The sequence below is a fragment of the Corynebacterium sp. HMSC059E07 genome (genome assembly GCF_001814395.1).
In the GTDB taxonomy this organism is placed as follows: Bacteria; Actinomycetota; Actinomycetes; order Mycobacteriales; family Mycobacteriaceae; genus Corynebacterium; species Corynebacterium hesseae.
In genome coordinates, this window is the sequence record NZ_KV816333.1 from 56315 (window position 1) to 110700 (window position 54386).

General features: G+C 61.0%; 57 protein-coding genes (2 of these 57 running past the window's edge). 33 read left to right on the forward strand and 24 right to left on the reverse strand.

Annotated elements, in window-relative coordinates; translation table 11 throughout:
• The 5 genes from HMPREF2967_RS10450 to HMPREF2967_RS10470 form a co-directional block, all read right to left on the reverse strand.
• On the reverse strand, nt 1–151 hold the 5' portion of the coding sequence (locus HMPREF2967_RS10450; RefSeq protein WP_070520656.1) for a M23 family metallopeptidase. 605 nt of this gene lie to the left of the window's left edge; only the first 151 of its 756 coding nucleotides appear in the window; the start codon lies at nt 149–151; its stop codon lies off the left edge, out of view.
• 386 nt (nt 152–537) lie between these two features.
• Nucleotides 538–3234 carry an FtsX-like permease family protein gene (locus HMPREF2967_RS10455; RefSeq protein ID WP_070686367.1) on the reverse strand — a complete coding sequence of 899 codons (2697 nt, stop codon included), beginning with the start codon at nt 3232–3234 and terminating at the stop codon, nt 538–540.
• Nucleotide 3235: 1 nt separating this feature from the next.
• Nucleotides 3236–3952 (reverse strand): ABC transporter ATP-binding protein, encoded by a 717-nt coding sequence (locus HMPREF2967_RS10460; RefSeq protein WP_070531636.1) that lies wholly within the window; start codon nt 3950–3952, stop codon nt 3236–3238.
• Nucleotides 3949–4500 (reverse strand): PadR family transcriptional regulator, encoded by a 552-nt coding sequence (locus HMPREF2967_RS10465; RefSeq protein WP_070520673.1) that lies wholly within the window; start codon nt 4498–4500, stop codon nt 3949–3951. Before HMPREF2967_RS10465 ends, HMPREF2967_RS10460 begins: the two co-directional genes overlap by 4 nt.
• Before the next feature lie 252 nt (nt 4501–4752).
• On the reverse strand, nt 4753–5505 hold the full coding sequence (locus tag HMPREF2967_RS10470) for a M23 family metallopeptidase (protein ID WP_070520676.1): 753 nt from the start codon (nt 5503–5505) through the stop codon (nt 4753–4755).
• Nucleotides 5506–5869: 364 nt separating this feature from the next.
• Between HMPREF2967_RS10470 and HMPREF2967_RS10475 the strand changes: the two genes are divergently transcribed.
• From HMPREF2967_RS10475 to purH, 3 genes are read left to right on the forward strand one after another with little or no spacing between them, the layout of a single operon-like run.
• Nucleotides 5870–7582: a cell division protein PerM gene (locus tag HMPREF2967_RS10475; protein WP_232770822.1), complete on the forward strand. Its 1713-nt coding sequence runs from the start codon at nt 5870–5872 to the stop codon at nt 7580–7582.
• Nucleotides 7583–7623: 41 nt separating this feature from the next.
• Nucleotides 7624–8229: a phosphoribosylglycinamide formyltransferase gene (gene purN, locus HMPREF2967_RS10480; RefSeq protein ID WP_070686369.1), complete on the forward strand. Its 606-nt coding sequence runs from the start codon at nt 7624–7626 to the stop codon at nt 8227–8229.
• Nucleotides 8230–8268: 39 nt separating this feature from the next.
• Nucleotides 8269–9801 (forward strand): bifunctional phosphoribosylaminoimidazolecarboxamide formyltransferase/IMP cyclohydrolase, encoded by a 1533-nt coding sequence (purH, locus tag HMPREF2967_RS10485; protein WP_070686371.1) that lies wholly within the window; start codon nt 8269–8271, stop codon nt 9799–9801.
• A gap of 115 nt (nt 9802–9916) precedes the next feature.
• Here the strand turns inward: purH and HMPREF2967_RS12890 are convergent, their stop codons facing one another.
• Complete coding sequence (locus HMPREF2967_RS12890; protein ID WP_232770823.1) at nt 9917–10360, reverse strand: hypothetical protein; 444 nt, start codon at nt 10358–10360, stop codon at nt 9917–9919.
• Between the two features lie 277 nt (nt 10361–10637).
• Between HMPREF2967_RS12890 and HMPREF2967_RS10490 the strand changes: the two genes are divergently transcribed.
• A complete protein-coding gene (locus tag HMPREF2967_RS10490) occupies nt 10638–11552 on the forward strand; it encodes a hypothetical protein (protein ID WP_070686373.1) in 915 nt (304 codons plus the stop codon).
• Between the two features lie 17 nt (nt 11553–11569).
• Entirely contained in the window at nt 11570–12511 is a 942-nt protein-coding gene (locus HMPREF2967_RS10495) for a serine hydrolase (RefSeq protein WP_232770824.1), read from the forward strand.
• 17 nt (nt 12512–12528) lie between these two features.
• Here the strand turns inward: HMPREF2967_RS10495 and HMPREF2967_RS10500 are convergent, their stop codons facing one another.
• The gene (locus HMPREF2967_RS10500) at nt 12529–13212 is read right to left on the reverse strand and encodes a hypothetical protein (protein ID WP_070623621.1); all 684 of its coding nucleotides are present in this window, start codon (nt 13210–13212) and stop codon (nt 12529–12531) included.
• 144 nt (nt 13213–13356) lie between these two features.
• On the opposite strand from HMPREF2967_RS10500, the gene HMPREF2967_RS10505 reads away from it, so the two are divergent.
• Together HMPREF2967_RS10505 and HMPREF2967_RS10510 are read left to right on the forward strand one after the other, a co-directional pair.
• A complete protein-coding gene (locus HMPREF2967_RS10505) occupies nt 13357–14679 on the forward strand; it encodes a serine/threonine protein kinase (RefSeq protein ID WP_070686375.1) in 1323 nt (440 codons plus the stop codon).
• Between the two features lie 134 nt (nt 14680–14813).
• Nucleotides 14814–15494, forward strand: a complete 681-nt coding sequence (locus HMPREF2967_RS10510) for a DNA-binding response regulator (RefSeq protein WP_118854842.1) — start codon at nt 14814–14816, stop codon at nt 15492–15494.
• Here the strand turns inward: HMPREF2967_RS10510 and HMPREF2967_RS10515 are convergent.
• The 6 genes from HMPREF2967_RS10515 to rpmB all read right to left on the reverse strand — a co-directional run bounded on the left by HMPREF2967_RS10515 (nt 15491) and on the right by rpmB (nt 18314).
• A complete protein-coding gene (locus HMPREF2967_RS10515; protein ID WP_070520700.1) occupies nt 15491–16207 on the reverse strand; it encodes a TetR/AcrR family transcriptional regulator in 717 nt (238 codons plus the stop codon). The two genes, HMPREF2967_RS10510 and HMPREF2967_RS10515, sit on opposite strands and share 4 nt — an antisense overlap.
• Nucleotides 16208–16295: 88 nt before the next feature.
• Nucleotides 16296–17090: a hypothetical protein gene (locus tag HMPREF2967_RS10520; RefSeq protein WP_070686377.1), complete on the reverse strand. Its 795-nt coding sequence runs from the start codon at nt 17088–17090 to the stop codon at nt 16296–16298.
• A gap of 241 nt (nt 17091–17331) precedes the next feature.
• The gene (gene rpsR / locus HMPREF2967_RS10525; protein WP_010187626.1) at nt 17332–17586 is read right to left on the reverse strand and encodes a 30S ribosomal protein S18; all 255 of its coding nucleotides are present in this window, start codon (nt 17584–17586) and stop codon (nt 17332–17334) included.
• Between the two features lie 15 nt (nt 17587–17601).
• Complete coding sequence (rpsN, locus tag HMPREF2967_RS10530) at nt 17602–17907, reverse strand: 30S ribosomal protein S14 (protein WP_010187625.1); 306 nt, start codon at nt 17905–17907, stop codon at nt 17602–17604.
• Nucleotides 17908–17910: 3 nt separating this feature from the next.
• Entirely contained in the window at nt 17911–18075 is a 165-nt protein-coding gene (gene rpmG / locus HMPREF2967_RS10535) for a 50S ribosomal protein L33 (RefSeq protein WP_010187624.1), read from the reverse strand.
• 2 nt (nt 18076–18077) lie between these two features.
• On the reverse strand, nt 18078–18314 hold the full coding sequence (gene rpmB, locus HMPREF2967_RS10540) for a 50S ribosomal protein L28 (protein WP_005279911.1): 237 nt from the start codon (nt 18312–18314) through the stop codon (nt 18078–18080).
• Between the two features lie 474 nt (nt 18315–18788).
• On the opposite strand from rpmB, the gene HMPREF2967_RS10545 reads away from it, so the two are divergent.
• From HMPREF2967_RS10545 to HMPREF2967_RS10575, 7 genes are all read left to right on the forward strand, one after another.
• Nucleotides 18789–19058, forward strand: a complete 270-nt coding sequence (locus tag HMPREF2967_RS10545) for a type B 50S ribosomal protein L31 (RefSeq protein WP_005530151.1) — start codon at nt 18789–18791, stop codon at nt 19056–19058.
• Between the two features lie 15 nt (nt 19059–19073).
• Nucleotides 19074–19247: a 50S ribosomal protein L32 gene (gene rpmF / locus HMPREF2967_RS10550; RefSeq protein ID WP_010187615.1), complete on the forward strand. Its 174-nt coding sequence runs from the start codon at nt 19074–19076 to the stop codon at nt 19245–19247.
• Nucleotides 19248–19485: 238 nt separating this feature from the next.
• Nucleotides 19486–20184 carry a response regulator transcription factor gene (locus HMPREF2967_RS10555; protein WP_070563351.1) on the forward strand — a complete coding sequence of 233 codons (699 nt, stop codon included), beginning with the start codon at nt 19486–19488 and terminating at the stop codon, nt 20182–20184.
• A complete protein-coding gene (locus tag HMPREF2967_RS10560; RefSeq protein WP_083312616.1) occupies nt 20181–21791 on the forward strand; it encodes a HAMP domain-containing sensor histidine kinase in 1611 nt (536 codons plus the stop codon). The genes HMPREF2967_RS10555 and HMPREF2967_RS10560 overlap by 4 nt, the downstream gene beginning before the upstream one ends.
• Before the next feature lie 132 nt (nt 21792–21923).
• Nucleotides 21924–23417, forward strand: a complete 1494-nt coding sequence (locus tag HMPREF2967_RS10565) for a S1C family serine protease (RefSeq protein WP_070686379.1) — start codon at nt 21924–21926, stop codon at nt 23415–23417.
• A gap of 109 nt (nt 23418–23526) precedes the next feature.
• Nucleotides 23527–24120, forward strand: coding sequence for a MogA/MoaB family molybdenum cofactor biosynthesis protein (locus HMPREF2967_RS10570; RefSeq protein WP_070520727.1), 594 nt, complete (start codon nt 23527–23529; stop codon nt 24118–24120).
• On the forward strand, nt 24120–24359 hold the full coding sequence (locus HMPREF2967_RS10575) for a hypothetical protein (RefSeq protein ID WP_070520730.1): 240 nt from the start codon (nt 24120–24122) through the stop codon (nt 24357–24359). The genes HMPREF2967_RS10570 and HMPREF2967_RS10575 overlap by 1 nt, the downstream gene beginning before the upstream one ends.
• 87 nt (nt 24360–24446) lie before the next feature.
• Here HMPREF2967_RS10575 and mscL read toward each other — a convergent pair whose 3' ends face one another.
• The 3 genes from mscL to HMPREF2967_RS10590 form a co-directional block, all read right to left on the reverse strand.
• On the reverse strand, nt 24447–24875 hold the full coding sequence (mscL, locus tag HMPREF2967_RS10580; RefSeq protein ID WP_070520733.1) for a large conductance mechanosensitive channel protein MscL: 429 nt from the start codon (nt 24873–24875) through the stop codon (nt 24447–24449).
• Nucleotides 24876–25249: 374 nt separating this feature from the next.
• Nucleotides 25250–25894, reverse strand: coding sequence for an SAF domain-containing protein (locus tag HMPREF2967_RS10585; protein ID WP_070686381.1), 645 nt, complete (start codon nt 25892–25894; stop codon nt 25250–25252).
• A 55-nt stretch (nt 25895–25949) separates the two neighbouring features.
• Nucleotides 25950–26516 (reverse strand): 5-formyltetrahydrofolate cyclo-ligase, encoded by a 567-nt coding sequence (locus HMPREF2967_RS10590; RefSeq protein WP_070686383.1) that lies wholly within the window; start codon nt 26514–26516, stop codon nt 25950–25952.
• Between the two features lie 70 nt (nt 26517–26586).
• Between HMPREF2967_RS10590 and HMPREF2967_RS10595 the strand changes: the two genes are divergently transcribed.
• The 4 genes from HMPREF2967_RS10595 (at nt 26587) to glpR (ending at nt 31022) form a co-directional block, all read left to right on the forward strand.
• A complete protein-coding gene (locus HMPREF2967_RS10595; protein ID WP_070686385.1) occupies nt 26587–27516 on the forward strand; it encodes a UTP--glucose-1-phosphate uridylyltransferase in 930 nt (309 codons plus the stop codon).
• 88 nt (nt 27517–27604) lie between these two features.
• Nucleotides 27605–28897, forward strand: a complete 1293-nt coding sequence (gene glp, locus HMPREF2967_RS10600) for a molybdotransferase-like divisome protein Glp (protein WP_070686386.1) — start codon at nt 27605–27607, stop codon at nt 28895–28897.
• Nucleotides 28898–28915: 18 nt separating this feature from the next.
• Nucleotides 28916–29632, forward strand: coding sequence for a GNAT family N-acetyltransferase (locus HMPREF2967_RS10605; RefSeq protein ID WP_070520749.1), 717 nt, complete (start codon nt 28916–28918; stop codon nt 29630–29632).
• A gap of 160 nt (nt 29633–29792) precedes the next feature.
• Nucleotides 29793–31022: a divisome protein SepX/GlpR gene (gene glpR, locus HMPREF2967_RS10610; RefSeq protein WP_338025100.1), complete on the forward strand. Its 1230-nt coding sequence runs from the start codon at nt 29793–29795 to the stop codon at nt 31020–31022.
• A gap of 19 nt (nt 31023–31041) precedes the next feature.
• Here glpR and HMPREF2967_RS10615 read toward each other — a convergent pair whose 3' ends face one another.
• Nucleotides 31042–31659: a DNA-3-methyladenine glycosylase I gene (locus tag HMPREF2967_RS10615; protein ID WP_083299262.1), complete on the reverse strand. Its 618-nt coding sequence runs from the start codon at nt 31657–31659 to the stop codon at nt 31042–31044.
• A gap of 41 nt (nt 31660–31700) precedes the next feature.
• Nucleotides 31701–32330, reverse strand: coding sequence for a methylated-DNA--[protein]-cysteine S-methyltransferase (locus tag HMPREF2967_RS10620; protein WP_318278302.1), 630 nt, complete (start codon nt 32328–32330; stop codon nt 31701–31703).
• On the opposite strand from HMPREF2967_RS10620, the gene HMPREF2967_RS10625 reads away from it, so the two are divergent.
• The gene (locus tag HMPREF2967_RS10625; protein WP_070520761.1) at nt 32293–32706 is read left to right on the forward strand and encodes a DoxX family protein; all 414 of its coding nucleotides are present in this window, start codon (nt 32293–32295) and stop codon (nt 32704–32706) included. The genes HMPREF2967_RS10620 and HMPREF2967_RS10625 overlap by 38 nt on opposite strands.
• Nucleotides 32693–33382 carry a zf-HC2 domain-containing protein gene (locus tag HMPREF2967_RS10630; RefSeq protein WP_070520764.1) on the forward strand — a complete coding sequence of 230 codons (690 nt, stop codon included), beginning with the start codon at nt 32693–32695 and terminating at the stop codon, nt 33380–33382. Before HMPREF2967_RS10625 ends, HMPREF2967_RS10630 begins: the two co-directional genes overlap by 14 nt.
• Here the strand turns inward: HMPREF2967_RS10630 and HMPREF2967_RS10635 are convergent.
• A complete protein-coding gene (locus HMPREF2967_RS10635) occupies nt 33379–34992 on the reverse strand; it encodes a dolichyl-phosphate-mannose--protein mannosyltransferase (RefSeq protein ID WP_369816039.1) in 1614 nt (537 codons plus the stop codon). The genes HMPREF2967_RS10630 and HMPREF2967_RS10635 overlap by 4 nt on opposite strands.
• A 38-nt stretch (nt 34993–35030) precedes the next feature.
• Between HMPREF2967_RS10635 and rsmI the strand changes: the two genes are divergently transcribed.
• From rsmI to HMPREF2967_RS10665, 6 genes are all read left to right on the forward strand, one after another.
• Entirely contained in the window at nt 35031–35879 is an 849-nt protein-coding gene (gene rsmI / locus HMPREF2967_RS10640; protein ID WP_070597491.1) for a 16S rRNA (cytidine(1402)-2'-O)-methyltransferase, read from the forward strand.
• 296 nt (nt 35880–36175) lie between these two features.
• Complete coding sequence (locus HMPREF2967_RS10645; protein ID WP_070683862.1) at nt 36176–38017, forward strand: BCCT family transporter; 1842 nt, start codon at nt 36176–36178, stop codon at nt 38015–38017.
• A 77-nt stretch (nt 38018–38094) separates the two neighbouring features.
• Nucleotides 38095–39927: a methionine--tRNA ligase gene (gene metG, locus HMPREF2967_RS10650; RefSeq protein ID WP_070520771.1), complete on the forward strand. Its 1833-nt coding sequence runs from the start codon at nt 38095–38097 to the stop codon at nt 39925–39927.
• A 5-nt stretch (nt 39928–39932) separates the two neighbouring features.
• A complete protein-coding gene (locus HMPREF2967_RS10655; protein ID WP_070686388.1) occupies nt 39933–41126 on the forward strand; it encodes an MFS transporter in 1194 nt (397 codons plus the stop codon).
• 100 nt (nt 41127–41226) lie between these two features.
• The gene (locus HMPREF2967_RS10660; protein WP_070565735.1) at nt 41227–41508 is read left to right on the forward strand and encodes a type II toxin-antitoxin system RelE/ParE family toxin; all 282 of its coding nucleotides are present in this window, start codon (nt 41227–41229) and stop codon (nt 41506–41508) included.
• Between the two features lie 34 nt (nt 41509–41542).
• A complete protein-coding gene (locus HMPREF2967_RS10665) occupies nt 41543–41803 on the forward strand; it encodes a HigA family addiction module antitoxin (RefSeq protein WP_070520778.1) in 261 nt (86 codons plus the stop codon).
• A 183-nt stretch (nt 41804–41986) separates the two neighbouring features.
• Here HMPREF2967_RS10665 and HMPREF2967_RS10670 read toward each other — a convergent pair whose 3' ends face one another.
• The gene (locus tag HMPREF2967_RS10670; RefSeq protein WP_070597500.1) at nt 41987–42490 is read right to left on the reverse strand and encodes a GNAT family N-acetyltransferase; all 504 of its coding nucleotides are present in this window, start codon (nt 42488–42490) and stop codon (nt 41987–41989) included.
• 8 nt (nt 42491–42498) lie between these two features.
• Nucleotides 42499–42993, reverse strand: a complete 495-nt coding sequence (locus HMPREF2967_RS10675; RefSeq protein ID WP_083306394.1) for a GNAT family N-acetyltransferase — start codon at nt 42991–42993, stop codon at nt 42499–42501.
• Nucleotides 42994–43017: 24 nt separating this feature from the next.
• Between HMPREF2967_RS10675 and HMPREF2967_RS10680 the strand changes: the two genes are divergently transcribed.
• The 4 genes from HMPREF2967_RS10680 (at nt 43018) to HMPREF2967_RS10695 (ending at nt 47048) form a co-directional block, all read left to right on the forward strand.
• Nucleotides 43018–43842 carry a TatD family hydrolase gene (locus HMPREF2967_RS10680; protein WP_070686389.1) on the forward strand — a complete coding sequence of 275 codons (825 nt, stop codon included), beginning with the start codon at nt 43018–43020 and terminating at the stop codon, nt 43840–43842.
• 246 nt (nt 43843–44088) lie between these two features.
• On the forward strand, nt 44089–45237 hold the full coding sequence (locus HMPREF2967_RS10685; RefSeq protein WP_070686391.1) for a resuscitation-promoting factor: 1149 nt from the start codon (nt 44089–44091) through the stop codon (nt 45235–45237).
• 33 nt (nt 45238–45270) lie between these two features.
• Entirely contained in the window at nt 45271–46113 is an 843-nt protein-coding gene (gene rsmA, locus HMPREF2967_RS10690) for a 16S rRNA (adenine(1518)-N(6)/adenine(1519)-N(6))-dimethyltransferase RsmA (protein ID WP_070686393.1), read from the forward strand.
• Nucleotides 46110–47048 carry a 4-(cytidine 5'-diphospho)-2-C-methyl-D-erythritol kinase gene (locus tag HMPREF2967_RS10695; RefSeq protein WP_070686395.1) on the forward strand — a complete coding sequence of 313 codons (939 nt, stop codon included), beginning with the start codon at nt 46110–46112 and terminating at the stop codon, nt 47046–47048. The genes rsmA and HMPREF2967_RS10695 overlap by 4 nt, the downstream gene beginning before the upstream one ends.
• 27 nt (nt 47049–47075) lie before the next feature.
• Here the strand turns inward: HMPREF2967_RS10695 and HMPREF2967_RS10700 are convergent, their stop codons facing one another.
• Nucleotides 47076–48386: a hypothetical protein gene (locus HMPREF2967_RS10700; protein ID WP_070683858.1), complete on the reverse strand. Its 1311-nt coding sequence runs from the start codon at nt 48384–48386 to the stop codon at nt 47076–47078.
• A gap of 91 nt (nt 48387–48477) precedes the next feature.
• On the opposite strand from HMPREF2967_RS10700, the gene HMPREF2967_RS10705 reads away from it, so the two are divergent.
• Nucleotides 48478–50313: an ABC-F family ATP-binding cassette domain-containing protein gene (locus HMPREF2967_RS10705; RefSeq protein WP_070683856.1), complete on the forward strand. Its 1836-nt coding sequence runs from the start codon at nt 48478–48480 to the stop codon at nt 50311–50313.
• A gap of 36 nt (nt 50314–50349) precedes the next feature.
• Here HMPREF2967_RS10705 and HMPREF2967_RS10710 read toward each other — a convergent pair whose 3' ends face one another.
• Nucleotides 50350–51264, reverse strand: coding sequence for an AEC family transporter (locus HMPREF2967_RS10710; RefSeq protein WP_070683854.1), 915 nt, complete (start codon nt 51262–51264; stop codon nt 50350–50352).
• Nucleotides 51265–51421: 157 nt separating this feature from the next.
• On the opposite strand from HMPREF2967_RS10710, the gene HMPREF2967_RS10715 reads away from it, so the two are divergent.
• Nucleotides 51422–52012, forward strand: a complete 591-nt coding sequence (locus HMPREF2967_RS10715) for a hypothetical protein (RefSeq protein WP_070683852.1) — start codon at nt 51422–51424, stop codon at nt 52010–52012.
• A gap of 99 nt (nt 52013–52111) precedes the next feature.
• Nucleotides 52112–52432, forward strand: a complete 321-nt coding sequence (locus HMPREF2967_RS10720) for a putative quinol monooxygenase (protein WP_070686397.1) — start codon at nt 52112–52114, stop codon at nt 52430–52432.
• A gap of 69 nt (nt 52433–52501) precedes the next feature.
• Here HMPREF2967_RS10720 and HMPREF2967_RS13270 read toward each other — a convergent pair whose 3' ends face one another.
• Nucleotides 52502–54386, reverse strand: partial view of an acyltransferase family protein gene (locus tag HMPREF2967_RS13270; protein WP_232770825.1) — the 3' portion only. 683 nt of this gene lie beyond the right edge of the window; the window shows 1885 of its 2568 coding nt (coding positions 684–2568); its start codon lies beyond the right edge, outside the window; the stop codon is at nt 52502–52504.

Sequence of the window (54386 nt, forward strand, 5' to 3'; positions counted from 1 at the left end):
CTTCCTTGACTTCGACGTCGTCGGCAGTCGGGCCCTGGCTGGACCCGTCGGAGACATCCACGCTTGCTGCCGGTTCGGCAGCGAACGCTGGGGCCGTCACGGTGGCGGTGGTGACCGCCATGGCGGCGAGTGCGCTGAGCGTGCGCTTCATTACTTCACGTCCTTAAGTCCTGCGGTGGCTCGCTTCCGCCGTCGTAGCCGGCGGAAAGCCTGTGAGCGATAGGATGCGGCCATATCAGCCGCGTTGTGCCTCGAAGTCTGCGACACGCCGGTGCGGTTTCGGCCGTGTGCTGAGCTTCCGTGGCAACGAGATACAAACTATCCCGTGCTATCACCCTGCGCAATGCGCAAAAATGCAGGTAAATACAGGAATTGTTCGAAAAACTATCGAACAGCCCAGCGTGTTACGTGTGTGAAAGAAGTGAAAATTGTTACAGGGGTAAAGTGAAGGTTTAAAGAATGGGGGTAGGGGTTGGGGGTGTGAAAAGAGTTGTTCCCCGGCCGAAGGCTCGGTCGGGGAACGGTGGGCCACGAAGGCTAGGTCAACGAACGCGACTCGCTGCGATCCCGTGCGGTGAGCGGGGCTGTCTTATCGCTGCGATTGACCGCGGCCGCTATAGCGGCGGCTATGAGCGGCACAACAAGCACGGCGAGGAACTGCCACCAATCCGGGGTGAAGTAGTCCTGCGGGCGCAGGCCATGTGGGGGTTCAGAGAAGGTGAAGGCGGACCTATCAGTGAAGAGGAACGTGCCAAGGTGTCCCGCGATCACTCCGAAGAGCATGCTTGCGGTGGCCACTATCCAGGTTTGCCACGCGGCTACCTTGGACATCAGCGAGGGGTGCGCGCCAATCGACTGCAGCACGGTGCTTTCATGGCGCATGGTGTTAGCCGCATTGGCGATGATGAGCGCGAGCACGATGAGGCAGATGATTCCCATTCCTAGGCCGAGGTAGTAGCGGAAGCTCTCGGGGGAGGAGACACCGAACTCCAGTGAGTATCGCGACTGCGAAGCGCTCGCTGTTAGGTCTCGCAGCTCCTCTCGCTCTGTTTCGCTCGGCGCCTCATCCAACGCCAGGGCCTGGCCTACGTAGAAGGGCTTCATGCTCAGCTTCTGAGCGGCCTGCTGGCTAATCAGGACCACGTCACGATCCACGGTAGGCAAGGCCTCAACAACTGGCAGATCGGCGTTGTGGGCTCCGCTTGGCTCTTGACTGTCGACGCGGTTATACGTCTTTACGGTTACCGTGCCGTGTGTCTTGTCCCCGACGTGGCTGCTGTGGGGGAGCACGATGCCGCCGGCCTCCAATGTTTGTGCCGCCGCACGTCGATCCTCTTCCGAGTCGAACTGCCACAGCTCGAGCTGCGAGGAATCAGCTTGGATCATCCTGCTTTGATAGATCAACGGGCTATAAGGGAAGGTCGTCATCAATTCGTGCGCGCACTCTTGACGGGCCTCTTCGGACTCATCGGTGCGCCGCCCTTGGTTGTCCACGAAGACTGCCCTCTCAACTGGTTTGCTGAGATCGACCTGTTCGCACTGGTAGTCAAATTCGGTGCTGAGCTCATAGAATTCACCATCGTCAGGAAGGCTAAAAGACGTGGTCCACGAGGGGAAAGCATAGAAGGAGTGTGTGCGAGCACCGGTAGCCTGCTGGATGGCCTCTACCGCTGCGCGTTCTTCCGGCGTGGACACCTGCGTTGGTTGGTCAAACGTTGTCTCCTCAATCAGCGCTGTGGTCTCCGGCATCACAAGCGCTTCTTCGGCTACGCTCTTTGCGCTATCGGTCATGACGCCCACACCAAACAGGGAGGCTGTGAAGGAGACCGATACGAGAGCAATGGATGTCGGCAAGGCATGCATGCTGCGCCGGGTCAGGCCACGCCCGGCAAGGCGCAACGCGAGCGGGCCTCGGCGAGACAACAGGGAGCACAGGAAGACCAAGGCCGGGGCAGACGCGGCAACCGCGATGACTCCGAAGAGAGCCAGCACCGTGGGGATGTACTCTCCCCAGGGGGTGAAGCTGAATAACACGAGGAGAAGCAGGAATGCAGGGCCGATGGCCATCCACTTCCTAAAGCGCAGCAGGCGGTCGGGAGCGGCTCCCTGGATTGCAGCGGAGAGGGCACCACGTTGTGCCAACCATGCGGGAACGATGGAGACAATGACACAGCCTGCCACCGCCACGAGCCACGCGAGAGCAATCGCTAGGAAGGGCAGGCGTGCAGCAAAGTCCGGATAGCGGGCTGTCCACCACACCCACGAGACCGTGAGGCCAACGATCACACCGATGGTGGCGCCGATTAGTCCCATCAGCAGGCCATAGGCCATCACTGCGAACATGATGTGGCGTGGTAATGCACCCTGGCTCGACATCAGCGCGTACAGGCGCGTATTGCGTCCGGTAGCCGGCGTGAAGACGGGCGCGAGAAGGAAAAGGATGAGCAATCCGGCGATGGCGTAGAGGCCGAAGAAGAAAAGCACGAAAAGAATGCTGCTCAGGATTCCACCAAAGGAATCCGACTCAGAATCGGGTCGGTCCGTATCTCGCAGCTCCGGTGCCCAGATTTCCAGCCCAGCTTCATGGGCGCGGTCGGCGTCCTCTTTGGTCAGCGGCGTGTCACCCACGATGACCCAGGAGGTGCGTATCTGAAAGGACGGGTCGCTGAGAGCGTCATTGAGGGTGGGGGAGGTGACAAAGTCATAGTTTTCGGGAGCAATGGCCGCGACTGTGGCTTGGCGATCGCCGCTGAGGGCGTTGGTGCGCACGGTGATGACGTCTCCGACGGAGGCGTCGATCTTGCGTGCGGTCGAACGCGACAGAACTGCCTGGTTGGGGCCAAGGTTGAACTTATCGACGGCCTCCTGTGCCGGTTCCGGCGGATTCTCTGTGTCGAACTGATCTACCCAGGAGTTGGTTGACTTCCCATTATGGATAAGTGACGTGCTAGAAAAAGTGGTGACCGGGCTGACGCTGAGGCCTTTTGGCAGCACCTGGGCGGCCAGGCGGGGAACGTCTTCGTTGGCAATGTCCTGACGCTCGTTGCTCACCTGAAGGGACCGATCGGGCGAGCTCAAGGCTGCGGAGAGTCGTCCGGAGGAATTATCAAAGAGCGCAATTCCGATGACTAGGGCCACCGGCAAGGCAATGAGCATCACGGCGGCCAGAGTGCGCCATGGATGAAGCTTGAGATCACGCCTCGTCGGGCGGGTAGCGGCATTAATGCCGGACATATTAGCGCACCTCCTCGCCGGTCAGGCGCCCGTCGCGAACCATAACGACGCGGTCGGCCCAGCCCGCGAAACGCGGCTCGTGGGTGACCAGAATGCCGGAAGCGCCGGCGTCGATACGCGCGCGTAGAACCTTCATGATCTCCTCGCCCGTCGAGGTATCCAAGGCACCGGTGGGCTCATCCGCGAGCAGAACTTTGCGCGGTCCAATGAGCGCGCGGGCAATCGCCACGCGCTGGGCCTGACCACCGGAGATTTCCTCGGGGAAGCGGTCAATGGTGCCGTCGAGGCCGACCTCGCTCAGCGCTTCCTCTGCTGCCTCACGGCACTGCGCAGGCGATAGGCCATCGAGTTCAAGGGGAAGGGAAACGTTTTCACCAACGGTCAGGGAAGAAACCAGGTTGAAGTGCTGAAACACGAGGCCCAAGTGGCGGCGTCGGGCAATTGCGGCCTTGGCTTTGGAGAGCTGGGAGGCATCGGCGCCGTCGAGAAGCACGCGTCCCGATGTCGGCGGTTGCAACAGTCCTGCGACGTTGAGCAGGGTGGATTTGCCGGAGCCGGAGGGGCCCATGACGGCTACCAACTCGCCCGGTTGCAGCTGCAGGTTGACGGAATCCAGCGCGGTGACCTGACGAGCGCCGCTGCCGAAGACACAGGTGATGTTTTCGAGTTCGAGCGGGAAAGGAATGTGCTGGGTGGTGGGCACGGAGTCGGGGGTCATCGCGGTTCCTCCTCGGCGGCGGTGGGGGTGGTCGGGTTGGTCAGAGATTCCACGCGGTCGAGCCAACGTGAGAGAGATTCCAAGTCGAAGATTTGGCGCTCCACGGCCAAGCGCTGGGCGCTGCGCTCCGCAGGCAATTCCGAGGCTCGGCGGTTGAGTTCGCGGAGCTGGCGAACGGTGGCGAAACGCTGGGCGTCAAGGACGGCGATAACGTCGACGTCGGAGCGCCGAGCGGCAAGGGACACTTTGAGCACGAGCTCATCGCGTTCGATGGCGTCACTGTGCAAGGTGGACTTCCACCATTGCGAGAGCTCTGCGCGCCCGTCAGGGGTGATGGCGTAGCTGGTGGCGCGGCGCCCGGTGGGGCCGGTGAGCTCGCCGTCGGTGGCGATGAGCCCATCGCGCTCTAAGCGGCTTAGGGTTTGGGCTACTTGGCCCATGTTGAGCGGCCAGAGGTTGTCGAAGGTCTCCGCAAAGCGGGTCTTGATGTGGCTGGCTGTGGAAGGTTGATCACTGAGCAGCGCAAGAACGGAGTGTTTGACGGACATGGTCACCTCCTGCGCGGAGGACAAGGGGAGGATTAGTTAGGTGCATACCCGGTAAGTTACCGGGTAACTATCGGCTTGGCAAGAGGTTCCGGAACGGAGAGTGGTGTTTACCCCCGCCCGGTGTCCTGCGAGGTGGCGCGCGACCCTACGCGCCTGACCATCGGTGAGTGGGGTGAAATACGCAAAAGACGGCATAGAGCAGATTCGCTCTATGCCGCCTACGTGGTGTTGGAAGGTTTGGTCGCGTGAGTTTTAAGCGACGTCGATGCCGCGCTCTGCGAGCCACGGAACCGGGTCCACGGCACCTTCACCGGTGGGGTGAATTTCGAAGTGCAGGTGGGAGCCGGTGGAGAAGCCGAGAGAACCCATGCCGGCGATCTTCTGGCCAGCGTGGACGCGCTCGCCAACAGCGACGTCAAGGGTCTGCATGTGGCCGTAAACGCTCATGGAGCCGTCATCGTGCTTGATGCGGATCCACTGGCCGTAGCCGGAAGCCGGGCCGGAATCGATGACGGTTCCATCCATAACGGAAAGGATCGGGGTGCCCACGGCATTAGCGATGTCGATGCCGGAGTGGAAGGAGCCCCAGCGGGGGCCGAAGCCCGAGGTAAAGGTACCTTCTGCCGGGCGGGCTACGGAAGGCGCGCGGTTTGCCTCATCGGCGGCGGCGCGGGCATCAGCGGCCTGAATGGCCTTGTCCAGCTGCGTGGACAGGTCAGCGACCGGCTTGGTTTCTGCGATGGAGAGGATCTGCGGTGCTGCGTCCTCAACGGCGGCCTGTGCGTCCTTGAGCGGATCGGTGTCTGCCTGCAAGGTGTAATCGATGGACTGCGCCTTGGTCTCGCCGGTGCCGGCGGATTGAATGGTGCCTGCTGCCGCACCGCCAACGCCTGCGGTAGACACGGCACCAGCCGCGATGGTCATAACCGCCAGACGCCCCTTCGCGGTCTGCGAGGTGGTGATTTTGCGGTGGCGACCTGCGCTTCGCTGAGTCTTGCTTCGCATGAACTCTTCTTCCGTCTTAATTCACTATCGTCCAACCAAAAGAATCGTTACGTCTAAATCTGGTTGGTTATCCGATTGTGACCTTCCTGTTACCAACGAGATGTAACAGTAGCGTCTCGACGGGTGCAGAGCAACCCAGATTGCAGTTTTTCTTCTGGATATACCGAAAGATTTCAACGTCATGATACGGCAGCAATTTACTGTGAATAAAGTAAACCTATGGTCAGCGTGGCGGGGTGGTCGGTGAAAGGGGCAGGGAAAGAACTCTCGCAGTGCTGTCGTTTCGGGGTGTGTCGGATCAATTGGATCGGATATCGACGTGCCACCCCCGGTGGGGGAGGCGCGCGTGGCAAAGTGGACGCCGATGAATAAGAACACGAGTCCCCAGTCCAGGACGTCAGCTCGCCCCCGCGCGCATGTGCGTGGTCGCGGTGATAGCGCCGAGCACTCTGAGCGAGGCTACCGGCGAGATCGCCGGGCTCCTGCAGAGCGCATCAAGGGAATTGAATCGGATAAGGCTCGCGCTCGTCGCGCGCAGGCCCCGACGACGCTGCGCGGGCGTATTCGCCGCATGCTTATCGTCGTCGGTGTCCCGCACCTCGTCGTGGTTCTGGGCATCTTCGTGGTCGCTATCGCCGCGCTCCTTCTTACCAGCTCTCCCTTTGCGTGGCTGAACACCATCGTGGGGGAGGCGTGGATGGTGTTTAATCTGGCTCCAATCCGGGCTGGCGGGATTGATATCGGTGTCCTACCTGTTCTTCCGGCCGCGTTCTTGGCCTGGTTAGTAGGCCGCCGCGTTCGAGCGGCGGTTAAGGACAAGGTGAGTATTAATGACTTGCTTGTCCTGAGCTGTTGTGTGCTGGCGGTGCCGGTGGTTCTGACCATTATCGCGTGGCTGATGCTCTGGGATGCCGGAAAGGTTTATGACGTCTCTCCTCCGGAGTTGTATCGCATTGTGCCCCGCATGCTCCTTCTGCATGCTGCTGCTCTCATCGGAGGCATGGGCCCGCGCTTGTGGAAGGCCTTAGCTAAGCGCAGCGGGGTTCCCCGCGTATTTGTCGACGCCGCTCAAATCGGCCTGAGCTACCTTGGCTACCTTGGCGCCGCAGGGCTGGTTCTCGTTGTGATTATGTGGGGGTGTGGCTGGTCGCGCCAGGCTGAGATGCTCGCTAGCTATCCGGTTCTGACAGCGATGGGGACCGTGGGGCTTTTCCTGCTAAGTATTCTGTATCTCCCGAATGCCGCTGTTGCTGCGGGGGCGGTGCTGAGCGGTTCGGAGCTGCACATTGGGGAAGGCACCAGCGTGAGTCTGTTCAGCGGCCACGTAGTTCCACTCCCGCCGCTGCCGTTGGCCGCAGCTGTTCCTCCTTCAATCAGCTCGTGGTTCGCGGTTTTCTTGGTTGTTCCAGTACTCGCTGCGGTGGCGGCGTTTTATCGTCGCCGAGCGCTGGTGTCTTTCCAAGTAGCGCTTGTTGCAACCATCACTGTTGCCGTGTCCTCTCTCGTGGCTTACTACGCCGTGTCCGGTGCGCTAGGCGTGTACGGCTACACCGGGCCCGAACTCTGGACTGCGGTGGGATTGAGCTCCCTGTGGTGCCTCGTCGTGGGGTGTGCCTTTGCGACGTCTCAGGCTGTGTCCGCATGGCGTGCTCGCCGCGCTACCGCCCCGGCTGCTGAGGCAGAAGCCCCCGCGGCCGCCGAGGAGGCAACGACAGACTCCACCGACACTGCTCAGCCGGAGCAGGATTCTGCAGTGCTTGGCGACGCCACCGCTGCCGAAGCGGAAGAAGCAGAGACTGACGCGGAGGAATCCAACCCCGACGAAGAAAGCGAAGCCGAGGCCGACGCTGAGGACGAGATAGAGGACGAGCAAGAGGGCCAGACTAAGGAGCAAGCTGAGGCGCCAGCTGAGGAACAGGTCGAAAGCCAGACTGAAACCGACGTAATTGACGCAGAAGTCGTGGACGTAGAAAGTGCCGAAACCGAGGTTGAAACCGATGAGACCGCTGAAGCCACGGGGAAGCTCGACACAGACGCAGAGGAACACCAAGAAGCTGAAGGCCCCACAAAAGAGTAAAAATTCCGCGGTTCACGGCGGTAGCGGCTAGGCTGTAGCGCGTGACTACACCGCATCAACCCGCTGCTATTGCCCACCTCAACGTTGTTGTTCTGGTTTCCGGAACTGGCTCGCTATTGCAGGCCATCGTCGATGGCCAGGATGAGCATTACAACGTCGTGAAAGTCATCGCGGACGTGCCTTGCCAGGGCATTGAGCGCGCGAGGGCGGCGGGAATTGCTACCGAAGTCGTAGAGATGGGCGCTGACCGCGCCGAATGGAACCAACGTCTGGTTGCCGCAGTGGATGCTGCGCAGCCAGACGTTGTTGTTTCTGCAGGCTTTATGAAGATCTTGGGCAAAGATTTCCTGGATCGCTTTGAAGGTCGCACCATTAATACCCATCCAGCGCTCTTGCCTGCTTTCAAAGGCGCGCATGGCGTACGCGATGCGCTGGCTTATGGTGCCAAGGTCACAGGCTCGACCGTCCATTTCGTTGATGCCGGCGTCGATACCGGCTCCATCATTGCCCAGGAACCCGTCCGGATTCTGGCAGAGGATGATGAGGCCAGCTTGCACGAGCGCATCAAAGTGGTCGAAAGAGAACTTATCGTTAGCGTTCTCCGCGCGGCGCGCGTGGAGGGCGAAGCACTCAGCATTCAGCTCTAATTAATTCATTACCGCAAGGAAGGCTTAAGTCCCCGTACCATGAGCGAAGATCGTAAGAACATCAAGCGCGCGCTGATTAGCGTTTATGACAAGACCGGTCTGGAAGACCTCGCCCGGTCCCTCGATAACGCTGGCGTGGAGATTGTTTCCACCGGTTCCACCGCGAAAAAGATCGCAGACTTGGGCATTGACGTCACGCCCGTCGAGAAGCTCACTGGCTTCCCGGAGTGCCTTGAGGGCCGTGTGAAGACGCTGCACCCGCGCGTGCATGCAGGCATCCTGGCGGATACCCGCAAAGAGGATCACCTCAACCAGCTCCAGGAGCTTGAGGTAGATCCTTTCCAGCTCGTCGTGGTGAACCTGTATCCCTTCCGTGAGACGGTGGCCTCCGGAGCCGACTTTGATGGCTGTGTGGAGCAGATCGATATTGGCGGCCCGTCCATGGTGCGCGCGGCCGCCAAGAACCACCCCTCCGTTGCTGTGGTTGTAGACCCTGCGCGCTATGGCGAGGTCGCAGACGCCGTGGCCAACGGTGGCTTCACGCTGGACCAGCGCCGCGGCCTAGCCCGCGATGCCTTCCTGCACACCGCTGATTACGACGCCGCGGTGTCCGCATGGTTCGTCGATCAGCTCAGCGAGGGCGAGGAGACCACCCCGCTGCGCTATGGCGAGAACTCGCACCAGTCCGCGACCGTGACCCGCATCGGTGCCAAGGGTCTGGCCAATGCGACGCAGTTCAACGGCAAGGAAATGAGCTACAACAACTACCAGGATGCTGACGCAGCGTGGCGCGCCGCCTGGGATCATGAGCGCCCGTGCGTGGCAATCATCAAGCACGCCAACCCGTGTGGCATCGCGGTGTCTGACGAGTCCATCGCGGCTGCTCACCGCGCAGCCCATGCCTGCGACCCGATGTCCGCATTCGGCGGCGTCATCGCTGTGAACCGCGAGGTCACCGTGGAGATGGCGGAGCAGGTCAAGGAGCTCTTCACCGAGGTCATCGTGGCCCCGTCCTACGAGGAGGGCGCCATCGAGGTTCTTAAGGCCAAGAAGAACCTGCGCGTGCTGCAAGCTGAGTACGAGGCTCCGCAGGTGGAGCGCAAGTACATTTCCGGCGGTGTGCTCACCCAAGAGCCGGATACCTACCAGGCGGAGGGCGATAACCCGGCCAACTGGACGCTGGCTGCGGGCGAGGCCCTGAACGAATCCGATCTAGCGCAGCTCGAGTTTGCTTGGCGCGCCGTGCGTGCGGTGAAGTCCAACGCCATTCTGTTGGCTAAGGACAATGCCACCGTGGGCGTGGGCATGGGCCAGGTCAATCGCGTCGACTCCGCCAAGCTTGCGGTTGAGCGCGCCAACACGCTGGCCGACGGCACCAACCGCACCGAAGGTTCCTTCGCTGCATCGGACGCCTTCTTCCCGTTTGCGGATGGCCTCGAGGTCCTCCTCGACGCCGGCGTCAAGGCCGTGGTTCAGCCGGGTGGTTCCATTCGCGATGAAGAAGTCATCGAGGCCGCTAAGAAGGCTGGCGTGACCATGTACCTCACCGGAACCCGCCACTTCTTCCACTAGAGCCTGAACCAGAGCGTTCCAGCAAACTTTAACTGCCCTAGCTGACGGATCTAGCCGCGTAAATCGACGCGGAAGCGCTAGATTTGGCAGCTAGGGCAGTTGTGATCTCAGTTTCTTAAGCGCCCGTGATGGTCATAGGCGTGGTCGCAAGCGCGGCCGTCGAGGTTGGCTCGGAGCTTGTACCAGTCTGCTCCGTATCGGATGATTCGCGGCCCCAGATAAACCACGCGCCGACGCCAGGGACGACAGCCAGGATGAGGAGCAAAGCAATCAGCGCCGCGATGGCGCCGCTGAAGCGCCCTGTGCCTTTCGGCGGGGTAGGAGCGGCATAAGAGTTGGGCTGGGGTGGATGTGGGGGTGTTGGCGCGCCACCACTGAATGGCTGCGGGGCGGGGCTAGCGGGGTGCCCACCGAACGGGGGAGTGCTTCCGAATCCGCCGCTCGGACCACTCGTGCCGCCGGGATGGCCCGGGCGGCCAAACCCGGGAGCAGGTGAACCGAAGCCGGAGGAACCGGAGTTGCGTGGAGGGGTGCCCGAAGGACCAGTAGGAAATGACATGGCGGGAGATCAGCAACCTTTCCGTGCACAGGAAGTTAGAGCATCGAGATACCTCTAACAATCTAAACCCTCGAGCACCGTCCGTGGGGACTTCAATGGAAGCTCGTGGGAATACTCCCCAGTGGGGCAGGAAGTGCTGGCAGCACAGCAGAGTACACACTGTGCAAAGCTCGAGTAAAAACGTAAACGCTGCGCAGAGAATTGTGACTGTGCAAAGATAGGACAGATAGAAAACGCCTATTGGCATTTGCAAACGTCATGATCTACGGAGGCTTCGGTGACTGATTCAGATCGCAATCATGGATTCGGCGCGCATCCCCAGCAGGGAAACGGCAGCCAGCCACAGCCTTCTCATCAAGAAACCCACCCGGAAACCGCGGATTTTGAAGCCTCGCCAACACAACAGCGCCCGGTACAGCCCCAGCAATACCCCCAAAACATGGGAAATAATCCGGGCTACTCGCAATCGGGTGAGCACAACTACTCAAATCCTTTTGCTTCCTCCGGATCCCAGGGCCAGTATCCTCAGCAGCAGCAATTCCCCACGCAACAGTTCCCGCCCCAGGCGGCACCGCAGGACGGATTTGGCCAGTACGATCAGCAGCCGGCTGCCTATGCGAATTCCTATGCACAGGACGATGCCGGAAACCATGGTTCCTCTAATTCCGGAAAGCTTGTGCTCATCGGCGTGCTGATCTTGGCAGTAATCCTCGTTATTGCCGCGTTGGCCTACCTCATTTTCTTTAAACACGCTGACTCAGGATCCCAGGCTGAATCGCCCCAGACGCCAGCCCAACTCACCGAGCAGAATGAGGGGCCACAAGACAGCACTTCAGTTGCGGATGAGTCTGAAAAGACTTCAGACAAGTCCACGACGACCTCCAAGGCGCAGAAGCGCCCCGAGCACCCTGACCTGCCCGCGGGTGCTATCCCGGCGAACGACGCCGCGCGTAACAACGAGCCCGGCGGCAACTTCAACAGTGTCTATCGCGGCACTGAGGTGACGACGGAGCCGTTCGCCAACTCCGTGCGCGATGAATACGTCAAACACTACGTGGACACCCACGAGTTCGACGCCACGATTAGGGCTTTTAGCCCGAAGACCAAGCTGTTCTACACCATGGATTGTTCCGATAACGGCGAGTATGTGACCTGCACTGGCGGCAATAACGCGGTTGTATACATCCTCTAATACGTAGGCGAGCATCGATGAAACTCAGAACACGCCCAGACCGCACGCATGAACGCCCGCGGCGCCGGCCGGCGGCACTGGCAGCGCTGGTGGGGATCGCGGTGGCGTCGCTCAGCGCCTGCACCATCGGGGACGTCTCTCAGCCGGAACCAAGTGCTCCGGCAAGCAGCCCGCAGCCTTCCCTTCCTGATTCTGGATCCGGCTCGTCCGCACGTCCTGCCCCTGATTCCATCCCCGACAAGGAACCATCCGTGATTAAGGCCACCGACCTTCAGGAAGCCGTCGACGCCATCGCCGCCGACAACCCGGGAACCGGAATCGCGGTGGCAGGGTCACAGACCGTCGCGGCTGCCGGGATCACCGACCCGCGGCCCGCATGGTCCACGGCGAAAGTCCCCCTGGCCATCGCCGCCGAACGCGCCGGGGTAGCGGATCCGGACGCTGTGTCTCGGGCAATTACTTTTTCCGATAACGCTGCGGCAGATTCTCTCTGGGAAGCCCTCGGCGGGGGAGCGCAGGCGGCACAGGCTACCCAGGAGATCATCGGAACCGCCACTGTTCCCGCCACGCCACCGCGCCCAGGGTTTAGCGCCTTCGGCCAAACTCAGTGGCCGGTGTCCGAGCAAGCGAAATTCGTCGCTGCGCTGGGATGCCAGGAAGGCGCTGATCCCATCCTCGCGGCCATGGGTGACGTTGATCCGGCACAGCAGTATGGCCTTCGCACCCTCGACGGGGCGGTGGTGAAGGGCGGCTGGGGGCCTGCCGAGGACGGTTCCTATGAGGCCCGTCAGATGGGGCTTATCACGCTAGGTGGACACACGGTGGCGGTGGCAATTTATGCCGCAGCACCATCCGGTGATTACGGCGAAGCCCAGCAGATGCTGACGCGACTAGCCCGGCAATTAGAAACCGCTCAGGTGGAGTGGCCGGACGCGGGATGCCAGCAGGGAGCTGTCTAAAAGCCCTAGTGCGGTTCCTAGTGAGGCCAGTAGTCCTCGAATTTTCCGGCCTCCCCGTCGATGTCATAGTCCGTACCCCGGATGTTGAGCACGGAGCCGGTGTCATCCCCGCTGGTGGGATCGAGGATTGTGGCGCTAAAGGAGCTTCCCTCACCGCGCGCCGGGCCAAAGGCAGCACCGCTGGACCAGACCCCGCGGTAGAAAAGGGAGTCCTGCTTTTCGCAGACCACAATGTGCGAATCGGGATCCGAGCCATGGGCAGCGAAAATCATGCTCTCGCCTTGCTGGCAGCGTGCCTCTGGGTAGTCGGACCATCCGGCCGCGGTGAGTCCTTCGGGGACATCGGCAGCATCAGGATTGAGAGAAGTCTCCGGTGCCTGCTCATCAGCGGCTTCCTCGTCGCCAGCAGTTTCCTCGTCGTCAGCTGTTCCTTCTTCTGCGGCCGTTTCCTCCGGCGCAGCCCCGCCTACGCGGGTGGGTTCCTGCTCCGTTGCGCTGCCGGCTTCGGGGCTTGCCTGGCTGGTGGAACGGACATCATTCCAAATCACGATTCCGGCAATCAGCAGTGCGATAAGGATCGCAATGGCGCAGATGATCGGAACGAGGTTGCGCTGCTCTGACTGGGGCCGTTGAGTCTGGCCCGACGCCGGCGTAGGGGGCTTATTCGCGTAATGGTTAGTGCCAAATCCTGGGGTGCTCATAGGGTCCTTGGAAAACAGTAGAGAACTACAGGTAGCATATCTGGCTCCGCACAACCAGACGGAACTGCGGGGTAGCACCCTCCATTTGGGGGCGATGGGACATGGCAACCTCAAGCCTTGCTATGCATATGGTGCAATGGGGCGGTGACTAATTCCTACTTCGTGCAATGGCTTACCCAGCAAAAGCGGTATACCACCGTGTACCTGCTGGGCGAGGGCGGCATGGGGCAGGTTTTTCATGCTACGGATCCGGATCTGTCCCGTGAGCTCGCGGTTAAAGTGCTGCTGGATGATGTCCGGGATGAGGCCTCTCGAGCCCGTTTCCACAACGAAATGAAGGCTCTCACCAGGATCGGTAGCCACCCGGGGGTGGTTCAGTTCTATTCCAAGGAATCGACGCCGCGCGGGGATGACGTGATGGTCATGGCATTCATCGACGGTGGAACCTTGGCTCAGGCGATCCGGGAACGAGCCAACAAGGGGAGGGGATTTACGGTCGCCGAGGTGGCCTACTACCTCAAACCGATTGCCGCGGCGCTGGACTATATGCACCACGAGCTGCACCCCGGGTGGGTGCATCGGGACATCAAGCCCGCCAATATCTTGCTGCGCAAGAACCCGGGCAGCCTGCCGCCGGCTGTGCTGAGTGACTTCGGAATCAGTATCGAGGAAGGCCAGTCGCGCCTGACCAAGGTCGGTCACATCGTGGGTACCGAAAAGTATTTGGCCCCAGAGAATAACGGCCATGCTTATGGTGATGATGACATGTCGGCGCGCGCGGACGATTACTCGCTGGCGCTTATCGCCTTCGAGATGCTCACGCTTCACCACCTCAAGGACACGATGCCGCGCAGCGAGTGGGAAGGACAGCGCCGTATCCCGGATCTGTCCAGCGATGCCTTCGCCGCATTCCTTGCAGAAGACACTGCCCGCGTTGCCTCGGAGGTACAGACCGTGCTGAACAAGGCGCTCAACAGCGTGCCCATGCAGCGCTATGCGCGGGCCCAGGACTTCATCGCCGCGCTTGACGACGTCTCCCGTTCCCGCCCCTCCCAGCCCGCTTCCGGCCCTACTTCCTCTGCCCTGCGTAGCGCCCCAGCACCGCAGCCTTCGTCGCAACCAGAGCAGCCGCGGAATGCACGAAGCACTGCGCGGACGGGACAGTTTGGCCAACAAGGGCAATCACCCCAGCGTTGGCCGGAGCCCTCCGCCTCCTTTGGGTCCATGGATCGGGCAAGGCCAACTGGCTTCGTCGCTCCCTCTAACCCGATCGCGTCTTCGGGAACCGTGTCACCCTCCACACCAGTTACCCCGGCGATGCCAGGGTCTACGGTGCAGCGACGGTCTACTCCTCAACGGGCAACCCGCAAGCCGGCCGCGAAGGATAATTCGAATGCCCTCATCATCACGGTCACCGTCGTGGTCATCATCCTTATTTTCTTAGTGACGTGGGCTATCGTGGCCTAGCGCCAGCTGAGGTGGGGTGTGGCTTAGCACGCCGAAACAAAGTGAATGCCGCTACACTGAAGAGCACTGTTTGAAGGCGCCTCGCCGACATACCCGGCGAAGAGCGCGAGTTGTCCAGCCCTACGGAGGTGTCCATGAGCCAGCAACAACCACGCACGCCGCAGAACGCACCGCGGGGGCCCAGGCTGCGCATCGATGACCTGATCGGCGGCGTGAAGGTTATTTCCCCGGGGGAGGAACTCATCGTCGGCCGCGCCGGTGACTTCCGGGTGGGTGAGGAGGACCTCAGCCTGCACCGCCAGCTCTTCCAGCTGTGGTATGGCGGCCAGGGGTGGATGATCTGCAACGTGGGCAGTCACATCCCACTGCGCATAGAGCTGCGCGGGGTCAAAGGATTTTCGCGCATTGATCTCGGCCCCCGCTCGGTCGCGGCGGTACCCCCAGGGCCATCGAGGGTTACCTTTGAGACGCCAGAATGCCCCTACGAGCTGTATATCGACGTAGAAAACAGCAACTATTCGCGCCGTACCAAGCGCGAGCAGGACGTTGATGAAGAGCGCACACGCACCCGTCACGTGCCCAATGATGAGCAAGAAGAGCTGCTGCGCCAGCTAGCCAGCTACCTCAAGAAGCCGGGCTCCACCGACGCCGATATCCCCTCGGTGCGCGACATTGCTGAGGCGCTGGGGTGGACCGAAAAGAAGACGAACCACAAGATGGATCGCCTCGTCGATAACCTCCGCGCTGACGGCGAAAAGGCCTACAAGCCTTATAAGACCTTCTTGGCGCACTACGCCATTCGACACGGCCGCTAGCGGGCCGACCTCTTGCGGTCCGCGGCGGCCGCGGCGGCGGAAGAAATAGAGTCGTTGCGGTTCTTGAGCAGCTCCAGGGTGGTCGCCTCAGCATCGTCGGGAGGGGTGGCACCGAGGACTGCTAGGGCGGCGTCGGCAAGCATGGCGGACTGCTCCGGCACGCGCTGCGAGGCATCAAACGGTGCGTTGCCATCATTGGGACGCATTTCAATGACGGAGAGCGCGATGTGGAAGGGGAGCTCGATGCGCGGATCGTCCGCGCCCACAATTCCTGCGGCGGCAGTACGGAAGTGATCCTTGAGGCGGTCGCGCTGCTCGTGATATTCACCGAACTCGGGGGAATTAGCCACCGGCAGCTGATAAAGGCGGCCGACGTTCCACGCCGAGGTCAAAAGCAGGCGAGATTCGGCTGCTACCAGTGACCACAGGCGCTGCGCCGGCGCGGCATCGGAGGCCGCAAGCTCATCCGCGAGCTCCAGCGAGGGCTCGATGGTGGAATTCAGCAGGGTGAGGAAGATATCGGTCTTCGAAGGAAAGTGATAGTACAGCGAAGCCTGACGGATGCCGACGGCATCAGCAATTTGGTGCGTGGAAGTTGTAGCAAAACCCTGGGTGGTAAAAAGCTCGGATGAGGCATCCAGGATTTCTTCGCGCGCGGTATTACCCCGGCGGCGTGGGCTATTCTTCCGTGGCCTGCCAACGCTACCTGCCATGAGGCGGACTCCCTTCGATAATGTTCATGTAATAACTGACGGCAAATCAGTAATCGTACACTCCGCCGCAAACGGCGATTGCTAAAGCTCAGCTTTCACTACTGCCAACCACATTACCGTGCCGAATCATGATGGATTCAAAGGCAGCGGAGACTGTGCGGCACGCCGATCCATAGGCGGTGCGGTCCAGTGGAGGCAGATCCCCGAGCACGACACTGTGCTGGACGACGCCTTCGTACCACCGCCCCAACTCCAGCGCGATGCCCGTGCCCCAAGCGAGACTCAGGCCCTCCGCCTCCGCGGTGGTGAGCAGCTCACGCTCCACGCCGATGGCAAGACGGTCTTGGGTGGGGCGGGGCGCTGGTGCTGCCCAACGCGCGATGGCAGAAATGGGCGCCAGCAAAGAAAAACGAATGGACACATCGGCTAAACGATCGGGAAGCCCATCCACGAGCTTGAGCGGTGCTGGGCGCTGTGACACGGCCTCGGCGTAGAGCTCCTCCTCGCCGCCAGACCCTAGTGGGAGGCCAGCATCGGCACGGGTTGATGCGCAATCCTGTACCGCGCCGCAGGTCAAGCCGGCCTCGGTGATGAGCTTCTCGAGCTGTTCGTCAGTGCCTAACCACGTGATGGGTAGTGAGGGGAGGAGATCACCGCGGGCAGCGGCGCCGGTGAGGCGAACCGGGCTGGCGAGGCCTGGAGAACGGACGATGTCCGTGATCACGCGAGAAAACCACGCAGCGAGTTCCACACCGTCTCCCCGGTGGGCAGTTGCGTTGCGCACCAAATCCTGCGCTTCTTCCAACAAGCCGCGTGCATGGGCGGGGGACTGGCAGTGGGTAGCGAGTTCGCTGAGGTCTGTGAGTGATTCGTGCAGTGGCATAAAGGCTTAAGTTCCCTTTCCATCAGGGGCGTTCTAACCCTTCAATGTAGCACTCGGGGGTGCCAGCTCTGGCTAAGACAGGTGCGGTGCACGATCCCCAAGAGGACAGGTGGAAAACGAAAGCCGCCGCCTACCATGCCCCTTAAACGGGTAGGTAGGCGGCGGCTTAAAAGCTCTTTTGTCCTGTCCTAGTGAGTCACGAGTACAGCGGCAAAAGTGCGCTGTTGAAACCAGCTAGTGTTTAGCGGGACGTGAACGGCAGGAGAGCCATTTCGCGAGCGTTCTTGACGGCAGTAGCAACCTGGCGCTGCTGCTGCGGGGTCAGACCGGTGACGCGACGGGAGCGGATCTTGCCACGATCGGAGATGAACAGACGCAGGGTCTTGATCTCCTTGTAGTCAACCTTCTCAATGCCCTCGGCCTTGAGCGGGTTCTTCTTCGGGCGACGGGTCTGCTCCATACGGAACTTCTTGTGATTATTACGCTTGACAGCCATTGTATGGGTACCCCTTTACCAGCTGGACTTGCGAACGCCCGGCAGCTCACCACGGTGAGCCATGCCGCGCATACGGACACGGGACAGACCGAACTTGCGGAGGTAACCGCGCGGACGTCCATCGGCGGAGTCGCGGTTACGGACGCGGACGCGAGCGGCGTCGCGCGGCTGACGGTTCAGCTCGAACTGCGCCTCGAGGCGCTCTTCGTCCGGGGTGTTCGGGTTCTTGATGATTGCCTTGAGCTCAGCGCGACGCTCCGCGTAGCGGGCGACGATTTCCTTGCGCTGCTCGTTCTTGGCGATCTTTGACTTCTTAGCCATAAATTATCGCTCCTCGCGGAATTCGACGTGCTTGCGGACGATCGGATCGAACTTCTTCAAGGTGATGCGATCCGGGTTGTTGCGCTTGTTCTTACGGGTCACGTAGGTGTAACCGGTGCCCGCAGTGGACTTCAGTTTGATGATTGGACGGATGTCATTACGTGCCATCTTTAGATCTTCTCCCCACGTGCGCGAATCTTGGCCACGACGGACTCGATGCCGTCACGGTCGATGATCTTCATGCCCTTGGTGGAAACATTCAGGGTGATGGTACGGCCCTCAGAGGGCAGGTAGTACCGACGACGCTGCACGTTGGGGTTCCAACGGCGCGAGGTGCGGCGGTGCGAGTGCGAGACCTGCTTGCCGAATTCCGGCTTGCGGCCCGTTACCTGGCAAATAGCCGACATGGGTCTTCTTTCTCCTAGCCGCCCACATCGAAAGCGACTAACGGAGTGCCTATATCCGCGGTGAGGCGCGGCGCTCTAAAAAGTGAGGTTGAGCAGGAGGCTTAATCCGTTGAACACCAGTTGATGGGGCGTAAAACGATTACTTTGACAACAGCAAGGGGAAATCTTACATGCCGCGGCCTGGAGAACCTAATCACCGCCGTCGTGCAACCCGGCTTTGATACCTATTATCCAGGTGCCATTTCCGTCGAAGGTGCTGGCGGGGTGATTGTTTGCGCTTTCCGTTGCGTTGCTCTGAGGATTTTGAACTGCGGCGATTTCGATTTTGGTGCCTGCGGCCTGTAGGATGTTTCAAGTTGTCGGCGCGAGCCGCACGTTTGTAAGTATAGAGACCCAACTCGGGCACGATCCTTTCACGCTCTCATGCGTCACGGAAGGAACCGACCCGTAGTTCAACCCTGAGGGAATCGACATATGAAGAAAGACATCCACCCGGATTACCACCCGGTGGTCTTCAAGGACGCCGGTACCGGCCACTCCTTCCTGACCAAGTCCACCGCTACCTCCGATCGCACCGTTGAGTGGGAAGACGGCAACGAGTACCCGCTCATCGTCGTCGACGTGACCGCTGAGTCTCACCCGTTCTGGACCGGTGCCCAGCGCGTTATGGATACCGCTGGCCGCGTTGAGAAGTTCAACCAGCGCTTCGGTGCAATGGCTCGCCGCAAGAAGAAGAACGCGTAAGGAGGATAGGAAAAGATGGCAACTCCTAAGTTTAAGAAGTCCCGCGCGAACACCCACTCTCGCCGTTCCCAGTGGAAGGCTGACAATGTCGCCCTCCAGGAAGTCACCATCGACGGTCAGACCGTGCGCATCCCGCGCCGCCTGGTCAAAGCTGCAAAGCTTGGCTTGGTTGACGTCGAGCAGTTCTAAGGCCTCTCAGGTCTTCAGTCTGTGACTGTAGCCCCGGAGATTCACCGCTTTGAGTGAATTTCCGGGGCTTTTGTCGTGCGCATGTAGTGCGCGCTCGCAGTGCTCCCTGATTGTTTAGGCGTCGGCCGTCGAGGCGGCTTTGAATTTTTGGGAAAATTAGCGGCCTAAGGGGGTATAAGGGGGCGAAAGAATGCGGCCTACTTCGTGAAAACGTCCTAGATAGGACATAATTGAGATTATGAAGATTCTTGTCGTGGATGACGAGCAGGCCGTACGTGAATCGCTTCGGCGCTCCCTGAAGTTTAATGGCTACGAGGTTGTGTTGGCCGCCGATGGCGTTCAGGCTGTCGAGATGGTTCACAGTGATAACCCCGAGCTACTGATCCTCGATGTGATGATGCCGAACATGGACGGCCTTGAAGTCTGCCGCACCCTGCGCAGCGAAGGCTGGGACCGCCCCATTCTCGTGCTGACGGCTCGTGATGGCGTGTCCGATCGCGTTGCAGGTCTCGATGCGGGCGCCGACGATTACCTGCCCAAGCCATTCGCTCTGGAGGAGCTTTTGGCTCGCGTGCGTTCTTTGGTTCGGCGTGCCGCCGCGGACTCCATCGGGACGAAGCAGCCGGTTGAGACGCAGCTAAGCTTCGAGGACCTCAAGCTTGATGCAGATACGCGTGAAGTTACTCGCGGCGACCGTCCAATTTCCCTGACCCGTACCGAGTTTGCTCTCCTGCGTTTATTGATGGAGAACCCCCGCAAGGTGCTCTCCCGCAACACCATCTTGGAAGAAGTGTGGGGCTATGATTTCCCCACCTCCGGAAATGCGCTTGAAGTCTACATTGGCTATCTCCGCAAAAAGACCGAGGAGAATGGTGAGCCGCGTCTTATCCACACCGTGCGCGGTGTTGGCTATGTCATGAGGGAGGCTATCGCGTGATTTTGCGGAGGCCCGCGCCTGATGCGGTGCCTTCTGAAGACCTGGATACCACTGCGTGGTTAGGCCGCTCAGGCCGACGCGGCTGGGCTTCACGGGCGCCGCTTCGGTGGCGCCTTTCTTTGGTTACCGGTGTTGTTGTTGCCTTCTCCGTGGCAGTAATGACGTTTGTGACCTATTGGCTTGTCGCGGCTTCGATGACGGCGAGCGTCGATAAGCAGATTATGCAGCAAGCCGACGTACTCATACAGCAGGCGCAGGATCCGGCCTTTGTGGAGAACATCGACCAGGAAATTTCCTCATTCAAGCTCTATAACCCCTCGACTCGGATCTCAATCTCCCCACCGCCGGCGGCGTTTGCATTTGGTGACGCACTGCCCGTGGGCGGCGATTTTAAGCCCGACGGGGACACTATGGAAAGCTCCATCCGTACTTTGGGCGGGGAGCGCGTGCTGGCTAAGCATGAGGACGGCGGGACCACGGTAGTCCTGGCTAAGGACCTAGGACCGACCGAGGAAATCGTTTCCGCGGTGGGCTCGGCTCTGCTCATCATCGTGGCGTTCGGCGTGCTGCTTTCCGTTTTTGCGGGAATGGTGGTGTCCAAGACCGGCATGGAACCCATCGCACGCCTCAAGCGCGCGGTAGATTATGTGACGCAGACTAATGACTTGCGGCGGATTGCGGTGGAGAGCAATGACGAGATGTCGCAGCTGACGGTGTCCTTCAACCGAATGTTGTCTGCCCTGCAGCATGCGCGCGTGCAGCAATCGCAGTTCGTGGCAGATGCCGGCCACGAGTTGAAGACGCCGCTAACTTCCATGCGTACCAATATCGAGCTGCTCATGATGCTGAATAAATCCGGCGGCGGATTCGGCATCAGTGAGGAAGATCGTCGCGACTTGGAAGACGACGTGATGGCGCAGATGTCGGAGTTGTCGACCCTGATCGGTGATCTCGTGGACTTGGCACGCGAAGATGCCACTGAGAAGGAACCGGAACCGGTCGAGCTGCACGAGGTTCTGGAGAATTCCCTTAACCGTGCCAAGCGCCGGCGCCCTGACGTGGACTTCCGCGTGAGGTTTATTCCGTGGATGTTGGATGGTGACCCATTTGCCTTGGGGCGTGCCACGCTCAATCTCATGGATAACGCCGCGAAGTGGTCGCCGCCGACGGGTACCGTGCGCGTTTCCATGCGGCAAGTGGCAGAGGACAAGGTGCGCCTGCGTGTGGATGACTCGGGCCCCGGTATCGCGCCCGAGGAGCGCGACAAGGTGTTTGAGCGTTTCTACCGTTCGGCCGAAGCTCGTGCAATGCCTGGTTCCGGACTAGGCTTGGCCATCGTGAAATCCGTCGTTGAGCGGCACAATGGAGAGATCACCATTAAGGATTCCGCGGACGGTGGAACACGCATGGAGGTTATCCTGCCGGGGTATCCCACCGAGGGGGATGCCATGGTGGATGGACTGGAAGAAATTCCGAACGAGTTTCAGCCAGAATCCTTCGATGCGCAAGACGCAGAGGAGACATCTCAGGAGCCAGCCGAGGAGCACTCGGAGAACCCGCACGACCGGGGTCATATCTTTGCGGAGCGGTGGTTTAACCAAAGCTAGTCTTCCAAGTATCGCACCAGTTCAGAGCGTACAGGAAATGTACAGCTTTTCCTAGCACACTGGCAGAGCAGAGACAGATACACCCCAGCGCGATGGTGCACACTACCTGACATGAATATGAGGAATTCGAACATGGATAATCCCATGGATACCCCGCAGAACTCTGATGGACGGGGACAAACACAGCAGCAGGGCGGGGCGCCTTCTGCGGGAAGCTCATCAAACGGCTGGAATCAGCCGCGCTCGGACTCGTGGGCACAGGGAAGGCAGCAGCAAGCGCCCTACGGCGCACAGGGCGGGCCGGGAAGCCCGTCGTCGTTTGGTGCTCAGCCTTCTCAGGCGCCAAGCGCGGGACAAGCACCGTATGGCGGCTCAACCTATGGCTTTGGTCAGCAAAGCCAGGTGCGACAGAGCGCAGCACAACCATATGCAGGACAGCGCTTCGGTGCTGCGCCCGAGGGGAATCAGAACGAACGCTTCGCTGGTCAGCAAGGCGCAGGCGCGCAGGTCGTGGAGCAGGGGAGCGAACCGAAGAACAAGCGCAAAGTAGGAATGGGCACCGCGTTGGCGATGATGCTTGTTGAAGCCATTGCAGTTGGCAGCGTCACCGGTGCCGTGGTTGGCAAAGCCGGTGACGATAAATCCTCGACCTCGACGGTCAACGAGGTTCTCGAGCGCCAGCCGGTGGCCAATAGCACCGGTAACGAGCCGGCCGCCGGCTCTGTGGAGGACGTAGCATCGAAGGTTCTGCCGTCGGTGGTGTCGATCTACTCCATGACCCGCTCTGGCGGTGCCGAGGGCTCCGGTTCAATTATCTCCCCGGATGGTTATGTGCTGACCAACCACCACGTGGTTGCTGGCGCGGATCAGGGCGGGAGGCTCGAAGTGACGATGAATGATGGTTCGCGCCACAGCGCTACGTTTGTCGCGTCCGATGCGACGACAGATGTCGGGGTCATCAAAATCGATGACGTCAGCGATCTTCCTTTCCTCCAGTTTGGTGATTCGGACGCGGCCGCAGTGGGGCAGGAGGTAGTTGCCGTTGGCTCCCCGCTGGGGCTCAACGCCACGGTGACGTCCGGAATTGTGTCGGCCAAGAACCGCCCAGTGCGTGCGTCACAGGAAGGTGGGGAGTCCTCGCTTATCGACGCTATCCAGACCGACGCAGCCGTCAACCCCGGTAACTCCGGCGGTCCCCTGGTGGATATGGAGGGCAACATCATTGGCATGAACTCGATGATTGCCTCGCTATCTGGCGGTTCGAATGCCGAAGGCGGCTCCATCGGCCTGGGCTTCGCCATCCCCTCAAATTTTGCTAAGCGGATGGCCGATGAGCTCATCAATAACGGCAAGGTCAAGCATCCCACGTTGGGCGTTAAGGTCCGTGCGCAGAGCGATACCCTTGGCGCGGAAATCGTTGATGTGGAATCTGGCAGCCCGGCTGATAAAGCAGGACTGAAGTCCGGTGATGTGGTCACTCGCGTCAACGACCGGCTCATTGAAAGCTCCGATGCCCTGATTGCGGCAACCCGCTCGCAGGAATTTGGGGCAACCGTGACACTGGAAGTTAAGGGCCGCGACAACGAAGACGTGAGAAAGGTAGAGGTAACGCTGGCGAGCGAGTAAGTTTACAAATACTCGGGCGGTGCGCAAGCACCGCGTGAATACCGCACCCTGACACCTTTTTAAGCAACTACTTCCGGAAGATTCCGTCCCACCTTTAAGGAGAACCTCCGTGGCAGACAACACCGACGCAGCTGAGCTGTTGGGGCGCGATGCCTCACACGAACTTGATGATGTTACCGAGCCCGATGACGCCTTCCTCATTGCGAGCGAGCAAGAACAAAGCGTTCAGGCGCCGCGTCGCGCGCTCGTCGTGATCGTTACCGACCACCCAGATGAGTCAACGGAGGACACATCGCGTTTGGCGGGTGAATTGCTGGCCGAAGCCGATTTCACCTTCGACGGCGCAGTGATTGTTCGCTCCAAGAAATCCAAAATCCGACAGGCGATTGAAACCGGTGTGGTCGGGGGAGTTGACCTCGTATTGACTATCGGTGGCACGGGCGTTGGCCCCCGCGATAAAACTCCTGAGGCAACCCGCGCGGTGCTGGATCAAATGGTTCCGGGCGTGGCGCAGGCGCTGCGCTCTTCCGGCCAGGCATGCGGCGCGGTGGATGCCTGCACCTCCCGCGGTATTTCAGGAGTGTCCGGTTCGACGGTCATCGTCAACGTGGCTTCGTCCCGCGCGGCGGTGCGCGATGGCATGGCAACCTTGACGCCTTTGGTGCATCATCTAGTTGATCAGCTGCAGAAATCCAGCGTCTAATGGCTGATTCCGCACCACGTGCCCGCCGTCGTCGTGCTCAGCGCCCGTCGACCGCCCAGAATTATGACCGCAGCTTCGACGTGCCCGGCGGGCCAGTATCGCAGGCGGCTGGTACCTCTGCTGGGGCTGGCGCCGATGAGCTGCGCATCGTAAGCCTTGATGGCAACAGCGAAGACGAAGTCACCGGTGAGGCTTTCTACCGCGAGAATATGCCGCCGCACTTTGGTACTACGCAGTAGCGCGTCGAGGGCCTAGAGCGCATAAGGAAATCCCGCAGAGCTTCAGCATTGTGCTGGCTCTGCGGGATTGCAGGTTTTGCTTGTGAATTAGAAGCTGGAACCTGGCTTCTCAGTGGTGGTGCCACCGTTCTCAGCAGCGAGCAGGTCGCGGATCTCAGCGAGCAGCTGCTCGGCGGTCGGAGCCGGCTCCTCCGGGTCAACACCCTGGCGGCGCTTAGCGTGCTCGGTGACGGCATTGAGCGGAGCGACAATGACGAAGTAGATGACGGCAGCGACGATCAGGAAGTTGATGAGTGCCGTGATGACCGCACCAAAGTCAAGGAAGGTCTCGGGATTGTCGGTAATCGCGAAGCCCAGGCCACCGAAGTCCGGGGAACCGAAGGAGTTGATCAGCGGCTGGATGAGGTGGTCCGTGATGGAGGTAACGATTGCGGTGAATGCAGCACCGATGATGACGGCCACGGCCAGCTCGATGACGTTGCCGCGCAAGATGAAATCTTTAAAGCCCTTAAGCATGGGAATATGTCCTTTTCTGCGGAGTAAATGCTTCTTCGGTAGTGCGCGGCTGCGGCGCAGCGCGCGGTGAGAGAACCAACGCTGTTCAATGAGGCGGTACCTAGCACGTGATGAGCCGGAAGGGGCCGAAAGGAGCGAGATTCTTGAAGCGGTAGGAGTGCCTACTTAGGAAGAAGCATCGGGGGAAATTGCTGGAATAGAAAAGACCACTGTTGAGCGCTCACAGCATGCGTTGCCACGACGTTGTGAGACAGGAAAGACACACAAACATTAGCGCCTGAGTGGATGCGCCCATACTAGGCAGAGATTGTTGGTGGTGGCAACATCCCGCGGCACCATTGATGCGCAAACGCGGCGATCTTCACAGTGTCATCTTAATTGTGGGCACGGTCGCCCACGATGACGACCGTGAGCGGTTGCGCAAGGGAAGCGGCAGCGACGTCCTCGGCCGCCTCGGCGGGGAGGGCAACGAGCAACGATTGTGTGCGTGCATCATCTCCGCCTGTTCCTACCGACACGACGCGAGCGCCACGGGCAATAGTCTTTCCGCGTGCGGGGGCGGTACCGTCGGGCCCATCCTCGACCGTGCCGACGATGTTGACCATATCTCCATGGTGGAGATTACGAGAAATCTCCGGCTCAGCCAGCGTAAGCGGGATGAGGTGGCCGTTGTCCATACCGAAATCTGCGACGAGATCTGAGCTGAGTAGGCGAGTTGTGGTCAAGATTTCGCCAGCGCTCGCGGCCGCTACCAGCACGCGTCCCACGGCATCCTCTGGGTTATTTCCCAACGCCGTGGCGGGAAGAGCGGAGGAGGGGACGCGGGCCACGGAGACATCGCCAAGCGCTAGCGTCTCCCCGGCCGCCACGTCCCGGGCCATGACCACGACGCGGGGCTGCTCACGCGTGGAAGCGAGCGCACTGGCCGCGGCGGTCACGAGCAGGACAGCTGCGATAACGCGGCGCAGGAACACGCTGCGGCGATGTCCCGGGGTGCGCAGAACATGTAGAAAATCCATACCTTCTTAGACTGCGCGTGGCGCCGCGTGGTTCCCGGGCGGGGCCCGAAAGCGATTAAAGCCAGCGCAACCCGCGCTCGGTCAGGACGCCATCGACTGGACGGTCGTGCTCATCGAAGGGGACATCGCGGATCTCGCTGGAATGCACCAAGGCGACGACAGGCGGGCGCCCAGTGGGGAGAGGCGTGAGCGCGCGGTCGTAATACCCTGCCCCCTTGCCCAAGCGCATGCCTGATTCGCTGACTGCCATCGCGGGCGCGAGGATGAGATCGAGCTGGGCCAGGATTTCGCTGCTGTGGCGCTGGCCGACGGGCTCCGCAATCCCCAGCGCCCCCGGGCGCATGGCCTGTGGGCCGGTATATAGCGTCCACAAAAGCTCCCCGTCTGCACCGGAAATAGGCAGGTAAACCTCTTTGCAGAGCTGTGCCACGGTATCTACGAAGCTGGGGCCGCCCGGCTCTGTGCCCAGTGGGTGGTAGGCGGCAATGCGCATCGCGGGAGTCAGTAGCTCTCTCACACCAGAACACCACGCGGCGTTGTCGTCAGCACGCTGTTCAGAGGTACGTTCGCGGCGGGCGTTAAGGAGTGAGGCTCTTAAGGCTTCCTTGGGGGAGGTCGTCATGATTGTTAATCATAATGTGACGGCGTAGCGCAGCGCAGGAGAGCGGTGGGCGCATTGTAAAGTGGAACTTATGGCTATTGCACACGAGGATTCCCATACCGGGATCGCTACGGTCGTTGTCCCCGCTGCTGGCATGGGCACCCGCTTCCTGCCTGCCACCAAGACCGTGCCCAAGGAGCTGCTCCCCGTCGTTGATACGCCGGGTATTGAGCTAATTGCGGAAGAAGCCGCTTCGGTTGGTGCTCAGCGCCTCGCGGTGATCACCGCACCAAAGAAGCAAGAAGTGATGCGACACTTCGAGGAGTTTCCGGATTTGGTTGAGACCCTCGACGCCCGCGGCAAAGACGAGCAGGTTGCTAAGGTCAAGCGCGCTGCCCAGCTGATTCACCCCATTTCGGTGGAGCAGGAAAAGCCGCTCGGGCTCGGTCACGCTGTGGGATTGGCGGAATCCGTGCTCGAGGACGACGAGGAGTTCTTCGCCGTCATGCTGCCGGATGACATTGTGCTGCCCGCCACCGTCATGGGGGAGATGGCCCGTGTTCGCGCAGCTCTAGGCGGCAGCGTGCTGTGCGCCTTCGAGGTCGCGCGCGAGGAGACCTTTAACTACGGCGTGTTCGACGTCGAAGACACCAACGCGCCGGGAGTGAAGAAGGTCGTGGGCATGGTGGAGAAGCCGGATCCGGCTGATGCGCCGTCCAACCTCGTGGCCACTGGGCGCTACCTGCTCGACAGGAAGATCTTTGATGCGCTTCGCCGTATCAAGCCAGGCAAAGGCGGGGAGCTGCAGTTGACCGATGCTATCGAGCTCCTCATCAAGGAAGGACACCCGGTTCACGTCGTAGTCCACCAAGGCAAGCGCCACGACCTTGGCAACCCGGGCGGTTATATCCCGGCCAACGTGGACTTTGGTCTGCGCGATGAGAAATACGGTCCCGCGCTCTACAAGGCGATTAAGAAGATTGTGGAGGACTACGAAGAAGAAAACGGACTGAAGGGCTAAGTCTTGACGTGCCAAGCGCGCTAAGCTCTACTCCAGTAACTTCCATCCCTTTAGGCCCCACATACCCCAGAGCAAAGGTAGGCGGTACATGCGTTCGGTCGATGACCAGATGGCGTTCATTCTTGATGCAGCGATGACTCCGGAGCCGGTACGCATCGCCATCGCGAATGCGCTGGGTCTCAAGTGCGCGGAGGAGGTGCAGGCTAATCAGCCGCTGCCGGGCTTCCCGCAGGCGGCGATTGATGGCTACGCCGTGCGTGCCGTGGACGTCGGGGGAGAAAAAGCTCTCAAAGCGCGCACTCGCCACGACTCCGAGGACGCGGATGCTCCCGTCACGGAGACGGAGGTTGAACGTTCTCTGCCTGTAGTGGGGGAGGTTCCCGCAGGTTCGCGCCAGCCTTTGCGCTTGCAGCCTAAGCAGGCGGTGCGCGTGTATACGGGTGCGCCGTTGCCCACGCTTGCCGACGCCGTCCTTCCCCTCGAGTGGACCGACCGCGGACGCAAGCGCGTGACCTCGCACCGGCCAGTGCGTTCGGGAGACTTCGTGCGCCGCGTGGGCGATGACATCCAACCCGGCGATGTGGCAGTGTCCTCTGGAACTGTCTTGGGGCCGGCGCAGATTGGCCTGCTCGCGGCGGTGGGGCGCTCGAAGGTGCTGGCGTACCCACGCCCGCGCGTGACCATCGTCTCTTACGGCAAGGAGCTTGTCGACGTCGACCGTGAGCCCGGCCTGGGCCAGGTCTTCGACGTGAACTCTTACTCACTCGCAGCGGCCGCGAAGGAGGCCGGCGCGGACGTGCACCGCGTCGGCATTGCTGCCGGTGAGCCGCGCCGCGTGCGGGAGGCCTTGGAGACTTACCTGGCGCGCAGCGAGGTGCTGGTGATTTCCGGTGCCGTGGGCGGTGCGGGGGCGGATGAAATCCGCGAAGTCCTCGATGAGCTGGGGGATGTCGATACTACTCGTGTGGCAATGCACCCCGGTTCGGTCCAAGGTTTTGGTCTGTTGGGTGAAGAGCGCATCCCCACCTTCCTGTTGCCTTCGAACCCCGTGTCTGCGCTCGTCATCTTCGAGGTTTTTGTGCGCCCGCTGATTCGGTTGTCCCTAGGCAAGCGCAGCGGTCAGCGTCGCGTCGTACGCGCACGCGTGCTCAACCACATGGAGTCCCGCCCGGGCCGTCGCGGATACATCCGTGCCCGGCTGATGCGTGACGCCGAGACCTCCGATTACCTCGTGGAAGGGCTAGGTGGCGCGGCGGGCGCGCCGGCACACCTGCTCGCCGGGTTGTCAGAAGCGAACGCGATGATTCGCATCCCGGAGGAGGTCACCGAGATCCGCCCGGGAGATGTGCTCGACGTCCTCTTCCTGACCCAACGAAGCTAGCCGGCAGCTACGCACGCCATGCTTGATCCTTTTGGTACTGCCGCAGGGCGGTTTTCCACTCCCGCCAGCGGTGAGGCTCACCCCGAGCATCCGGGGTGGCCTGAGGCGACCCCTGCGGTGCGGCTGCGAGGCTCTAGCGTTTTCCCACACGGAGCGACGGTGCGCCTGCGCCCGCTGTTGCGTCGGGATGGCGAGGCGTGGCGGCAGCAGCGCATGGCGGATCGGGATTTTCTTAAGCCCGTGGAACCTACGCTGCCGACGTCATGGGATGCGGCGCATTCGCAGTCTGCGTGGTGGAATCACCTGATGTTTTTGCGCGATTCTGCCCGCGTTGGAACGGTGGTGCCGCTCGTCATTGACGTCGATGGGCAATTTCGAGGCCAATTGACCCTGGGAAATATTCAGCACGGAGGGGTCAGTGAATGCTGGATCGGCTATTGGGTCCATTCCGGGGTACACGGCGCCGGCGTGGCCACCGTTGCGTGCGCCCTCGGCGTGGACCACGCTTTTTACCGAGTGGGGCTGCACAGAGTCACCGCCACCTACCTGCCGGAGAACCCTGCTTCGGGCAAGGTGCTACACAACAATGGCTTTCGGGATGAGGGATTTCTGCGCCGCAACTTACACATTGACGGCGCATGGCGGGACCACCACTTCTTGGCGCTCAATCGTGAGGATTTTGCCTCGAGCGCGGTGGAGCGCCTGCACGCGGCGGGGCGGATCCTCGGTCTCTAGATCGCGCTTGGATTAGTTCAACTACCTCTGTTTTCACTTAAGTAACAACCTTGTAATTTATGGGCTCGTTGATGCCCATGGAGCCGGTGTGGGCGGCTAGAGTAGGGGCCTAGTTATATTCCCTTTTCGTCGACCCCTGAAAGTGGGACACAGCCGCATGATGACTGCCGTGCCGATCATTCTCGTAATCGTGTTGTGGCTCTTCATCCTCGCCCCGTTGCTTTTGCGTTCGCAGCGTCCGATGAGCCACACGGGTGAGGCCTTTGAAGAGACCCGCGTGCTCTTCGAAGGTGATTCCGGCTCTGTGCCGGGCCGTCGCAAGCCGCGCCTGGGCAAGGAAGACATCCGCCCGCGCGCCCAGGCAGGAACGGGGGCTGCAGCGGACGAAGCGGAGTACGAGCTGGTGGAGGCCGAAGGCGTAAGCGAGGATTCGCAGTCCTCCCGCGCTGAAACCGCTACCTCTGACCAAGCTACTTCGGACGTCGCGGAGACGATTGACGGCGAGGTTGTTGAGGAAGACGCCGTTGAAGAGGACTTCGAGCTCGAAGCGGAGCCCGCCCACGTCGCCGAGGCCGAGCAGGAAGCAGGACAGGACACCAAGGACGTTGAAGCAGATGCTGCTGAAGTGTTTACAGCCCCAGCAAATGCTGAGGTGGCGGAGGATGCTTATGACTTCGATGACGCCTACACTTCTCCGGTCGATTTGATGTACCCGGGTGCTATTGACGCTGTGGAGGAGGCGCCGACGACGCCCAACGCCGAGGATTCAGATGGGGCCGATGATGCTCCCGACGCGGAAGAATCCACGGCGGCGGAAATTGAGAGTGCTGATGCCGCGGAGCTGAACGCCGAGGACTCTGAGGCCGGCAGCAGCGATACCGAGCTGTCTGAGGACGAGCTCGCCTTCGCACAGCGCCGCCTTGGCCGCGGCGGATGGGATCCGGTGAAGGAGAAGGAAGCTTCTGCCACGCGTTACCAGCGCCGTCAGCGTACGCTTATCGGATTGGCGGTAGCAGTGGTAGCTACGGTATGCCTCGGCATCGTCGTGGGTGGATGGACGTGGTGGCTGGCGGCTATCGCTGGTGTTATGACCACGGTTTACCTGGTTGCGCTGCGCGCCCAGGTACGCCGTGAACGGGAGTTGTTGCGGCGCCGCATTTACCACCTACGCCGCGCCCGCCTGGGAGTGCGGAACGCGGAGAACCCCGCCGAGTCGCTTCCGCCGAAGCTGCGCCGCCCGGGCGCGCTCATCCTGGAAATCGATGATGAAAGCCCGGACTTTGACTACCTTCCGGTGTACTCGGAGGATGATTCCGACGGTGGGTTTGACGGTCCTCATCCCACCCCGCGTCAACGGCGTGATGATTTGGCGGAGCGTCGAGTTGGCTAAGCGCTGTGTTGGCTGAGCGCTAGGCCGGCCACACACCGGATGTACCGCGACGGTGCGAGCCCACGAGGTGGGCATCGACCATGCCGATGGCCTCCATGAGTGAGAAGCACGTTACTGGGCCGACAAACTTGAACCCGGCCTTCTTTAAAGCCTTGGACATGTCCAAGGCTTCTTGCGTGTATTTAGGGATGTCTTCTTCGCGCTCCGGTGCGATGGTCTCTTCCGGCAAGAAGCTCCAGATGAACTCATCGAGTCCGCCCTGCTCTCTTAAGGCCACCGTGGCCTTCGCGTTGGCGAGTACCGCATTGATCTTGAGGCGGTTCCGGATGATTCCAGGATTATTCATCAGGCGCTCCACTTCCTCCTCGCCGAAGCTTGCCAGAAGGTCAGCATCAAACCCCACGAAAGCGGCGCGGAAGGCTTCGCGTTTGCGCAGAACGATCTCCCAGCTCAGCCCAGCCTGGAAGCCCTCCAAACAGAGGCGCTCTAGCAGTGCGGATTCCTCATGGATGGGCATACCCCATTCGGTGTCGTAGTACTCCTTGAGGAGTGGGGAGGTCATTGCCCAAGCAGGGCGGCCGAGCCCCGCGGAGTCAAAAACAAGTCTCGTATCGTTTGCCATCTGTGTACTAGTCATGCCTTTTTAGACTGCAGAAGTTATTCATCGGTTCCCCAGGGCTACCCGTGGTTGCCAAGGGCTCTCTGCGGATTAGTGCCGCAGCACGCGGCCTCGTGGTCCAGAAGCATCTGCTTCGCGGCTGCGCCTCCGCGATAGGAACCCACACCGCCGCCAGCCGGTACGACGCGGTGACACGGCACCACAATAGGAAGCGGGTTGGTGGCACAGGCGCTCCCCGCGGCACGTGCGGCCTGCGCGCTACCGGCGGCGGTGGCAAGAGTCGAATAGGTCCAACGTTCCCCGAATGGGATATCGCGCAGAGCACGCTGCGCCCGATCCCGGAAGGTGCGCGGGGACTCAGGCACGGCGAGAAGCAGCTCAAAATCCCTCCGCGTGCCGGCAAAGTACTCGGCAATTTGTTGAGAGGCGTCGACAAGCACCGCGCCCGCAGAGCCAGGTTCGGTGACATCCGTGAGACGTTGCATGCTTCTAAGATCCGGAGATTCGCCGTCGAAATACACGTGAGATAAACCCCGCGCAGAACCCACGAGGGTGAGGCAGCCTAAAGGCGTGTTCGTAGTGGTCCACGTAAGCATGCTGGGTGGGGAGTCCTTTCTGAGGGAGGTGGCTATCCAGGGTAGTCTATGAACCATGAATAGACCCGCCGTACGCGATGCCGCGCTCCTCATCTTCCGCGCGGTGCTGGGAGTAATCTTCGTGGCGCACGGCGTGGACAAGATGTTCTTTAGCGGTATGGACGAAATTACCGGGCAATTCTCTGCCATGGGGGTCCCACAGCCGCAGACCTCGGCATACTTGGCTGCCTTCGCGGAAATGCTGGGCGGGGCGGCCCTGGTGGTAGGCCTTCTCACGACCTTTGTTGCGGGGGCTTTAGCGCTGCTCATGGCGTGCGCATTGTATTTCGTGCACATCGGTAACGGTCTCTTCGCGGCCGATGGTGGCATCGAGTACCCGCTGGTTCTCATCGTGTCATTGCTCATGATCGTGGTCTTCGGTTCCGGCCGGGCGAGCGTGGATGGAGTGCTGAGCCGTGCTGACGCATGAGCAAGTGCAGGCAGCGATTTCCGCGCAGCTAGACGGGGAAGCCCCGCAGCTGTCGCCTGACGTCATCGAGGCACACGTTTCCAGCTGCCCAGACTGTGCAGCCTTCCGGGACAAGGCAGCGGCTCTATCCCGGTCGTTGAGCCTCGTGGAACCGGACGGAGCGCCGCCGCAGGATCTATCCGAGGTTATCCTCGCTGGCGTGGAGCCAGAATGGCAGCGAGCTTCGAGCACTCGGCAGGCTTCGCTGTCGTTGGCGCGAGTAGCCCTCGGTGTGCTGTCCGTGGCATTTCTTGTGTGGGCGATTGTGGTCGTCGTCAGTGCTTCGGGTTTGACCACCCTGGAGAGCGAAGGGACCCTTGCAGAAGGCGCTGACCCGGAGCGCGCGCGCCTGTTGATCGAGGCCGCAGCACTGCGCTTCGGCCTTGCCAGCGGTTTGGGTTTTGCTGCATGGCGCCCTGCCTCAGCGCCCGGATTGCTGCCGGTGGCGTGCACAATGTTCGCGTTCCTGTGCGGCTTTACCATGCGCGATTTTGCCCTGGGCAGCGTCGCCGCGGGGCAGCTTTATATCCTCATCGGCACCGGGCTCGCCACCGCCTGCCTGGGCTGGGCTTGGGCGGCGGACCGGGGGTTCCTGCTGCGGGACGTTTATCGGACGCTATCTGCTAGCCCGCGTTAGGTCCACGACGGCAGCCACATGATGGAGTTGTACCAAGAATCCGGGATCATGTAGCCGTAGAGAATCGGGGAGAAGTAGGCAAACATCGCGACAACGAGTGCGGCGTAGCACACCGTGATGAAGGTGCCCAGCGGCATCGCGGAACCGAAGAGCCTTGTGAGCCAGTGCCATTCCAGTTTGCGGCCGCGCCCGATCATTTGGCCCAAGGCCAACGCGATGAGCACGATGATGAACGGGATAAACGCCGTGGCATAAAAGAAGTACATCTGGCGGTCGAAGACCGCTAGCCAGGGTAGGAAACCCGCCGCGGCGCCCACGAGCGGAATGAGGAAGGCGCGGTTGCGGCGCACGAGCAAGGACCACAGTCCCCACAGCACCGCTGGAATGACCAGCCACCAAATGGCCGGGGTGCCAAACAGGTACAGCATCTTGCGGCAGGATCCGCCGTCGCCACAGGAAATGTCAGTGGAGGAGTAGTAGAGGATGGGGCGCGCGGCCACCAGCCAGGCCCACGGCTTGGAATCCCAGGGGTGGCTGTGGCCGCCTGAAGTGGTCAAGGAGGCGTGGAATTCCAGCACGGAGGAGTGGTAGTAGAACCAGCCGGCGAGGGGCTCGGGGAGGTTGAGCAGCCAGGACCCTTCTTCGATAGTGCCGTCCACCTTGGCGTGGCGGTAGACGGCGGTTTCATCGGCGAACCAAGCGCGCCATGACCACGCGTAGAGCGCTACAGGAACCGCGACGATGGAGGCGAGGGCCGCGGGCGTATCGCGTACCAGCGTGCCCACGATGTAGCGGCGCACGCCATAAAGACGGCGCAGCGCGAGGTCCGAGAAGACGCTCATGAGGCCGAAGAACATGATGTAATACAGGCCCGACCACTTCACAGAAAGTGTTAGCCCCAGGAAGACACCGGCTGCAAAGCGCCACCACCGGAAACCAAAACGAGGACCGAAGTCGGAATCACCCATAGTGCCCGAAAAGAAAGCGGCGTGGAGGCGCTCGCGCATCTGCTGGTGGTCGCGCGCCAAGGCCCATGCGGCGGCAACGACGAAGAAGACTTGGAAGATGTCCAGCATGCCAAACTTGGACGCAACGAGAAGCACACCATCGCACACTGCGAGGAGACCGGCCAGGAATCCAACCTGCCATGAACCGGACAATCGGCGAGCCAGCGCCATTGTCAGCAGGACCGTGCCCACGCCAAAAAGCGCGGCCATGCAGCGCCATCCCAATGGGGTATAGCCGAAGAGAGCCTCCGAAATCGCAACAATCTGTTTGGCCAGCGGCGGGTGGACGACAAGGCCATAGCCCGGATTGGACTCAATACCGCCGATAAAAAGGTTATGCCAGCTGGTAACCATGTCCCAGGCCTGCGGCACGTAGTGCTTCTCATCGAAGACGGGCGTGCCTTCGGAGACCGGGGAGGTCAGGCCAATGAAGCGCGTGAGGAAAGCCAGCGCCGCGATGATCACGGTGCTGATCGTGTCAGCCGTTGTCCAGACATAGGGCCGGGGAGCAGGAGGCGCTGGCCGGGTATGGGCGCCGCGTGCGATAGACGGACGCGGGCGCTTGATGCGGCCAGATCGATCGGTAGGGGTTGCGATACTCACTCGGATGAGTCTAGCGTGCGTGTGCCATGCTGGGGAGTATGAGTCTTCAGCTTGAACCCTTGCCGCGTGGGGTCATCCTTGCCGCCACGCCGCTGGGAAATCCCGGTGACGCTTCAGCCCGCTTGATGCAAGCTTTGGGTCACGCAGATGTCATTGCCGCGGAAGATACCCGTCGCGTTCGCAATCTGGCCCAGGCATTAGGGGTGGAGATCCGCGGCAGGGTGGTGTCCAATTTCGACCACAACGAAGAGGAGCGTTCGCGCGCTCTCGTCGCCGCCGCCCGGACCGGGACAGTGCTCGTGGTGTCCGACGCCGGTATGCCCCTAGTGTCTGATCCTGGGCACTCCATCGTCACCGCAGCAGTGGAAGCAGACGTGCCCGTGACCTGCTTCCCAGGACCCTCGGCGGTGCCGACGGCTCTTGCGCTGTCTGGTTTGGGAGTGGGGCATTTTCTCTTCGATGCCTTCCCGCCGCGCAAGCCCGGGCCGCGCAAGGCGTGGCTGGAGTCCTTGGTGGGGGAGCAGCGCGCGATTGCGTTCTTCGAGTCCCCGCACCGTTTGGCGCAGACGCTTGGCGACGCCTCCGCGATCCTCGGCGCCGACCGTCGCGCCGCTGTGTGCCGGGAGCTGACGAAGACCTACGAGGAGATTAAGCGAGGCTGCCTAGGCGAGCTCGCGGAGTGGGCTGAAGAGAATGCGCGGGGCGAAATCACCGTAGTAATCGAGGGCGGTGAGGCCGCACCCGTGTCGATGGAGACCCTTGTTGAGCAGGTCCGCGCAGAAGTAGAGCGGGGTGTGCGTGCCAAGGATGCGTGCAAGAAGGCGGCGGCGGGAACGGCATGGTCCAACCGTGAGCTCTATGACGCTTACCTTGCTGCGCGCGGCTGAGCACCACCTCAGGTTTCTGGTGATGACCGTCTCTTTTCGGGCAATCGTTATGGCATCGTTATTCGCAGAAAGGTTGAGGGAGCCTGGGCGGTAGCTGGAGACAGAGCCGGATTGTATGGACACGCTGCACAGTTGGCATACAGGATGGTGCTGAAGGGTGTGCACTGTGTGGGGAAGTACATGGAGGAAACTGCCCGCCTTCCGAGCACTGTGGCTGTGAAATAGGCCCGCTGTGCAGCTTTTTTATGAGCGCTATGGTTTGACTAGTTGATGGGACAGCACCATGGTTTGAAGGTATGACAGACTCGACCAATACAGACAATGTGAAGGACACGGGGGTGTCTTCGGCCGCCTCCCAAGAACAAAGCTCGCCGGCCGCGTCGGATGATTACCGCACTGTCGACGAGCGCCTAGAGGCGACGTCAGCTACGAGCCAGCTTCAGGACATGCTCACCAATAAGGAGTTTGATCCTTCGGCTGCAGCTTTGCCCGTAGAAGCAGAAGAGGACGACAAATTTGGGCCCGGTGGCATCGACTCACCGATTGATTGGAGCATCGTCGGTATCGCGGGCCTCCTCATCGCTGCCTTCGTGGCATGGGGACTGGTCGCGCCGGAGAGCTTCGGTTCATTCTCCAGCAACGCTCTCAACTTTGTGGTGACAAACTTTGGCTGGGCTTATGTGCTCTTCGGCACCATCTTCGTTATTTTTGTCATCTGCATCGCGGCCTCTAAGTTCGGCACCATTCGTTTGGGCAAGATCAACGAAGAGCCGGAATTCTCCACGGTCTCGTGGATTGCGATGATGTTCGCGGCTGGCATGGGCATCGGCCTGATGTTCTACGGTGCTTCCGAGCCGCTCAACTATTTTAAGAACGGAGTTCCCGGACATGGTGAGCACGAGGTAGGAACCTCAATGGCTACGGCCATGTTCCACTGGACTCTGCACCCGTGGGCGGTTTATGCCGTCGTTGGCCTCGCCATCGCTTACTCCACCTTCCGTATCGGCCGTAAGCAGCTGTTGAGCCAGGCCTTTGTGCCGCTCATCGGCCAGCGTGCTGCCGACGGCGCCGTGGGCAAGATCATTGATATCTTGGCCATCTTTGCCACTGTCTTCGGCACTGCTTGCTCGTTGGGTCTAGGCGCTATGCAGATCCAGGCGGGCCTGGAAGCGTCCGGAATTATTGAGAACCCCACGCAAAGCGTCGTGATTGGCATCGTTGTGGTACTGACCTTGGCCTTTATCTTGTCTGCCATGTCTGGTGTGGGCAAAGGCATTCAGTACCTCTCTAACGCCAACATGGTCCTGGCAGCTCTGCTGGCCATCTTCGTGTTCATCTTTGGCCCGACGGTGTCGATTCTGAACCAGATTCCGGGCTCCATCGGTAACTACCTGGCGAACTTCACCGAGATGATCGCTCGTACCGCTGAGTCCGACAATGGAACCGCTGGCGAATGGTTGTCGACGTGGACAATCTTCTACTGGGCTTGGTGGGTTTCCTGGTCGCCGTTTGTTGGCATGTTCCTTGCGCGCATTTCCCGCGGCCGTTCTGTCCGCGAATTCTGCATTGGTGTGCTCTTGGTTCCAGCGGGCGTCTCCACCGTATGGTTCGCCATCTTCGGTGGTACGGCTATCCACATGGAGCAAAACGGCAACTCCATCTCTGGCGACTCTGCTGAGCAAGAACTGTTCAACCTCCTGCAGAACCTGCCTGGTGGCTTCGTTGCGGGCATCGTTGCCGCCCTGCTGCTGGCCACGTTCTTCATCACGTCGGCCGACTCGGCGTCGACAGTCATGGGCTCGATGTCTCAGTCTGGCGCCACCACCGCCAAGCCGTGGCTATCCGCGGCATGGGGTGTGCTCACTGCAGCCGTCGGCCTGACCCTGCTGCTGTCGAGCGAGGACTCCCTGTCGAACCTGCAGAACGTCACCATCGTGGCAGCACTGCCATTCCTCTTCATCCTTGTCGGGCTCATGTTCGCTATCTTCAAGGACTTGCGCAATGACGTGATTTACCGCGAGTACCGCGAATCCCAGGCCTTCCAGCGCAAGATGGCACGTGAGCGTCGCCTGCACCGCGAATTCCAGCGCGAACAGGCCTTCAAGGCCCGCCGTCGCCAGCACAGCCACAAGAACTAGTTCTGGCGCGCGAGCTTTTCTCCTCTGCACCCCCTCACTGCATTGCCGGTGAGGGGGTGTTCGATAGAGTAGAGGCCATGACTGAGACAGTTGTCGTTAATGTTGCTTGGCCCTATGCCAACGGACCCCGCCACATCGGACACGTGGCGGGCTTCGGTGTTCCTTCCGACGTGTTCGCCCGTTTCCAGCGAATGCGTGGCAACGACGTCCTCATGGTTTCTGGTACCGATGAACACGGCACCCCGCTGCTGGTTCAGGCGGACAAGGAAGGCGTGACGGTGCGTGAGTTGGCGGATCGCTACAACCGCCAGATCGTCACCGACCTGGCTGGGCTCGGCCTGTCTTATGACCTCTTTACCCGCACCACCACCCGCAACCACTACGCGGTGGTGCAGGAGCTGTTCAAGGGTCTCTACGAGAACGGCTACATGATTAAGGAGACCACCCAGGGCGCGATCTCGCCGTCCACTGGCCGCACTTTGCCGGACCGTTATATTGAGGGCACCTGCCCGCTGTGTGGCGCCGATGGCGCGCGCGGTGACCAGTGCGATAACTGCGGTAACCAGCTCGATCCGGTGGACCTGATTAACCCGGTATCCAAGATCAACGGCGAGACCCCGGAGTTTATTGACACCGAGCACTTCCTGCTGGATCTGCCTGCGGTCAAGGAGGTCCTCGAAGAGTGGTTGAAGACTCGTGAGGATTGGCGCCCCAATGTTCTCAAGTTCTCCCTCAACCTGCTGGAGGACATGCGCCCGCGCACCATGACCCGAGACATCGACTGGGGAATTCCCATTCCAGTCGAGGGCTGGGAGGACAATGGTGCGAAGAAGCTCTATGTGTGGTTCGACGCGGTCATTGGTTACCTGTCTTCTTCCATCGAGTGGGCACACCGCACCGGCAACCCGGACGCGTGGAAGGATTACTGGCAGAACCCGCAGGCGCGCCACTACTACTTCCAGGGCAAGGACAACATCACCTTCCACTCCCAGATCTGGCCGGCTGAGCTCTTGGGCTATGCGGGTAAGGGCTCCAAGGGCGGTGAGCTGCACACCTATGGTGAGCTCAACCTGCCGACGGAAATCGTGTCTTCGGAGTACCTGACCATGTCCGGGTCCAAGTTCTCCTCTTCCAAGGGCGTCGTTATCTACGTCAAGGACTTCCTTGAGGAGTTCGGTCCTGACGCGCTGCGCTACTTCATTGCCGTTGCCGGTCCGGAAAACAACGACACCGACTTCACCTGGGATGAGTTCGTGCGCCGCATTAACAACGAGCTCGCCAACGGCTGGGGCAACCTGGTTAACCGCACCGTGTCGATGGCTCACAAGAACTTCGGTGAGGTGCCGGCACCGGCCGCGCTGGAGCAGGCAGATGAGGATATCCTGTCGCTGGCGGAGGAAACCTTTGCCACCGCCGCGGGCTTCCTCGAGCAGTCCAAGTTTAAGCAAGCCATGACCGCCATCATGCACGTCGTGGGTGAGGCCAATGCCTACATCGCTGCTATGGAGCCGTGGAAGCTGGCCAAGGATGAGACCCAACGTGAGCGCCTGGCCACGGTGTTGTGGACCGCGCTGCAGGTGGTCTCCGATTGCAACGTGATGCTGACCCCGTTCCTGCCGTTTACCGCCCAAAAGGTGCACGAGACCCTGGGCCGCGAGGGGGTGTGGGCCGCACAGCCGCGCATCGAGGAAGTGGCGGATGACATGCCGGTTGAACTCGTTGGTGTTAACCTTCCGCCGGAGAATCACCTGTACCCGATCATCACGGGTGACTACTCCGCGCAGCAGGCCGCGTGGAAGCGATTCGACATAACCCCGGGGACCGCGCTGCAGAAGCCGAAGCCGCTGGTGGCTAAGCTTGACCCAGAGCTCGGTGAGACCGGCCCTGAGTGGGCCCCGGTTCAGAAGTAGAAGGGGTGGGTTTGGCGTTTCGGCGCACACTTGCGCCTGTCCTACTCTTCACAGTTGTTTGCCTGACCGCGCTGAACCTGCGCTCCGGTATTGCTTCGGTGGCACCGGTGCTGGGGCAGATCCAAGACTTCTTTGGAATCAGCTCTGGGCAGGCAGGCTTGTTGACCGCACTGCCGGGGCTGTGTTTTGCCGCCATGGGGTTGGCGGCGGTTCCCATCGCGCGCCGCGTGGGCCTAAGCCGAACCCTAGCCGGCGGCACGGTGGCCTTGGTTGCGGGGCTCGGCCTGCGTCCATGGGTCAGTAGCTTTCCGCTTTTCGTAGCGCTTACCCTGTGCGTTGTTGCCGGCATCGCGCTTGCAAATGTGCTGCTTCCTGCATGGATCAAGCAGCATGGGTCGGGCCGCACGTTGGTGGCGCTGATGACCACCTACACCACGATGTTGGGCGTTTCCAGTGCACTCGGCCCATTGTCCGCGGTGACGCAAAGGTCGTGGCAAGGTGCGTTGTGGATTTGGTGCCTGCCCGCCATCGCCCAGCTGGTGGCGTGGATAGTGGTCCTGCCTAAGGCCGGCAAGGACGTCGCCCACGGCACGGTTGATGGCGCGGAAGTGCAACGCCCCATGTTCACCTCACCCACTGCGGTGGCCATGCTCTTTTTCTTCGGATTGCAGTCCACCATGGCCTATGTCCAGATGGGCTGGCTGCCGCGCATGCTGGTAGAAAAAGGCGTGAGTGAGAACACCGCCAGCGTGGCGCTGGCCGTCATCGGAGTCTTCAATATTCTCGGCGGCGTAGTCATGCCGTGGCTCATCTCGCGTCTTAACCGCCTGACTCCCGTTCCCGTGGTGCTTTCTTTGTGCACGTGTGCCGGGTGGGGTGGAGTGCTGGTGGCTGCCGACGCCGCCCCCTTGATCTGGGCCTCGTTGATGGGGATCGGCGGCATGTGCTTCCCATTGGCGCTTGCTCTGCTCACTGCCCGCACGCGCACCGCGCTCACTACGGCGCGGCTCTCCGGCTTCGTTCAGCCGGGCGGCTACGTCTTGGCGGGCCTCGTACCGCTGTCCGTGGGAGTGGTGCGCGGGGCCACCGGGGATTGGACCGCTGTGCTCATTGGTCTCATGGTGCTCTGTTTCTGCATGCTGGTCGCGGGCCTGCGTGCGACGACGCGTGTCTACATTGACGACGAGCTCGCTGCCTAGCAGGTCCTCGCCAGTTGCGGTAGCTTTTGTGTTACAGCGTTAGTTAGAGTTAACGTCTCGCGTTATTGACGCGTCGCGTTATGGGGGGTATGGTGCGTTTATGATTCAGTCGTTCGCGGATAGGGCCACTGAGCGTCTATGGAATCGAGAGAGGGTGCTCTCGATTGATTCACGTATTCACTCGGTAGCTCTTCGCAAGCTGAGGCAATTGGGCTACGTTCAGAGGCTCGATGAGCTTCGGATTCCTCCAGGAAATAGGCTCGAAGCTTTGAAGGGCGATCGGCGGGGTCAATATAGTATTCGTATCAATGACCAATGGCGGATCTGCTTCCGGTGGACCGCTTTAGGGCCAGAGGAGGTTGAGATCGTTGACTACCACTAACAAGCTCCCCCCGGTACACCCAGGTGAAATCCTTATGGAGGACTTTCTCAAGGACATGGGGATTACCCAACACAAACTCGCTGTTTCGATAGGGGTCCCGCCTCGACGTATTAACGAAATCGTCCACGGAAAGCGGGCTATTACCGCCGATACGGCTCTTCGTTTGGCTAAATATTTTGGAATGTCCCCACAGTTCTGGCTGGGACTGCAGACTCACTACGATTTGGATGTCGCGGAAGACAAAATTCTTGCTGAGTTGGACGATATTGTGCCGCTTCAGGCAGCGTCGGCTTAACTTGTGCGCGGGGAGTGACTGAGCAGCACAGTGTGAGTCTCTTGGGTTGAAACTGCCGTTGTTGCCAAAGTTTCCCGCTTCGCCTCAAGATCTGGCTTGTTCTTTGGCAACAATGGCAGTGCCGTCACTGAGGTGGGGCGTAGGGCAGTGCCGTCACTGGGGTGGGGCGGCAATCAAGCCGCTTTAGGAGCGGTTGAAGTCGCGCTGCAGGTGCACCAGCCCTAGCCGCACGCCGTCCTTGGTGTGGATATTGGGCATGCGGCCGGTCTCCACGAAGCCGAACTTCTTGTGCAGGGCGATGGAGGACTCGTTGGTGTCTACGATGTAGGTGATTATCGTCTCCACGTAGTCATTTTCCTTTGCGTGATCCATGAGCGTGTCCATGAGCTCGCTGCCCACGCCCTTGCCGCGCGCTGATTCCGCGATGTAAATGGAGTCCTCCGCCGTGCCGTAGTAGATGGCTGGGGTGACGAATTGGAAGTAGGCGGCCCAACCGACAATTTCGTCGTCGTCCACGGCGACATAGACCGGATAGTTGTCCTTTTCCATCTGCGCCAGCCACTTCTCGCGGTCTTCTACGGATTCTTGCCATGTCACCAGGTTGGCGGCCGGTTTCGCGGCGGAGGCGGAGTTGTAGATGGCGGCGATTGCGGAGGCGTCGGCAAGCTCTGCGGGACGGACGTGCATGATGTTCCTTAAACCATGAGTTGCAAGTGGGTGAGGTCTATCCAGCGCCCAGCTTTGCGGCTGACTTCTTTTAACGTTCCTACAGTGGCAAAGCCGAACTTTTCATGCAACTTGATGGATGCGGCGTTGTCCGCCACGATGAGCGCCAGCAGCGTATGGACCTGTTCGGCTGCGCGGGCATGCTCAACGACTGCACCGAGCAAGCCCGTGCCCACCCCGTGGCCGTGCGCTGCGGGATCAACGTAGATCGTGGTCTCGTAGCACCCCAGCCACACCTTGGGATCGCGGTAGGGGCGGTAGAGAGCCCAGCCCAAGTACGTGCCGTCGTCAGTGAAAGCCACGAAGCAGGGGCAGCCGTCGCGGCGTAGCTGGTGGAGATACTCGGTGCGCTCTTCCACCGTGGCGGGTTCGCTGCGAAAGATGAAGTGGGTCTCTCGGATGGCCCAATTCAGCGTGGCGGTCATCGCGGGGACGTCGGCGTCCGTCGCTTCACGGATAATCATGCGCGCAAGACTACACTCGCAGCCATGTCTAAGAAGAAGCCACGCCCCACGCCCGTTCCCGCCGAAGGTTTGAGCCAGCTTATCGACGCCCACACGCACCTTGCCTCCTGCCGTGACGATGATTCCGAGCTCGTTGCCCGCGCTCGCGCAGCCGGGGTAGAGCGCATCGTTACCGTGGGTGATGGCTTGGCTGAGGCGGAGAAGGCTTTGGCAGCGGCGCAGGAATTCGACAACGTGTATGCCGCGTGCGCCATTCACCCCACTAAGGCGGCTGAACTTGATGAGGCTGCTCGTTTGCGCTTGAGCGAGATGGCTGCGGATCCGCGCTGCGTGGCCATCGGGGAGACAGGATTAGATACCTATTGGATTCACCACGAGCCGGAAACCACCGCGCCCCTCGAGGTGCAGGAAGAGGCTCTTCGATGGCACGCTGAGTTGGCGGCGAAGGTAGGAAAGACGCTGATGATCCACAACCGTGAGGCCGATGAGGACCTCATGCGTGTGCTGGGGGATTGCCCCGAGCCGCCGACGGTGATGCTGCACTGCTTTTCCTCGCCGCTCGCCGTGGCCAAAGAAGCCCTTGAGCGCGGCTATGTTCTGTCTTTCGCCGGCAACGTTACTTTCAAGCGTAATGAGGAGATGCGCCAGGCCGCTGCCATTGCCCCAGCTGGGCAACTGCTGATTGAAACGGATGCGCCGTACATGACGCCGGAGCCTTTCCGGGGTGCGCGCAACGAGCCCTCCTTGATTGGGCACACGTATCGTTGTGTGGCGCAGGCGCGTGGTCAAGAAGTGGAGGATCTCGCGGCGGAGGTGGCCACGACCTTCGCGCGGGTCTTTGGCATGTGAGGATTTTCACTTTATCTAAAGGTGCTGCTCAGTGGTGGCGCACGTGTTTGTTGTGACGAGTGTGCTGATAGTGGCCGCGGCGCGTGAATGCATTTCGTAAGTTACGTTCTGTTACCGTATTGTTATTCAAAGTTAGTCCGGCATTGATGTCGTCGGCGGGCGCGCGTGGGGCGCGCCGTGACAGGTGTTCAGAATGCGGGTTCCTGCATTGTGAACACGAAGCATCGTGAAGACGAGTAAAGGTTTATGTCCCCGAAGAAGCAGATCAAGCGAATCAACAATTCCCGCTCTTTGCCGCTGCGCATGGCTACCGGTGGTGTCCTTGGCACCCTAGCCGTGGGCGGCGTCGTTGCCGTCAGCACGCAGAAGGACATCACGCTTGACGTGAACGGCGAGACCACTCAGCTGGCCACTTTCGCCGGTGATGTCAACGCTGCCCTAGAGGCTGCCGGAGTCAACGTTGGGGGAGAAGACGTTGTCTACCCGGCCCTGTCAGAGCAGGTCGCTGACGGTGACTCGATCACCGTTCGCACTGCCAAGCCTGTCGCGGTTACCATCGATGGCGTCGAAAAGCAGCTGTCGTCTACCGATCTCACGGTGTCTGACCTGCTGGGCGGCCTCGATGGAATCGCCCCGGGTGCTGCCATCACTTCCGGTTCCAAGACCGTGGAGGAGGATGAAACGGTGACTGAGGGAATGAACCTTGAAGTGGTGTCCCCGAAGATCGTCAAGCTTACTGACGGCGGTTCCGTTTCCTATGCCAGCGTTGCGGCCAAGACTGTGGGGGACGTGCTCGAGGCCCGTGGAATTACGGTGGGCAAGGATGACCGCGTATCCCCAGCTCTGGATACGCCGGTGAAGGCCGGTACTGCCATTACCGTGGACCGCGTCGAGATCTCCGAAGAGGAAAAGACGGAGGACTTTGACGCGCCGGCTAATTATGTCGATGACCCAGAGCTCGAGGAAGGCACTGAGGAAGTCCGCGAGGAGGGAACCCCCGGTTCGCGCGCCGTGACCCGCAAGATTGTCAAGGTCAACGGCAAGGAAGAATCCAACGAGATTATCAAGGAAGACTCGCGCAGGGAGGCGGTTGCTGCCGTGATTGCGCGCGGAACCAAGCCGAAGTCCACCGCGCCGGCCGTTGTGGATGGCTCCGTGTGGGATTCCATCGCACAGTGTGAGGCAACCGGAAACTGGGCAATCAACACAGGCAATGGTTTCTCCGGTGGCCTGCAGTTCACCCCGTCGACCTGGGCTGCTTTTGGTGGCACCGAGTATGCCCCGGAGGCATGGCAGGCTTCTCGCGAGCAGCAGATCGCTGTGGCAGAGAAGGTTCAAGCCGCGCAGGGCTGGGGTGCATGGCCTGCGTGTACCGCCAAGCTCGGCCTGCGCTAAAGCTTACGAGCCACGCGTATTAGTCTGAGTGGTATGACTCAACCCCATCTGCTGGGCCCAGTGGAGATCCGCGAACTCGCCGCTGAGCTTGACGTGACGCCGACGAAGAAGCTGGGCCAGAACTTTCTGCATGACCCGAACACCATCCGCCGCATCGTCGCTGCTGCCGACTTGTCCCCAGAGGACCGCGTGGTGGAGGTGGGCCCCGGGCTGGGCTCGCTGACCCTGGGTCTGTTGGGGGAAGTTGCGCACGTAACGGCCGTGGAAATTGACTCGCGTCTGGCTGGCAAACTCCCGGATACCGTGGCCGCCCGGGCCGCCGATTTTGCTGACCGTCTTTCGGTCGTGGAAAAGGATGCGCTCACCGTTGAAGCGGGTGAGTTGGGGGAGCCCACCGCCTTGGTGGCCAACCTGCCCTATAACGTCGCGGTACCGGTGTTGCTCCACCTGCTGGAGGTCTACCCATCCATTCGCCGCGTTTTGGTCATGGTGCAGCTGGAGGTTGCTGAGCGCCTCGCCGCCGCTCCGGGCAGCAAGGTCTACGGCATTCCTAGTGTGAAGGCATCTTTTTATGGCCCGGTTAGGCAAGCCGGGACGATTGGGAAGAACGTGTTTTGGCCGGCGCCGAAGATTGAGTCAGGGTTGGTGCGCATCGACTGCACCCGCCCCTTCGATGAGGTGCTGCGCCCGCGGCTTTTTGCGCTGATCGACGCCTCCTTTGCCCAACGCCGTAAGACCCTCCGCGCCGCCTTGGCGGGCTTTTATGGCTCCGCTGCGGCAGCCGAGGAAGCGCTGCGCGCGGCGAATATCGATCCGCGCCTACGCGGCGAGAAGCTAGGAGTAGAGGACTTCGTTAGATTGGCGGAAGCCTCATGAGTAAGGCAGTGACTGATTCCATGCAGCTGTGGCAGGCGCGTGCCCACGCCAAGGTCAACCTGCATCTAGGTGTGGGCGAAGCCCGCGCGGACGGTTTCCACGAGCTGGCCACCGTGTTCCAGTCCCTCGATGTACACGACCGCGTGAGCTACCGCTGGGGCGAGGGCTGCGCCGTGGAGGTCACGGGTAACCACGCGACAGGCGTTCCAGCATCGCCCGAGAACCTGGCATGGCGCGCGGTGGAGCTGGTGGCGCAAAACCTCATGCTGCCGGCAGCTGGCACGCTGACGATGGAGAAGAACATCCCCGCTGCCGGCGGGATGGCCGGCGGGTCTGCCGATGCCGCCGCGGCTCTGCTTTTGGCCAATCACGCGCTGAGCGCTGAGTTTGGTCGTGAGCCTCTCAGCATGGAAAAGCTCTACGAACTAGCCGCAGAACTCGGCTCCGATGTGCCTTTTACCCTCATGGGCGGCACGGCGTTGGGGCGCGGCCGCGGTGAGCTTCTGACCCCGATGCTGGCGCGTGGGCGCTATATCTGGGCGATCATCACCAATGCTGAGGGCTTGTCGACGCCGTCGGTATTCCGCAAGCTGGATGAGCTGCGGGATGCCGGACGCGGAAGCGCCCCGCACCTCGATACTGAAGCCGTGGGCCAAGCCCTCGTAGGCGGTAACCCCCGCGAGCTCGCCGCAGTGATGCACAATGACCTCCAGCCAGCAGCACTCTCGCTGCGCCCGGACTTGCGCAAGATTCTGGATACTGGTGAGGCCGCCGGTGCCCTCAAGGGAATTGTCTCCGGTTCCGGTCCTACCTGCGCCTTCCTCTGCGAAGACGAGGAGACCGCGCAGGAGGTGGTGGCCCAGGTGTGCGCCGATAACCGCGGAACCCGCGGATTGGTGACCTATGGGCCGGCTACCGGCGCAACGCTGGTCTAACACCAGCAGGGTGAATGGTGGAGGCCCTTAGAGGACGGCCATCTCTACGGGCTTGACATCGAGCTTGTAGCGCTGTGGTTCTTGGTCGCCGAGGAGGTCAAGAACGACCAGTTCCTGCTTGTTTGCGTCGGTGACGTAGGCATAGCCGTTGGCTGCCTTCAGGATTGGCCCTGGCTGCTGCCACTCCTCGTTTTCCTTCCACGGGGAGATGGCGTCAATCTTTTTCGTTATCTCGCCGGAATCCGGATCGATGATGTTGAGCTTGCCGTCGGTCGTGAGCACCAGTGCCTCGCCCAAGGGCCCGCGGGCCAAGGAACGGAACCAATAGGACTCGCCGAGCTCGACCTTCGTGGCAGAGTAGTCCTCCGTATTGATGAGGGTCACTGAGGTGGGGCGCTCGAAGTCGGCATCCTTGTCGGTCTTGTTATCCGCCAGAATGACGTTGGACTCCTCTGAGCCTGCAGAGTTGCCGGAGCGCTGGTAGCCGTCTTTGCCTGCATAGGCGGAAGCGTCGATCTTGTGGAATTCAGTTCCGTCGAAGACGATGGGCCCGTCCTCGCATCCGAAGAAGAGGGAGCCATTGCCAGCGGCAGCTTCGCCGTGAACACCAGGACACTCGGTGGTTTCCGCAAGGACCTTGCCAGACTTATCCACATGCTGGATGGTGTGGCGCTCATCTTCGGTGCCCTTCGTGGTGACCACGGAGCCGTCTTTCAGCGGAACCGCGACGCCGTGGTGCGCAGCACCTGTCTCGACGGTGTTGACCGGCTGGGCGTCTTCCTTGCCGAAGTCCTCGGTCTTGTAGATCTTTGCTACACCATCTCCGTCGGAGAAGAGCGCGGTAAAACCATCGTGGTGAACCACGTGGCCGGCGTGAGGTGCGTCGATGGAAGCGTCGTCAAGCTGCGGCTGAGCCGCGTAGTAGTGCTTGTGATCTCCGTGTGGCTTGGTGATGCGCCCGGTGTCGTAGGTGAGGAAGCTATCGCCTTTGGTCACCATGATGTGGCGGTTATCGCCGGCATCGCTAAGCCGGAGAAATGCTTTGAGCTTTTCGTTGTCGATGACCTCACCGGTCTCTCCATCGAGCGTGGTGAGACCGTCCTTATGGGAGATGAGGACACGAGGTGGAAGCTCTGCCACCTCGGTTTCGCCAGCAGAGGCTTCGAAGCCGTCATGGCTGTGCTCTCCGTTATGGCCTTCACCGTGTTCGTCATGCGCGTGGGAGGCTTCAGCGCTGGAGGGAGACGGAGCGTCATTGCTCTCGGGGGAGGAACAGGAGGACAGGGTGAGGATGCTTGCGGAAAGTGCGGCGCACAGGATGAGGTGTTCTTTTTTCATGGTGTTGCAGAGTATTGGAAATGAAAATCGATAGCAATAAAGGTAATGGTGCGGGGGTAACCGGGCTGAGGCACTAAGATGGACTCTCGATATGGCGAACCTCATTAACCTGGAAAATGTAACCAAGTCCTTTGGTCTGAAGACCCTGCTGGACGGGGTCTCCCTCGGTGTTCAAACCGGTGACCGCATCGGCATCGTCGGCGTCAACGGCGGCGGCAAGACCACGCTGCTGGAGGTCCTCACCGGCATTGAGCCGCCGGACGCGGGCCGCGTATCCCACAACTCGGATTTGCGCATGGCGGTGGTAACCCAGCGGTTCGAGCTGGAGGAGTCCCTCACCATCGCCCAAGTCATCATCGAACCGCTCGGGCTGGAAACCTTCGAGTGGGCTTCTAACGCCAAGGTGCGCGATGTCCTCGGCGGCCTCGGCATTGTTGACTTAGGGCTAGACACCCCTGTGGGATCGCTCTCCGGTGGTGAGCGCCGCCGCGTCAACCTGGCCGCCGCACTCGTTCAAGACCTCGACATCGTGGTTCTCGACGAGCCGACCAACCACCTCGACGTCGAGGGCGTGCAATGGCTGGCCAGCCACCTGCTTTCGCGCAAGCTGGCGGTGGTCGTTGTCACGCACGACCGCTGGTTCCTCGACACTGTGGCCACCACGACCTGGGAGGTGCACGACGGCGTCGTCGATGCCTACGAGGGCGGCTATAACGACTGGACCTTTGCCCGCGCTGAGCGCGCCCGCCAAGCCGATGCCATCGAGCAGCGCCGCCAGAATCTGGCGCGCAAAGAGCTGGCGTGGCTGCGCCGCGGGGCGCCTGCCCGTACCTCGAAGCCGCGCTACCGCATTGAGGCAGCCGAGGCACTCATCGCGGATGTTCCCGCGCCGCGCGACAAGGTCGAGCTCATGGCCTTCTCTAAGCAGCGCCAGGGGCGAGTCGTCATCGAGCTTGAGGATGCAAAGGTCACGACACCAGATGGCCGCACGCTGGTGGATCACCTCACCTGGCGGCTGGCGCCGGGCGAGCGCATCGGCCTCGTCGGCGTTAATGGTTCCGGCAAGACCACGCTGCTGCGCGCGCTTGCTGGCGAAGTCGAGCTTGCCGCTGGCAAGCGCATTGAGGGCAAGACCGTGCGCCTGGGGTGGCTGCGCCAGGAGCTCGATGACCTGGATCCACAGCGCCGGCTTCTCGACGCCGTCGAAGACGTCGCCACCTACGTCCACCTGGGCAAGAAAGAGCTTTCTGCCTCCCAGCTGGCCGAGCGCCTGGGCTTTTCCGCCAAGCGCCAGCGCACACCCGTCGGTGACCTATCGGGCGGTGAGCGCCGCCGTTTGCAGCTGACCCGTGTGCTCATGGCGGAGCCAAACGTGCTGCTTCTCGACGAGCCCACGAACGACCTCGACATCGATACCCTCCAAGAGCTTGAATCCTTGCTGGACTCGTGGCCGGGAACCTTGGTGGTCATTTCTCACGACCGCTACCTCATTGAGCGCATCGCGGACAACACCTATGCGCTGTTTGGGGATGGCAAGCTCACCAACCTGCCGGGCGGAATCGAGGAGTACTTGCGCCGCCGCCAGGAGATGGAAGCCGCCACCGCCGGTGGTGTGCTCGACTTGGGCGAGGCTTCGAAGAACGCCGATGGTCAGCGTACGGAAACCGCCCCGGTAAAACGGCTGAGTTCCCAGGAGGAGCGCGAGCTGACCAAGAAGATGAACGCGCTGGAGCGCAAGATGGGCAAGCTCGACGACAAGACGGCGAAGCTGAATGAAAAGATGGCGCAGGCCGCGGAGAAGATGTCTTCCGGAGAGGGAAACAGCGGCGAGCTGGCCAAGCTCGACGCCGACCTCAAAGCGGTGGCCGCCGAGCGCGAGGAGCTAGAGATGGAATGGCTGGAGCTGGGGGAGAAGCTGGAAGGCTAGTGTTCGACGGCTAGTGCTCGCCAGCGAAGGCCAGTCTTACCCGAAGAATGCTGCGATGGCGAGCATGGCCGGCAAGGAGAGAAAAGTGGTGAGGAAGACCGTATCGCGCGCCACCGTCTCTCCCGATTGGTAGGTCGCGGCGTAGTTGTAAACGTTCTGCGCGGTCGGAAGCGCAGACAAGATGAGTGCCGCGTATAGCTCCTTGCCGCTCAGGCCCAAGGCTAGGCCCGTCGCCAAGGCGATGGCTGGCATGGCTGCGAGCTTGAGCACGGTGGCGGTCATGGTTGGTAGGCGGTCGCTAGCCAGCAACCCGTCTCCAGTGAGGGAAGCTCCGAAACTCATCAGGATCATTGGGATGGAGGCCCCGCCGAGGATCTCGAGGGGCGCCATGATGACCTCTGGCACGTGCCAGCCTGCCGCAGAAACGATGAAGCCGGCGACGGCAGCGATGACAACCGGTGCCGTAAGCCCAGAGAACACAGAGCTGCTTATCGAGCGCAGGCTTGTCCCCTGTGCATTGAGACCGGCGATGATGAAGGGGGAGAGCACTGCCATCTGGAGCACGAGTGCTGGCACCACAAAGGTGGCATCACCGATGACATAGGTGGCGATGGGCAGCCCGATGTTGACGGAGTTGTAATAGCTGGCCGCGGCCGCTCCGGCCATCGTCTCAGCCCCGCTGCGGCGGAAGAATACCAGGCTGAGAAAGCCATACAGCGCCATCGTGGCGACCGAAGCAATCGCGATGACAGCGACAACCGGAGACATAAAAGTAGAGGTATCCGAGGTGGCCACGCTGGAGAAGATGAGCGCCGGAGTCGCAGCCCAGAACGCAGTGCGGTTGAACTGCAGGCGCGCCTCACCGTGGCCGATAACGCCCCGGTGCCCCAGAATGAACCCCACACCGATAACCACAAAAATGATGGCAAACCCGGTTAAGACATCCAGCACCAGTGATCAACCTCTCGAAGAATTCTAAAAGCAAGTCTTCGGTCATTCTTCCACGCCAGTCTTTTCCACCGGCAGCTGATAACAAAGTGATATCGAAAATGCCGTATGACCGGGAAGTCTTTTTTAACGCGGGCGGACTTATGGCACAGTGGTATTTATGAATTCTTTGCGTCGCGTTTCCCGTCTGTCCGCTACCTCCGCCGTGGCGGTATCCCTCACCGCCCTTCTTTCGGTGTCTGCTGCCCAGGCCGCCCCGGCTAACCCATCGTCCGCACAGCCCCAGGACCTGAACCAGCTGTCTTCCCAGGCTGTGGAGCAGGTCAACTCTTTTGAAGTTGAGCTTCCTGCGCAGGCGTATGACCTGGCTAAGCAGTACAACGTCCAGCTGCCGGACTTCATCAAGAAGCCGACCCCGGCGGTGGCCGATGAGCTCGTTGGCGCAACCCATGCCCACCTGATTAAGCAGGGCCACCACGACGATGCCAACGCCAAGAACATTGCCCAGGAGTGGGCAAACCAGGCTGCGGCCGGCAAGGTTACCTTCCAAGACAATGCTGGCGATGGCCTGACTCACCTGGAAGAGGGCAGCGGTAACATTTACAAGCTCACGGAGCAGGAAGCGAAGGATCGCGTGAACTGGCTCAACCGCGACGTCCCCGTGACTAAGACTGACGGCACCGGCTTCGGTGTTGCGCAGGCCTTCGACGGCACCCACGTCTACGTTGCGGAGTACTTCTTCAACAAGTAGACCTTCAGGCGGCCGGTGATAGGCCGCTATTACAGGAGGCCCTGCCGCTACAGGCAGGGCCTTCTGCACGTTTGCGCGGAGAAGGTTACAGTGGGGCCCATGATTTTGATCAACGTACAGTTCCACGTCAAGCCCGAGTACGCCGATACCTTCTTGGAAGAGATTGACTGGTACACCAAGGCCTGCCAGGCAGAGCCCGGCTGCATTGACTTCAAGTGGTTCCGCGATCCGGAAGACAAGCAGCGCTTCCTGCTCCTCGAGTCTTATAAGGACGGCACTGATGTCGACCACGTCAGCACCGAGCACTTCAAGCGCTCGTGCGAGGAGCTGCCGAAGTACCTGGTGGAGACCCCGGACATCATCAACACTCACATCGACGGTAAGACGGAATGGGACAAGATGGCTGAATTCTCGGTCTAAACCCCACGCGTTGACAAAAGCCGCCCGGCATAAGCCGGGCGGCTTTTAGCGATGATCGGGGCTTTTTAGCTAGCGGGAGCAGACGGTGGTGAGGTCCTTTTCCTCGTTGGCGTATTGCTCCATGGCGTCGTACAGCGCATCCGCGTAAAGATGTGCGCCTTCGGGGAGCGGGTGGACGCCGTCGTCGTAAAGCATGGCCGGGTTCTCCTGGGCCATGCCGCACCAGTCTGCGATGTAGACGTTGTCGTGAGCAGTCGCGGCGTCAATGATTTCGGCGCGTGCCTGTCCCATCCAATCGCGCTCGCCGTAGGGCAAGACGAGGATCAGCGTGCGCTCGGGGCCGACGATGTCGATGAGCTCGTCCATCTGGCCCTCAAACGTAGCCCCGTTGGTTCCCAAGCCCACAAACACGGTAGAGCGCAACTGCCCGGAATCCTTCTGCGCCTTGATGACGGGAAGGGCTGCCGAATAGTGGCGGGAGATCGTGGCGTCGATGCTAATGCCCGGGAAACGCTCATTGAGAGCCTCGGAGGCAGCGAGCATGACGGAATCACCGATAGCACTAATCTCGTTTCCAGTGGGAAGCGCACGCTTTTCCTTCGGCTTCGTGGTCTCGGAAGGCTTTGCGGGGACAGACGATGACTGTGCCGGGGCAGAATTCTCCGCCTGTTCGTTGGACAGCGCCATGCGCTCGAGCTCGCGCTCCAGTTCGCTCTTATCCTCCGAAGTCACCAGCGCGTAGCCCACGCCCAGTACGGAAAGAACAACGAGGACGGGAACGGCAGGCCACATGGCCTTGCCAAAACCATCTTTGACCTCTTGCGCGCTGGGGCGTGCAGCCCAGTAGGCGTGCCACGTAGGGCGGAATCCGGCGCGGCGGAAGGGATTTTCTACAAACTGGTAGGTCACCTCAGCCAGCACGCAGCTCAGCGGAAGCGAAAGGAGGCCTAGGAGCCAGGAGGGGGCGTCGGACAGCGCGTGGACAATCATTACCACCGGCCAGTGCCAGAGGTAGAGGGAGAAGGAGCGCTGGCCCAGCCACCGCATCACACGGGTGCGGAAGATCCACGTGAGGGGACCAGATTCGCGCACCACTGCCCAAATCATTGCCGCGCCGAGGACGCTGGTAAGGACGAGGCCGCCGCGGTAGGTGAAATCCCGATCTGCGCCCATCCACACCAATTGCGCGAGGTAACCAACTAATGCGAAGGAACCAACGGTTCCGGCGAGTATGCCCTTGTTTGCGGCCGGCCAAGAATCCGCGTCCATGTCCTTGTCAGTGGAGGTCATGAGGAGGGACAGCATCGCGCCGATGAGGAGACCGAACGCGTGGGTATCGGTGCCGTAGTACACACGCGTGGGATCCTCGCCTGGGCTATAGAGCAGTGCCATGGCGACGGCCGACGCACATGCGAGGATGAGCGATACGGCGATGGGCAGGCGCTTGGGCTTGCGGCGGGAAATGGCAAAGACGCCAAGCATCAACAGCGGCCAGATCAGGTAGAACTGTTCCTCGACAGCCAAGGACCAATAGTGGGCGAAAACTTGTACTTCATTAGGCGCAAAATAGGTTTGGCTCGTGGCGATTTGGGTCCAGTTGTTGACAAAGAAGAACGTGCCCAAGAATTGCTCGCGGATGCCAACGGCCAGGTCCCCACCAATGAGCGCCACTATCGCCGTGCATATGGACAGGACTATGAGCGCGGCCGGGAGGATTCGCCGGAAGCGGCGGAGCCAAAAGCCTTTGAGGCTGATGCGTCCAGTGACGTTGAACTCGCGAACAAGCAGCGAGGTGATGAGGAACCCGGAAAGGACAAAGAACATGTCCACACCGAGGTAGCCGCCGGGGAGAATATCCCCGAAGAAGTGGTAGATCACCACGGCGAGGACCGCTAGACCGCGCAGACCATCCAGGCCCGGCACTTGGCGCAGGCGGGCACGCGCACGGCGCTTT

Coding starts and splice junctions, on each gene's coding strand:
- rpsN (WP_010187625.1), bottom strand. CDS start 17,907: ATGGCTAAGAAGTCAAAGATCGCCAAGAACGAGCAGCGCAAGGAAATC.
- purH (WP_070686371.1), top strand. CDS start 8,269: ATGAGCGAAGATCGTAAGAACATCAAGCGCGCGCTGATTAGCGTTTAT.
- HMPREF2967_RS10455 (WP_070686367.1), bottom strand. CDS start 3,234: ATGTCCGGCATTAATGCCGCTACCCGCCCGACGAGGCGTGATCTCAAG.
- HMPREF2967_RS10615 (WP_083299262.1), bottom strand. CDS start 31,659: ATGACTAGTACACAGATGGCAAACGATACGAGACTTGTTTTTGACTCC.
- HMPREF2967_RS10545 (WP_005530151.1), top strand. CDS start 18,789: ATGAAGAAAGACATCCACCCGGATTACCACCCGGTGGTCTTCAAGGAC.
- HMPREF2967_RS10695 (WP_070686395.1), top strand. CDS start 46,110: ATGAGTAAGGCAGTGACTGATTCCATGCAGCTGTGGCAGGCGCGTGCC.
- HMPREF2967_RS10605 (WP_070520749.1), top strand. CDS start 28,916: ATGCTTGATCCTTTTGGTACTGCCGCAGGGCGGTTTTCCACTCCCGCC.
- rpmB (WP_005279911.1), bottom strand. CDS start 18,314: ATGTCGGCTATTTGCCAGGTAACGGGCCGCAAGCCGGAATTCGGCAAG.
- rpmG (WP_010187624.1), bottom strand. CDS start 18,075: ATGGCACGTAATGACATCCGTCCAATCATCAAACTGAAGTCCACTGCG.
- HMPREF2967_RS10595 (WP_070686385.1), top strand. CDS start 26,587: ATGGCTATTGCACACGAGGATTCCCATACCGGGATCGCTACGGTCGTT.
- HMPREF2967_RS10495 (WP_232770824.1), top strand. CDS start 11,570: ATGAAACTCAGAACACGCCCAGACCGCACGCATGAACGCCCGCGGCGC.
- HMPREF2967_RS10515 (WP_070520700.1), bottom strand. CDS start 16,207: ATGGCAGGTAGCGTTGGCAGGCCACGGAAGAATAGCCCACGCCGCCGG.
- HMPREF2967_RS10715 (WP_070683852.1), top strand. CDS start 51,422: ATGAATTCTTTGCGTCGCGTTTCCCGTCTGTCCGCTACCTCCGCCGTG.
- HMPREF2967_RS10555 (WP_070563351.1), top strand. CDS start 19,486: ATGAAGATTCTTGTCGTGGATGACGAGCAGGCCGTACGTGAATCGCTT.
- HMPREF2967_RS10510 (WP_118854842.1), top strand. CDS start 14,814: ATGAGCCAGCAACAACCACGCACGCCGCAGAACGCACCGCGGGGGCCC.
- HMPREF2967_RS10660 (WP_070565735.1), top strand. CDS start 41,227: ATGATTCAGTCGTTCGCGGATAGGGCCACTGAGCGTCTATGGAATCGA.
- glp (WP_070686386.1), top strand. CDS start 27,605: ATGCGTTCGGTCGATGACCAGATGGCGTTCATTCTTGATGCAGCGATG.
- HMPREF2967_RS10720 (WP_070686397.1), top strand. CDS start 52,112: ATGATTTTGATCAACGTACAGTTCCACGTCAAGCCCGAGTACGCCGAT.
- HMPREF2967_RS10680 (WP_070686389.1), top strand. CDS start 43,018: ATGTCTAAGAAGAAGCCACGCCCCACGCCCGTTCCCGCCGAAGGTTTG.
- HMPREF2967_RS10675 (WP_083306394.1), bottom strand. CDS start 42,993: ATGATTATCCGTGAAGCGACGGACGCCGACGTCCCCGCGATGACCGCC.
- HMPREF2967_RS10665 (WP_070520778.1), top strand. CDS start 41,543: ATGGAGGACTTTCTCAAGGACATGGGGATTACCCAACACAAACTCGCT.
- HMPREF2967_RS10500 (WP_070623621.1), bottom strand. CDS start 13,212: ATGAGCACCCCAGGATTTGGCACTAACCATTACGCGAATAAGCCCCCT.
- HMPREF2967_RS10475 (WP_232770822.1), top strand. CDS start 5,870: ATGAATAAGAACACGAGTCCCCAGTCCAGGACGTCAGCTCGCCCCCGC.
- HMPREF2967_RS10670 (WP_070597500.1), bottom strand. CDS start 42,490: ATGCACGTCCGTCCCGCAGAGCTTGCCGACGCCTCCGCAATCGCCGCC.
- HMPREF2967_RS10700 (WP_070683858.1), bottom strand. CDS start 48,386: ATGAAAAAAGAACACCTCATCCTGTGCGCCGCACTTTCCGCAAGCATC.
- rsmA (WP_070686393.1), top strand. CDS start 45,271: ATGACTCAACCCCATCTGCTGGGCCCAGTGGAGATCCGCGAACTCGCC.
- HMPREF2967_RS10465 (WP_070520673.1), bottom strand. CDS start 4,500: ATGTCCGTCAAACACTCCGTTCTTGCGCTGCTCAGTGATCAACCTTCC.
- HMPREF2967_RS10705 (WP_070683856.1), top strand. CDS start 48,478: ATGGCGAACCTCATTAACCTGGAAAATGTAACCAAGTCCTTTGGTCTG.
- HMPREF2967_RS10625 (WP_070520761.1), top strand. CDS start 32,293: ATGAATAGACCCGCCGTACGCGATGCCGCGCTCCTCATCTTCCGCGCG.
- rpsR (WP_010187626.1), bottom strand. CDS start 17,586: ATGGCTGTCAAGCGTAATAATCACAAGAAGTTCCGTATGGAGCAGACC.
- HMPREF2967_RS10645 (WP_070683862.1), top strand. CDS start 36,176: ATGACAGACTCGACCAATACAGACAATGTGAAGGACACGGGGGTGTCT.
- HMPREF2967_RS10565 (WP_070686379.1), top strand. CDS start 21,924: ATGGATAATCCCATGGATACCCCGCAGAACTCTGATGGACGGGGACAA.
- rpmF (WP_010187615.1), top strand. CDS start 19,074: ATGGCAACTCCTAAGTTTAAGAAGTCCCGCGCGAACACCCACTCTCGC.
- HMPREF2967_RS10470 (WP_070520676.1), bottom strand. CDS start 5,505: ATGCGAAGCAAGACTCAGCGAAGCGCAGGTCGCCACCGCAAAATCACC.
- HMPREF2967_RS10520 (WP_070686377.1), bottom strand. CDS start 17,090: ATGCCACTGCACGAATCACTCACAGACCTCAGCGAACTCGCTACCCAC.
- glpR (WP_338025100.1), top strand. CDS start 29,793: ATGACTGCCGTGCCGATCATTCTCGTAATCGTGTTGTGGCTCTTCATC.
- HMPREF2967_RS10620 (WP_318278302.1), bottom strand. CDS start 32,330: ATGAGGAGCGCGGCATCGCGTACGGCGGGTCTATTCATGGTTCATAGA.
- HMPREF2967_RS10585 (WP_070686381.1), bottom strand. CDS start 25,894: ATGGATTTTCTACATGTTCTGCGCACCCCGGGACATCGCCGCAGCGTG.
- HMPREF2967_RS10460 (WP_070531636.1), bottom strand. CDS start 3,952: ATGACCCCCGACTCCGTGCCCACCACCCAGCACATTCCTTTCCCGCTC.
- rsmI (WP_070597491.1), top strand. CDS start 35,031: ATGAGTCTTCAGCTTGAACCCTTGCCGCGTGGGGTCATCCTTGCCGCC.
- HMPREF2967_RS10590 (WP_070686383.1), bottom strand. CDS start 26,516: ATGACGACCTCCCCCAAGGAAGCCTTAAGAGCCTCACTCCTTAACGCC.
- HMPREF2967_RS12890 (WP_232770823.1), bottom strand. CDS start 10,360: ATGTCATTTCCTACTGGTCCTTCGGGCACCCCTCCACGCAACTCCGGT.
- mscL (WP_070520733.1), bottom strand. CDS start 24,875: ATGCTTAAGGGCTTTAAAGATTTCATCTTGCGCGGCAACGTCATCGAG.
- HMPREF2967_RS10685 (WP_070686391.1), top strand. CDS start 44,089: ATGTCCCCGAAGAAGCAGATCAAGCGAATCAACAATTCCCGCTCTTTG.
- HMPREF2967_RS10575 (WP_070520730.1), top strand. CDS start 24,120: ATGGCTGATTCCGCACCACGTGCCCGCCGTCGTCGTGCTCAGCGCCCG.
- metG (WP_070520771.1), top strand. CDS start 38,095: ATGACTGAGACAGTTGTCGTTAATGTTGCTTGGCCCTATGCCAACGGA.